This is a genomic window from Ancylobacter gelatini (genome assembly GCF_022601675.1).
In the GTDB taxonomy this organism is placed as follows: domain Bacteria; phylum Pseudomonadota; class Alphaproteobacteria; order Rhizobiales; family Xanthobacteraceae; genus Ancylobacter; species Ancylobacter gelatini.
This window is the reverse complement of the sequence record NZ_JAKVIL010000013.1, coordinates 56,844-112,233: the sequence shown is the minus strand read 5'-3', so window position 1 is coordinate 112,233 and position 55,390 is coordinate 56,844. Positions and strand designations below refer to the sequence as shown.

The 55,390-nt window shown below is 66.4% G+C and carries 55 protein-coding genes (2 of these 55 only partly in view); 29 read left to right on the top strand and 26 right to left on the bottom strand.

The window, feature by feature from the left end:
- A protein-coding gene (locus MKI84_RS19270; RefSeq protein ID WP_241621887.1) for a NosD domain-containing protein crosses the window boundary here: on the top strand, positions 1-1,686 show its 3' portion. 426 nt of this gene lie to the left of the window's left edge; the window shows 1,686 of its 2,112 coding nt (coding positions 427-2,112); the start codon falls outside the window, past its left edge; the stop codon is at positions 1,684-1,686.
- A 38-nt stretch (positions 1,687-1,724) separates the two neighbouring features.
- Here the strand turns inward: MKI84_RS19270 and MKI84_RS19265 are convergent, their stop codons facing one another.
- Together MKI84_RS19265 and MKI84_RS19260 are read right to left on the bottom strand one after the other, a co-directional pair.
- On the bottom strand, positions 1,725-2,972 hold the full coding sequence (locus MKI84_RS19265) for a lipopolysaccharide biosynthesis protein (RefSeq protein ID WP_342593653.1): 1,248 nt from the start codon (positions 2,970-2,972) through the stop codon (positions 1,725-1,727).
- Positions 2,973-3,052: 80 nt separating this feature from the next.
- Positions 3,053-4,231, bottom strand: coding sequence for a glycosyltransferase family protein (locus tag MKI84_RS19260; protein WP_241621885.1), 1,179 nt, complete (start codon positions 4,229-4,231; stop codon positions 3,053-3,055).
- Between the two features lie 424 nt (positions 4,232-4,655).
- Here MKI84_RS19260 and MKI84_RS19255 point away from each other — a divergent pair, with 424 nt between their 5' ends.
- Positions 4,656-5,546: a glycosyltransferase family protein gene (locus MKI84_RS19255; RefSeq protein ID WP_241621884.1), complete on the top strand. Its 891-nt coding sequence runs from the start codon at positions 4,656-4,658 to the stop codon at positions 5,544-5,546.
- A 58-nt stretch (positions 5,547-5,604) separates the two neighbouring features.
- On the opposite strand, the gene MKI84_RS19250 is transcribed toward MKI84_RS19255, so the two are convergent.
- The 8 genes from MKI84_RS19250 to MKI84_RS19215 all read right to left on the bottom strand — a co-directional run bounded on the left by MKI84_RS19250 (position 5,605) and on the right by MKI84_RS19215 (position 12,047).
- Positions 5,605-6,381 carry an SDR family oxidoreductase gene (locus MKI84_RS19250; protein WP_241621883.1) on the bottom strand — a complete coding sequence of 259 codons (777 nt, stop codon included), beginning with the start codon at positions 6,379-6,381 and terminating at the stop codon, positions 5,605-5,607.
- A 3-nt stretch (positions 6,382-6,384) separates the two neighbouring features.
- Complete coding sequence (locus tag MKI84_RS19245) at positions 6,385-7,317, bottom strand: dihydrodipicolinate synthase family protein (protein ID WP_241621882.1); 933 nt, start codon at positions 7,315-7,317, stop codon at positions 6,385-6,387.
- 8 nt (positions 7,318-7,325) lie between these two features.
- Positions 7,326-8,006: a GntR family transcriptional regulator gene (locus tag MKI84_RS19240; protein WP_241621881.1), complete on the bottom strand. Its 681-nt coding sequence runs from the start codon at positions 8,004-8,006 to the stop codon at positions 7,326-7,328.
- A gap of 105 nt (positions 8,007-8,111) precedes the next feature.
- Complete coding sequence (locus MKI84_RS19235; RefSeq protein ID WP_241621880.1) at positions 8,112-8,900, bottom strand: transporter substrate-binding domain-containing protein; 789 nt, start codon at positions 8,898-8,900, stop codon at positions 8,112-8,114.
- A 65-nt stretch (positions 8,901-8,965) separates the two neighbouring features.
- On the bottom strand, positions 8,966-9,925 hold the full coding sequence (locus tag MKI84_RS19230) for an agmatinase (protein WP_241621879.1): 960 nt from the start codon (positions 9,923-9,925) through the stop codon (positions 8,966-8,968).
- 27 nt (positions 9,926-9,952) lie between these two features.
- The gene (locus tag MKI84_RS19225) at positions 9,953-10,615 is read right to left on the bottom strand and encodes an amino acid ABC transporter permease (RefSeq protein ID WP_241621878.1); all 663 of its coding nucleotides are present in this window, start codon (positions 10,613-10,615) and stop codon (positions 9,953-9,955) included.
- On the bottom strand, positions 10,612-11,421 hold the full coding sequence (locus MKI84_RS19220; protein WP_281063261.1) for an amino acid ABC transporter ATP-binding protein: 810 nt from the start codon (positions 11,419-11,421) through the stop codon (positions 10,612-10,614). The genes MKI84_RS19225 and MKI84_RS19220 overlap by 4 nt, the downstream gene beginning before the upstream one ends.
- Positions 11,421-12,047, bottom strand: coding sequence for a DUF1989 domain-containing protein (locus tag MKI84_RS19215; protein ID WP_241621877.1), 627 nt, complete (start codon positions 12,045-12,047; stop codon positions 11,421-11,423). Before MKI84_RS19215 ends, MKI84_RS19220 begins: the two co-directional genes overlap by 1 nt.
- 299 nt (positions 12,048-12,346) lie before the next feature.
- Here MKI84_RS19215 and pxpB point away from each other — a divergent pair, with 299 nt between their 5' ends.
- The 3 genes from pxpB to MKI84_RS19200 are packed head-to-tail and all read left to right on the top strand — an operon-like array spanning position 12,347 to position 14,933.
- On the top strand, positions 12,347-13,099 hold the full coding sequence (pxpB, locus tag MKI84_RS19210; protein WP_241621876.1) for a 5-oxoprolinase subunit PxpB: 753 nt from the start codon (positions 12,347-12,349) through the stop codon (positions 13,097-13,099).
- A complete protein-coding gene (locus MKI84_RS19205; RefSeq protein ID WP_241621875.1) occupies positions 13,096-14,163 on the top strand; it encodes a 5-oxoprolinase subunit C family protein in 1,068 nt (355 codons plus the stop codon). The genes pxpB and MKI84_RS19205 overlap by 4 nt, the downstream gene beginning before the upstream one ends.
- On the top strand, positions 14,160-14,933 hold the full coding sequence (locus MKI84_RS19200) for a LamB/YcsF family protein (protein WP_241621874.1): 774 nt from the start codon (positions 14,160-14,162) through the stop codon (positions 14,931-14,933). Before MKI84_RS19205 ends, MKI84_RS19200 begins: the two co-directional genes overlap by 4 nt.
- 3 nt (positions 14,934-14,936) lie before the next feature.
- Here MKI84_RS19200 and MKI84_RS19195 read toward each other — a convergent pair whose 3' ends face one another.
- From MKI84_RS19195 to MKI84_RS19185, 3 genes are read right to left on the bottom strand one after another with little or no spacing between them, the layout of a single operon-like run.
- Positions 14,937-16,205 carry a Zn-dependent hydrolase gene (locus tag MKI84_RS19195; RefSeq protein ID WP_241621873.1) on the bottom strand — a complete coding sequence of 423 codons (1,269 nt, stop codon included), beginning with the start codon at positions 16,203-16,205 and terminating at the stop codon, positions 14,937-14,939.
- Positions 16,202-17,182 (bottom strand): hydroxyacid dehydrogenase, encoded by a 981-nt coding sequence (locus MKI84_RS19190; RefSeq protein ID WP_241621872.1) that lies wholly within the window; start codon positions 17,180-17,182, stop codon positions 16,202-16,204. The genes MKI84_RS19195 and MKI84_RS19190 overlap by 4 nt, the downstream gene beginning before the upstream one ends.
- Before the next feature lie 38 nt (positions 17,183-17,220).
- Entirely contained in the window at positions 17,221-18,435 is a 1,215-nt protein-coding gene (locus tag MKI84_RS19185) for a glutamine amidotransferase-related protein (protein WP_241621871.1), read from the bottom strand.
- Between MKI84_RS19185 and MKI84_RS19180 the strand changes: the two genes are divergently transcribed.
- The 7 genes from MKI84_RS19180 (at position 18,428) to MKI84_RS19150 (ending at position 24,241) form a co-directional block, all read left to right on the top strand.
- Complete coding sequence (locus tag MKI84_RS19180) at positions 18,428-18,709, top strand: hypothetical protein (RefSeq protein ID WP_241621870.1); 282 nt, start codon at positions 18,428-18,430, stop codon at positions 18,707-18,709. The two genes, MKI84_RS19185 and MKI84_RS19180, sit on opposite strands and share 8 nt — an antisense overlap.
- 66 nt (positions 18,710-18,775) lie before the next feature.
- A complete protein-coding gene (gene ehuB / locus MKI84_RS19175; protein ID WP_241621869.1) occupies positions 18,776-19,645 on the top strand; it encodes an ectoine/hydroxyectoine ABC transporter substrate-binding protein EhuB in 870 nt (289 codons plus the stop codon).
- 111 nt (positions 19,646-19,756) lie between these two features.
- Entirely contained in the window at positions 19,757-20,416 is a 660-nt protein-coding gene (gene ehuC, locus MKI84_RS19170) for an ectoine/hydroxyectoine ABC transporter permease subunit EhuC (RefSeq protein ID WP_241621868.1), read from the top strand.
- A 3-nt stretch (positions 20,417-20,419) separates the two neighbouring features.
- Entirely contained in the window at positions 20,420-21,085 is a 666-nt protein-coding gene (gene ehuD / locus MKI84_RS19165) for an ectoine/hydroxyectoine ABC transporter permease subunit EhuD (protein WP_241621867.1), read from the top strand.
- The gene (gene ehuA, locus MKI84_RS19160; protein WP_281063259.1) at positions 21,082-21,852 is read left to right on the top strand and encodes an ectoine/hydroxyectoine ABC transporter ATP-binding protein EhuA; all 771 of its coding nucleotides are present in this window, start codon (positions 21,082-21,084) and stop codon (positions 21,850-21,852) included. Before ehuD ends, ehuA begins: the two co-directional genes overlap by 4 nt.
- Positions 21,853-21,896: 44 nt before the next feature.
- A complete protein-coding gene (locus tag MKI84_RS19155; protein ID WP_241621866.1) occupies positions 21,897-23,072 on the top strand; it encodes a M24 family metallopeptidase in 1,176 nt (391 codons plus the stop codon).
- Between the two features lie 11 nt (positions 23,073-23,083).
- Positions 23,084-24,241 (top strand): M24 family metallopeptidase, encoded by a 1,158-nt coding sequence (locus MKI84_RS19150; RefSeq protein WP_241621865.1) that lies wholly within the window; start codon positions 23,084-23,086, stop codon positions 24,239-24,241.
- A gap of 37 nt (positions 24,242-24,278) precedes the next feature.
- Here the strand turns inward: MKI84_RS19150 and MKI84_RS19145 are convergent, their stop codons facing one another.
- Complete coding sequence (locus tag MKI84_RS19145; protein ID WP_241621864.1) at positions 24,279-25,184, bottom strand: GntR family transcriptional regulator; 906 nt, start codon at positions 25,182-25,184, stop codon at positions 24,279-24,281.
- Between the two features lie 307 nt (positions 25,185-25,491).
- Between MKI84_RS19145 and MKI84_RS19140 the strand changes: the two genes are divergently transcribed.
- The 7 genes from MKI84_RS19140 to MKI84_RS19110 are packed head-to-tail and all read left to right on the top strand — an operon-like array spanning position 25,492 to position 32,246.
- Positions 25,492-26,301, top strand: a complete 810-nt coding sequence (locus MKI84_RS19140) for an ABC transporter substrate-binding protein (protein WP_241621863.1) — start codon at positions 25,492-25,494, stop codon at positions 26,299-26,301.
- Positions 26,302-26,341: 40 nt separating this feature from the next.
- Complete coding sequence (locus tag MKI84_RS19135; protein ID WP_241621862.1) at positions 26,342-27,073, top strand: amino acid ABC transporter permease; 732 nt, start codon at positions 26,342-26,344, stop codon at positions 27,071-27,073.
- The gene (locus MKI84_RS19130) at positions 27,063-27,836 is read left to right on the top strand and encodes an amino acid ABC transporter ATP-binding protein (RefSeq protein ID WP_241621861.1); all 774 of its coding nucleotides are present in this window, start codon (positions 27,063-27,065) and stop codon (positions 27,834-27,836) included. The genes MKI84_RS19135 and MKI84_RS19130 overlap by 11 nt, the downstream gene beginning before the upstream one ends.
- 30 nt (positions 27,837-27,866) lie before the next feature.
- Positions 27,867-29,036: a M20 family metallopeptidase gene (locus MKI84_RS19125; protein ID WP_241621860.1), complete on the top strand. Its 1,170-nt coding sequence runs from the start codon at positions 27,867-27,869 to the stop codon at positions 29,034-29,036.
- A gap of 3 nt (positions 29,037-29,039) precedes the next feature.
- The gene (locus tag MKI84_RS19120; RefSeq protein WP_241621859.1) at positions 29,040-30,137 is read left to right on the top strand and encodes a mandelate racemase/muconate lactonizing enzyme family protein; all 1,098 of its coding nucleotides are present in this window, start codon (positions 29,040-29,042) and stop codon (positions 30,135-30,137) included.
- Position 30,138: 1 nt separating this feature from the next.
- The gene (locus MKI84_RS19115) at positions 30,139-31,314 is read left to right on the top strand and encodes a M24 family metallopeptidase (protein WP_241621858.1); all 1,176 of its coding nucleotides are present in this window, start codon (positions 30,139-30,141) and stop codon (positions 31,312-31,314) included.
- An 11-nt stretch (positions 31,315-31,325) separates the two neighbouring features.
- Positions 31,326-32,246: a dihydrodipicolinate synthase family protein gene (locus MKI84_RS19110; protein WP_241621857.1), complete on the top strand. Its 921-nt coding sequence runs from the start codon at positions 31,326-31,328 to the stop codon at positions 32,244-32,246.
- Positions 32,247-32,321: 75 nt separating this feature from the next.
- Here the strand turns inward: MKI84_RS19110 and MKI84_RS19105 are convergent, their stop codons facing one another.
- Positions 32,322-33,542, bottom strand: coding sequence for a pyridoxal phosphate-dependent aminotransferase (locus MKI84_RS19105; RefSeq protein ID WP_241621856.1), 1,221 nt, complete (start codon positions 33,540-33,542; stop codon positions 32,322-32,324).
- Between the two features lie 264 nt (positions 33,543-33,806).
- Between MKI84_RS19105 and MKI84_RS19100 the strand changes: the two genes are divergently transcribed.
- The 6 genes from MKI84_RS19100 to MKI84_RS19075 all read left to right on the top strand — a co-directional run bounded on the left by MKI84_RS19100 (position 33,807) and on the right by MKI84_RS19075 (position 39,568).
- Positions 33,807-34,493 carry a FadR/GntR family transcriptional regulator gene (locus MKI84_RS19100; RefSeq protein ID WP_241621855.1) on the top strand — a complete coding sequence of 229 codons (687 nt, stop codon included), beginning with the start codon at positions 33,807-33,809 and terminating at the stop codon, positions 34,491-34,493.
- A gap of 345 nt (positions 34,494-34,838) precedes the next feature.
- Positions 34,839-35,849, top strand: coding sequence for a Bug family tripartite tricarboxylate transporter substrate binding protein (locus MKI84_RS19095; RefSeq protein ID WP_241621854.1), 1,011 nt, complete (start codon positions 34,839-34,841; stop codon positions 35,847-35,849).
- A gap of 115 nt (positions 35,850-35,964) precedes the next feature.
- On the top strand, positions 35,965-36,468 hold the full coding sequence (locus MKI84_RS19090) for a hypothetical protein (RefSeq protein WP_241621853.1): 504 nt from the start codon (positions 35,965-35,967) through the stop codon (positions 36,466-36,468).
- A gap of 35 nt (positions 36,469-36,503) precedes the next feature.
- Complete coding sequence (locus tag MKI84_RS19085) at positions 36,504-38,024, top strand: tripartite tricarboxylate transporter permease (protein ID WP_241621852.1); 1,521 nt, start codon at positions 36,504-36,506, stop codon at positions 38,022-38,024.
- Complete coding sequence (locus tag MKI84_RS19080; RefSeq protein WP_241621851.1) at positions 38,021-39,307, top strand: LVIVD repeat-containing protein; 1,287 nt, start codon at positions 38,021-38,023, stop codon at positions 39,305-39,307. Before MKI84_RS19085 ends, MKI84_RS19080 begins: the two co-directional genes overlap by 4 nt.
- A gap of 12 nt (positions 39,308-39,319) precedes the next feature.
- Complete coding sequence (locus MKI84_RS19075; protein WP_241621850.1) at positions 39,320-39,568, top strand: hypothetical protein; 249 nt, start codon at positions 39,320-39,322, stop codon at positions 39,566-39,568.
- A 54-nt stretch (positions 39,569-39,622) separates the two neighbouring features.
- On the opposite strand, the gene MKI84_RS19070 is transcribed toward MKI84_RS19075, so the two are convergent.
- The 7 genes from MKI84_RS19070 to MKI84_RS19040 form a co-directional block, all read right to left on the bottom strand.
- Positions 39,623-40,834 (bottom strand): NADP-dependent isocitrate dehydrogenase, encoded by a 1,212-nt coding sequence (locus tag MKI84_RS19070; protein WP_241621849.1) that lies wholly within the window; start codon positions 40,832-40,834, stop codon positions 39,623-39,625.
- Positions 40,835-40,923: 89 nt separating this feature from the next.
- The gene (locus tag MKI84_RS19065; RefSeq protein WP_241621848.1) at positions 40,924-41,628 is read right to left on the bottom strand and encodes a fumarylacetoacetate hydrolase family protein; all 705 of its coding nucleotides are present in this window, start codon (positions 41,626-41,628) and stop codon (positions 40,924-40,926) included.
- Between the two features lie 143 nt (positions 41,629-41,771).
- On the bottom strand, positions 41,772-42,872 hold the full coding sequence (locus tag MKI84_RS19060; protein WP_241621847.1) for an Ldh family oxidoreductase: 1,101 nt from the start codon (positions 42,870-42,872) through the stop codon (positions 41,772-41,774).
- A complete protein-coding gene (locus tag MKI84_RS19055) occupies positions 42,869-43,744 on the bottom strand; it encodes a fumarylacetoacetate hydrolase family protein (RefSeq protein WP_241621846.1) in 876 nt (291 codons plus the stop codon). The genes MKI84_RS19060 and MKI84_RS19055 overlap by 4 nt, the downstream gene beginning before the upstream one ends.
- A 35-nt stretch (positions 43,745-43,779) precedes the next feature.
- On the bottom strand, positions 43,780-44,649 hold the full coding sequence (locus MKI84_RS19050; protein ID WP_241621845.1) for an ABC transporter permease: 870 nt from the start codon (positions 44,647-44,649) through the stop codon (positions 43,780-43,782).
- The gene (locus tag MKI84_RS19045) at positions 44,646-45,452 is read right to left on the bottom strand and encodes an ABC transporter ATP-binding protein (protein WP_241621844.1); all 807 of its coding nucleotides are present in this window, start codon (positions 45,450-45,452) and stop codon (positions 44,646-44,648) included. Before MKI84_RS19045 ends, MKI84_RS19050 begins: the two co-directional genes overlap by 4 nt.
- Positions 45,449-46,468, bottom strand: a complete 1,020-nt coding sequence (locus tag MKI84_RS19040; RefSeq protein ID WP_241621843.1) for an ABC transporter substrate-binding protein — start codon at positions 46,466-46,468, stop codon at positions 45,449-45,451. Before MKI84_RS19040 ends, MKI84_RS19045 begins: the two co-directional genes overlap by 4 nt.
- A 282-nt stretch (positions 46,469-46,750) precedes the next feature.
- On the opposite strand from MKI84_RS19040, the gene MKI84_RS19035 reads away from it, so the two are divergent.
- Positions 46,751-47,464 (top strand): FadR/GntR family transcriptional regulator, encoded by a 714-nt coding sequence (locus MKI84_RS19035; RefSeq protein WP_241621842.1) that lies wholly within the window; start codon positions 46,751-46,753, stop codon positions 47,462-47,464.
- Here MKI84_RS19035 and MKI84_RS19030 read toward each other — a convergent pair.
- The 3 genes from MKI84_RS19030 to dapB form a co-directional block, all read right to left on the bottom strand.
- Entirely contained in the window at positions 47,406-49,097 is a 1,692-nt protein-coding gene (locus MKI84_RS19030) for an ABC transporter ATP-binding protein (protein ID WP_241621841.1), read from the bottom strand. The genes MKI84_RS19035 and MKI84_RS19030 overlap by 59 nt on opposite strands.
- 193 nt (positions 49,098-49,290) lie before the next feature.
- Positions 49,291-49,914, bottom strand: a complete 624-nt coding sequence (locus MKI84_RS19025) for a 2,3-bisphosphoglycerate-dependent phosphoglycerate mutase (protein ID WP_241621840.1) — start codon at positions 49,912-49,914, stop codon at positions 49,291-49,293.
- Positions 49,915-49,973: 59 nt separating this feature from the next.
- Positions 49,974-50,789: a 4-hydroxy-tetrahydrodipicolinate reductase gene (gene dapB / locus MKI84_RS19020; protein WP_241621839.1), complete on the bottom strand. Its 816-nt coding sequence runs from the start codon at positions 50,787-50,789 to the stop codon at positions 49,974-49,976.
- Between the two features lie 318 nt (positions 50,790-51,107).
- On the opposite strand from dapB, the gene MKI84_RS19015 reads away from it, so the two are divergent.
- A complete protein-coding gene (locus MKI84_RS19015; protein ID WP_241621838.1) occupies positions 51,108-52,868 on the top strand; it encodes an acetolactate synthase 3 large subunit in 1,761 nt (586 codons plus the stop codon).
- A gap of 145 nt (positions 52,869-53,013) precedes the next feature.
- Complete coding sequence (gene ilvN, locus MKI84_RS19010) at positions 53,014-53,529, top strand: acetolactate synthase small subunit (protein WP_241621837.1); 516 nt, start codon at positions 53,014-53,016, stop codon at positions 53,527-53,529.
- A gap of 57 nt (positions 53,530-53,586) precedes the next feature.
- Here ilvN and MKI84_RS19005 read toward each other — a convergent pair whose 3' ends face one another.
- Entirely contained in the window at positions 53,587-54,783 is a 1,197-nt protein-coding gene (locus MKI84_RS19005) for an MFS transporter (RefSeq protein ID WP_241621836.1), read from the bottom strand.
- A 200-nt stretch (positions 54,784-54,983) separates the two neighbouring features.
- On the opposite strand from MKI84_RS19005, the gene MKI84_RS19000 reads away from it, so the two are divergent.
- Positions 54,984-55,390 carry the 5' portion of a TetR/AcrR family transcriptional regulator C-terminal domain-containing protein gene (locus tag MKI84_RS19000; protein ID WP_241621835.1) on the top strand. Its footprint extends 256 nt past the window's final position, so the window shows 407 of its 663 coding nt (coding positions 1-407); the start codon lies at positions 54,984-54,986; its stop codon lies beyond the right edge, outside the window.

The following is a 55,390-nucleotide window of genomic DNA, read 5'->3' as shown; positions in this document are numbered from 1 at the left end:
TATGTGCTGCCCTCCGGTGGAAAGCACGATCCACGCGCGTGGAACGTCACCGACGCCACCTCCTATCAGGCCATGCTCGACAAGGTTCCTGCCGGCAGCTGCATCCACAATCCCGCGGAATGGACCATCGACCTGACCGATGGTCTCGTGATCGGCAAGCGCCTGCAACTGGAAGGCTCCGGCCTGCTGCGCTTCGTCGCCGGCATCGAGAGGAAGGCCGCCATCCGCATCACCGCCGACGGCACCGAAATTCGCGGCCTTCGGATGACCAACCCCGACAAGCTCCAGAGCGCCACCGGCGGCCGCAGCTACGGCATCGAAATCCAGGCGAACGAGGTGCTGATCGAAGGCAACTTCATCGAGTATTTCCAGAACGCCATCGCCGTGCGCTCCAATGGCGAGTTCTACAGCACGCGCATCATCGGCAACCGCTGCAAGGACTGCCTCGGGGCCGGCAAGGAGGATCGCGGCGACGGCATCGTGACCTGGGGCGCGCAGGCCACCATCGTCGGCAACATCGTCAATCTGGCGGAAGGCCATGACGGCCGCGTCGGCATCCACGCCGAATCGCTGAGAAAATATGAGAAGACTTCAGCTCCGCACAATGATGCCATGATCACGGTCACGGGAAACGTGATCTGGGGGCAGTTCCGGCGCGGGATCGTCAATGAGGGCTGCACCGGCTTCGTCGCTTCCGGCAATGTGGTCGCCGACGCCACATGGTGGGCCTTCGCGATCATCCTCTCGCGCGCCTCCCAGGTCTCCAACAACACGGTGATCTGGTCGCGGACCGAGGCGGACACCCAGGGCGGCTCGTGGCGGCCGCAGCGCGGCCCGTTCATGCTGTATGGCAGCCAGGTCGGCACCACGATCTCCGACAACAGCGTCTATCTGCTCGCCGGCTCGACCGCCCGCGCCGGCATCTGCGTTCAAGGCGCGCGGCACTGGCGCAGCCTGATCGCCAAGGCGACCAATAACAGCTTCGTCGCCGCCGACACCACCGCCACGATGCAGAGCGGCGTCCTGCTGATCGGCGGCGGGGAGCGTGTCATCCTGAGTGGCAACATCTTCCGCGCCCCGCTCAGGACCGGCATCCACGTCGCGTCGCCGTGCCGGGTGACAGCCACCGACAATCACCTTGTGAACATGGACAAGATTCCCGGCTCGATCGGCATATTGTGCAATCGCGGAGAGCCGGGCGACTATCAGGGCAACACGGTCGACGGCTTCTCCAAGGGCATCGAATATTCCGAGATGCCCGGCGGAAGCATCGAGGGCAACCGCATCCTCAATTGCGACATCGGCATCGATCTCGACGGCAGCACCGACACCACCGTCACCGGCAACCGGTTTCGACAGACCGACGCTAGGATCGTCAAGGCCGAGCGGAGCGAGCCCCTGGTGTCCGGCAATGAAGGCCAGCTCTCGGTCTGGTCCGGCTCGATCCCGGAATTCTCGCTCGCCGACGCGCAATGCCACACCTTCACCACGGAGCTGGCCGGCGCCGCCTTCGGCGATGAGGTCACCGTTCGCTACCGGGCCGGGCTCAATGGCCTGCAGATGACGGCCGAGGTCAGCGCGCCGGGCACGGTTACCGTGACATGGTGCAACCGGACCGGAGTGGCCGCGTCACAGCCGGAGGCGGTCGCGACGATCGAGCTGCGAAAGGTCGGGTCCTATATGTGACGGCGCGATTCCGAGGCCGCCTTTCACGGGCGACGGGCTCACCGCGCTGACGATATCGCGCGGCTGTTCTTGAGCTGGTAGGCCACATAAATAATATAAATGCTCGATCCAGCGTAGAACAGCACCATCTGAAGGCTGTAAATCCTTACATAATTTTCGGCAGACAGATCGAAGTAGGTAACGGCAACGCACATCGCAATGAATGCGACGGCCCTGACGACATTCATGACAAGAAACGCCCGCTGCCTGTTGTAAACATTCAACAGCTGCATCAGAGGCGACGATGTAAACTGGAGAAATATGTAGATCGACAGCAAGGACGCATAATGTCCAGCGGTCTCCCATTGGGAGCCGAACGCGATACGAAAGATCGTCGGCCCGAAAAACATCAGTCCGAGCGTGGGAACGATGCTCGCCGCGAGAAGAAGCAGCTGAATCTTGACGGTCACCGAAAAGATCTGGTCAGGCCGATTGCGCCCCAGCTGCGCGACCTCGGCATAGTAGGCCCGGCCGATGGATTGGCCGATAATGCTGATGGGCAGCGCCAGCATGGTCAGAGCGAGGCCGAGCTGCCCGGACACGGCGATGCCATAGAACTTGGCGGTGTACAGCAGCGGCGCCTGCATCGTGAAGACCAGGATGATCTGCAACGGCAGCCGGTATATCGGATAGTCTTTGTAGAACGAGGCGATGAAGAGCAGCCGGCTCCTCGTCACGACCTGGGGAATCCGGCGGAAATTCTTGAAGAAAACCTGGGTAAAGCGCAGAATACCTCCGCTCTGGTTTGCCATCTGCCCGAACAGCAGCCCCAATGGCCGAATGCCCAGGAAGCCCAGAACAAGCTTCAGTCCATCGCCAACGAGAACGGCGACGATCGAATTCATGGCCATCAACTGGTAGGCCCGCCGGCGTGTCGCCCAGGCGTTCAGGATTTCGGAAAAGCCCGCCATCAGCAAGCCGATGGGCAGCAGGAACCACCATGGCGCCAGCGCCTGCGCGGAGAACAGGTCGAGCAACCATGGCCCGACGAAGATCAGCGCGACGCAGACGAGGCCGCCGACACCCAGCGTGAGCAGGCCCGACAGGGCGAACAGGTTGAGCGCCATTTCGTCGCGGCGCGGCAGCGGGATCGCCATCGGGTAGCGCAGCGACACCAGCGGCAGCAGCATCTGCACCAGTGCGGCATAGACCGCGACAAGCCCGTAATCGGCAGGCGTATAGAGACGCGCCAGGATCGGCACCGTGCACAGGCTGACCACGCGGGCCGCAACGCCCCCGAGCGCCAGCCGCGCCGTTCAAGGCGATTCGCTCGCGCACACCAGCCGATTTTGTCGCGAAAGTTCATCTATTTTCGCAAGAAAATGCTCTAGCGAACAGCTTGGCCGATGGTTCTATAGAGCTCGAAGTACATCATGAATTTATCGGAGAATGATATAGAGGAGCATTTAGTCGAAAAATCGTATATTTCTCTATACTTTGGTATCACCTTCACGACATCGAAGAATTCATCGGCCATTTTCTTGGAAAATGCGCCGAGTTCTGCGACGTGGGCCGGCTCTGCCAGCTTCGAGTATTCTTCTCGGCATTGGACAATCATGTCGTCGGGCGCGACCGATCGACCCGAAAAATTCCTATCGAACAACAATTTGAAAGTATCGGCCCGCATAGGCAACGGCATATCATCATTGGAGATTGGGCAGAAAATCGGTTTCCCCAGCATGGCCGCTTCCATAACGCCACGCCCCGTGGCCACAACGACATCGGCTGCCGGCAGGAAGTCCGACGCATTCTTAGTGTATTTCAGGTCGACGAAAACGAAGTCGCTCTTGTCCGCCGCAGCGACCACCTGATCATAAGCCTCCTTATCTTGTATGTAGCCAATGATAACGGCGCTGGCATCGACGCCGCGAGCGCGAGATTCGGCCGCGAGCTTCAAGGTGCCGAGAATTGACTTCAGGTAAACGTGAGAGATACGGGCGATGCGGAAAATCTTCAGCCGACCCACTCCGACCTCCCGCGCCAGATCCATCGCACCGGCCCCTTTCAAAGAGGGGGCAAGAACGCGCTGTGGGAGATAATGAATATTGGAATTCTTGAATTTTGCACGATTATAAAAATAATCGACATCTTCCTGAGAGAAAACAAAAATATTGTCGGCAGCAGGATAATACATTCGCGGCCTCGGACCACCCGGCTTTGTAATGTAGACTCGACACCCCGATCTTTCTGCAACTTCATTTGCCAATAAGAATGCAATTTTATCGAAAACATGTATATGTGTAGCGTTTTCTTTTAATAATTCATCCACAATATTTTTTATTGAAATATAATTCCAATTCTCAAAAACCACATGCCTGTAATCTATATCGCTACCCCTCAACGCAATAGGATCAATACTGCCGACATTGATCATCTTCACAGCGTCTTCGGAATTCTCGGCACTATACGCAGTAGCTATGGTCTTCATCGAGCGATAATGACCACCTATCCCGGTGGATCGACCCGCAAACGACGTAACGAGATAGATTATTTTTTTACTTTTCATCAAAAATTCCATCATATTAGATTAATATTGGCATATATAATTTATGAATTGCATTATATAATAAATTATTCAGTATGCATTTAAGGAAGCTGATCGCTTATCAGAAGGCACCTACTGAGACCGCAAGGTGAACATACGCGACTCTACCAAATTGCTCATATCCGCTCATTACGCGCAACAGCCTAGAACGACCGACGTTAACGCGACACCCTCCGTTCGCGGCTCGGATCAATTTCTTTGCCGTCGGCAGGCCAATCGTCATACTGTCGCTACCTATTTTCTCCGTGCGGATAGCGCCGTCTGCGATTTTTACGGCCTTTGCTTCGCACCGAGATGACGGCAGGCGCACTGATTATATTTGAGTATTTTTAAATTGGATTGACGGCGAATGCAAAAAATATACTTTGTTCATGATAGCAAAGCTATGTATCCTCTCGTCAAAGCGATGAAGGAATGCTATTCAGACACTTATGAAATGGAAGAAGCTTCCTTCGAAACGGCATCTCAGAAGCCGGATTTGGGGCGTTCCATCTGCTGGCATATGATGGGTTATTACCCCAAGAAGCTGGCCGCCGCCTGCACCATTCATGATTACCGCTCGCTGTCGCTGGGCCGTGGCGCGTGGTTCAAGGACCGGATCAAGGAGCGGCTGAACGCCCGCCCGGATATCCGGATCATCCAGCCCTCGATAGCCGACCGCCTCCATTTCTTCGATCGGGTCGATACCTATCTGCTCGATGTCGCCATTTCCACAGCCGTTCTCGAGTATCACAAGACCGACCCGGACGTGTTCAGCTACGATTTCTGCTACGTCGGCGCGATGAAAGCCGAACGCAAGATCGAGGTCATGGTGGACAGCTTCCTGCGGCATGTGCCCCAGGACAAAACGCTGCTCATGGTCGGCCAGCCCGAACCCTATCTGGTCGAGCGCTATCGCGACCAACCAAATGTACGCTTCACCGGCCCTGTGCCCCAGCGGCAGGTGTTCGACTATGTTCTGGACTCGAATGTAACGGTCTCCTACTTCCCCAACCACGCGCCCCACATCTTCCAGACACCGACCAAGATGCTGGAATATGCGGCTATCGGCGGGCGCATACTCGCCAATGAGCAGGCGATGAATCGGTTTACGGCGGAGAAATACGGCATCAAGGCCGCGTGGGGCAGCTCGGACGACCTGTTCCGCAGTCTGCCCGCGACGACCGATTGGCCCACCAACATGGACACCGATCCGCTTCCGATGACGTTCGAGCGCCACCTCAAGGAATCGGGACTGGTCGAGCGGCTGCAGGCGATCGTCTCGCAGATCGGGTAACGCCGGCCACACCAAAGGACACCCGGCGGGATAGCGCCCGCCGGGGCCGTGGGGCCTGTCACAGGCCCCGGATCATCCCGCCATCGACGCGGATCTGCGAGCCGGTGACGTAGCTCGCCCGCGCGCTGGCGAGGAAGGTCACCACGTCGGCGAATTCCTGCGGGTCGCCGTAGCGTCCCATCGGGATCGACGCGCGCGAGGCCTTCGACACGTCCTCGACACTGGCGCCCGTGCGTTTGGCGGCGGCGGCGTCCAGTTCGTCGGTGCGCGAGGTGTGGATGCGGCCGGGCAGCACGCAGTTCACCGTCACGCCCTCCGCCGCGACTTCCGCCGCCAGCGTCTTGGCCCAGCCGACGATCGAGGCGCGCAGCGCGTTCGACAGGCCCAGATTAGGGATCGGCTGCGCCACGCCCGAGGAGACGAGGTTGATCACCCGCCCGAAGCCGCGCGCGCGCATGCCCGGCAACAGCCGCGTCGTGATCTCGAACAGCGAGCCGACCATGGCCTCGAAGGATTTGCTCCACTGCTCGGCGGTGGCCTGCGCCACCGGGCCGGGCGGAGGTCCGCCGCCATTGTTGATCAGGATGTCGACCGGCTCGGAAAAGCCCTCCAGCGCCGCCAGCAGGCCGGCGCGGTTGGCGAGGTCGACCACCATTTCGCCGGCATCGCCGCCGCTCGCGCGGATCTCGCCCGCCACCTCCGCGACCCGCCCGGCGTTACGCCCGCAGATGATGACCCGCGCGCCCTCGCCCGCCAGCGTGCGCGCGATCGCCTCGCCCAGCCCGCGGCTGGAGCCGAGCACCAGCGCGGTGCGGCCTTTCAATCCAAGATCCATAAGTCACTTCCCCAACTTGATCGCGAGACGTGCCATCAGCTCGTCGAGTTCCTGATGGTCCCGCGCGGTCATCTTAGGGCCGGGATGGCGGGTGGCGGAACAGGCGATCGCACCGCGACGGCGCAGGATTTCCTTGCGCACCGCGAGACCGAAGCCGAGCTGCTGCTCATGGCGCAGGATCGGCAGGTAGATGTCGAACAGGTCTTCGGCCGCCTCGACCTCGCCGGCGTGGAACCGGTTGACCACCTCGACCAGCATTTCGGGATAGGCGAAGCCGGTCATGGCGCCGTCGACCCCGCGGCGCAGCTCCTGCGGCAGATAGAGCCCGCCATTGCCCACGAGGATCGACACGCGCCGGCCCTTGCCGGCGTCCGAGCGCTCGCGCAGCTTGGTGATCTTGGAGAGGCCCGAGCCCTCCTCATGCTTGAGCATGACGAAATTCGGGAAGTCGTCGATCAGCCGGTTCAGCACCGGGACCGAGGTGACGACCTGCGTGGTCTGCGGGTAGTCCTGATAGCAGACCGGGATGTCCGGCCCGAGGCGCGTGAGCACCGCCTCCCAATAGGCGTAGACCTGATCGTCGGTCTTCAGCCCCGGCAGCGGCGCGATCATCAGGCCGGCGGCGCCCTTCTCCATGGCGCTGTTGGCGAAGCGCACGAGATTGTCGGTGCCGGGATTGGTGGCGCCGACCACGATCGGCTTGGTGCCATCCACCCGCTTCATCACATGGTCGAGGAACAGGGCGGATTCCTCTGGCGTCAGCTTGCCGGCCTCGCCGAGCACGCCGAGGATGGTGATGCCGGTCACGCCCTTCTCGTCATAGAAGTCCAGCAGCGTGTCGGTGCTGGCGAGGTCGACCCGTCCATCCTCCGTGAACGGGGTCGGGGAGATGATGTACACGCCGCGCGTGGTTTCATCTATTTTCTTCTGAGACATTTGCGTCCTCAAATACTGCTGAGTTTCAGGATGATGCTGTGTTTGACGTTCTCGATGTGCTGCTGGATCGCGGCACGGGCGGCGTCGCGATTGCGACGGCGCAGGGCGTCGATCATCACGAGATGCTCGCGATGGCCGATCTCGAAGCGTTCGGGAACGCGGTCGAGATTGAAGGTGTAGGTCTTCACCCGCAGCCCCTCGATCATGCCGGCCAGCACGGCATTGCCGCTATGGGTGGCGATCATGCGGTGCAGAAGGCTGTCGACCTGCCAGTCGTCCTCGGCGCTCGGGGCCGGGGCGGCGAGCAGTTGGTTGATCTGCGCCTCCACCGCATCCAGCTCGTCCAGGGGCACGCGGGGCGTGGCCAGCGAGATCGCCTCGCTCTCCATGATCTGGCGCACATGCAGCGTCTCGATCAGCTCGCGGGTGGAGAACTCCTTGACCACGAGGACACGGCCGGGCTTGCGGGTGACGAAGCCTTCGCTCTCCAGCCGGTTCAGCGCCTCGCGCACCGGGGTGCGCGAAATATCCAGCTGTTCCGCCAGACGCCGCTCCTGCAGCACCGAGCCGACGGGGATCTCGCGCTTGATGAGCTGGTCGAGCAGGCGGTCATAGGCCATCTGGCTCAGCGCTTTCGGGGCGGGGTCGAGGAAGTCCTCCCCGTCCGCGTCCTCGTGCCTGTCCTTCATCTCAACTCTCGCCGCGCCGGGTGGGCGCCGTTCGGGAAGCCGGAAACATGAAAGGCACGCCGGATGCTGGATCCGGCGTGCCGGCGGGCTTGAAGCCCGCACCGATCAGTACTGCGTGCGGATCGGGTCCTTGGGCGCGGGCGAATAGCCCACGATCGGGGTGGTGAGCTTGGCATAGGTGCCGTCGGCGATCATGTCGGCCAGCGCCTTGTTCACCGCCTTGACGAGGTTCGGCTTGCCCTTCTTGAAGGGGAAGCCCTTCTGGACATGGCTCACATAGTCATCCGTCATGGTCAGCGGCAGCTTGGATTCCTGGATGGCGTAGGCGGCAGCGATCGAATCGGTGATCACCGCGTCGATATTGCCGTTCACCAGATCCTGCAGCGCGTCGGATTCGGCCTTGTAGGACTTCACCGTGGCGCCGCGCTCCTCGGCGAGCTTCTGCCAGGTCGAGGCGACCAGCACGCCGACGGTGCGGCCCTTGATGTCGGCGGACTTCTTGATGTCCGAGCCCTTCTTGGTCACGACGCGGCCGCCCGATTCCAGCCAGCCATCGGCGAAGGTCACCTGCTTCTGGCGGGCTTCGGTGATGTCCATGGCGTCGGAGGCGAAATCGTACTGGCCGGCCTCAAGCCCGACGAGCAGCGATTCCCACTTGATGATGACCGGGGTGTATTCGAGGTTCAGCCGCTTGGCGATCTCCTTGCCGACGCGGATTTCCAGCCCGTCCAGCGTGCCGTCCGGGGCGCGCATGGAGAAGGGCGGGTAGGTGCCTTCGGTGGCGATGAGGATCTTGCCGGGCTGGATCAGTTCCAGCTCCTGAGCGGCGGCGGGCTGGGCGACCAGCGCGCCGAGCGCGGCCGCGGCGATGACGGGCAAAAACGGAAAGCGCATGATAGTCCCCTGAGAAAGCTGGTTGACGGGAAGGCGGCGACTTTTCTTCTTAAGGCTGGCGTCTTTCACGGATGGAAGGCAGGCCGGCTCTCGGCATGGAGCGCGAGCAGTTCGGCCATGACGGTGGCGGCGAGCAGGGCGCTGATCTGTCCCGGCCCATCATAGGGCGGTGCCAGCTCCACCACGTCGGCGCCCACCAGATTGATGCCCTTGAGGCGGCGCAGCAGGTCGAGCGTTTCGCGCGCATTCGGCCCGCCCGCCTCCGGCGTCTCCACCGCCGGCGCGGCGGCGGGGTCGACGAAATCGAGATCGAAGGTGAGGAAGGCCGGCCGGCCGGCGGTCCGCGCGGCGATGCGCTCGGCAAGCGCTTCCATGCCCATCGCGAACATCTCGTCGGTGGTCACCACGTCGTAGCCGAGATCGAGCGACTGGCTGACATCGGTGGGCGAGAACAGCGAACCGCGCAGCCCGACCTGGATCGAATGCGACGGGTCGATGATGTTCTCCTCGACGCCGCGGCGGAACGGCGTGCCGGCGCTGTATTTTTTGCCGGCAAAATACTTGTCCCAGGTGTCGGAATGCGAGTCGAACTGGATCAGCGCCACCGGGCCGTGGGTCGCGGCCACCGCGCGGATCTCGGCCAGCGTCACCGAATGGTCGCCGCCAATGCCGAACGGCGTGACGCCGGCCTCGACCAGCGTGCGCACCGAGGCCTCGATCCGCGTATAGGTCTCCTCCAGATAGCCCGGCACCACCGAGCAGTCCCCGGCATCGGCGACGCGCAGCGCCTCGAACACGTTGATGCCGCCGCGATAGGGATTGATCGGGCGCAGCATGATCGACATGGCGCGCACCGCGTTCGGCGCGAAGCGGGCGCCGGTGCGGAACGGGGCGCCGGAATCGGAGGGGATGCCGAGGATGGCGGCATCCAGCCCGTCGAGCATGGTCGCCTGCGGCAGGCGCATGAAGGTGGGCACGCCGCAGAAGCGCGGGGTTTCCAGTGAATCGACGGGCAGCACACTCATGAGAGGCGCGCTCCCCTCGCGCAAGGATCAGACATAGCGGGCATTGTGGCGCTCCAGCACGGCCGCGACCTGCGACAGCATCGTGGTCATGATCAGGTAGATCACCGCCGTGGCGGCATAGAACTCGAAGGGCCGGAAGGTGGTGGCGATGATGGTCTGGGCGTAGAGCGTCAGTTCCACCACGGTGATGGTGGAGAGCAGCGAGGTGTTCTTCAGCGTCGAGATCGCCTCATTGGTCACCGAGGGCAGGATGATGCGCACCACCTGCGGCAGCACGATGCGGCGCAGCGTCTCGACGCGGCTCATGCCGAGCGCGAGCGAGGATTCCACCTGCCCCTTGGGAATTGCGGAAAGCCCCGAGCGGATGATTTCCGCGACATAGGCCCCGCTATTGATGCCGAGCGCCAGCACGCCGGCCACGAAGGGCGACAGGCCGAGCCCGAGCTGCGGCAGGCCGAAATAGACGATGAAGATCTGGATCAGCGCCGGCGTGCCGCGAATGAACCAGATGTAGAAATTGCTGGCCTGCCGGATCACCCCGATCTGCGAGGCCTTGCCGAGCGCCACCAGCAGCCCGCACACCCAGCTCACCAGGATCACCAGCACGGTGATCACCAGCACCAGCCAGGAAGCGTGCAGGAAGCCCGGCACATAGGGCAGGAAGAAATCGAGCCATTCGGAAAAGGTCATGGCTGCGCTCCTCCCGCCACTTCATCCGCGACATGCTCGTGCAGCACGCGCTTGAGGAACTGTTGAAGCCGCTCGCTCTTGGGCCGGCGCAGCACCTCGCGCGGCGGCCCGTCCTCGGCGATCAGCCCCTGGTCGAAGAACACGGTGCGGGTCGAGACCTCGCGGGCAAAGCCGATCTCATGGGTGACGAGCAGCATGGTCATGCCCTCCTGCGCCAGCGAGGCCATCAGCGCCAGCACCTCGCCGACCAGTTCGGGGTCGAGCGCGCTGGTCACCTCGTCGAACAGCATGAGGCGCGGCTTCATGGCGAGCGCGCGGGCAATGGCCACGCGCTGCTGCTGGCCGCCGGAGAGCCGGCTCGGATAGGCGCCGCGCTTGTCGGCGAGGCCGATGCGCTCCAGCAGCGATTCCGCGGTCGCCACCGCCTCGGCACGGGGGCGGCCGAGCACGCGCATCGGCGCCTCGATCACATTCTCCAGCACCGTCATGTGCGGCCACAGATTGTAGCTCTGGAACACCATGCCGATGCGGGCGCGGAGCGCGCGAAGCTGCGCCTCGCTCGGCCGGCTGCGCGAGCCCTCGGCGAAATCGAAATGGGCATCCTCGAAGTCGAGGAAGCCCGCATTGGGCATTTCCATCACGTTGATGCAGCGCAGGAAGGTGCTCTTGCCCGAACCAGAGGCGCCGATCACCGACACCACCTCGCCGGCATGGACATCGAGCGAGATGCCCTTGAGCACCTCGTGCGCGCCAAAATTCTTGCGCAGCTCGCGGATGCGCAGCAGCGGCTCGGGCGCGGCCGCCATCACGCCGCCCCCACGGGGGGAAGAATGTCGAGGATGCAGTCGCGCGGCGTGCGGTCCGGGCCGTTGATGGTGGTGATGTCCTGCGGGCAGTTGGAGAACACCAGTACCGCGTCGAACTCGGCCTTCATCTCGATATAGGAGCCGGGTTTGGAGCGCGGCAGGATACGGTCGAGCGTGCCGTCGGGGCGCACCTCCACGCTCATGAACAGGTTCAGCGGCGCGGGGGTGAAGGGATAGGTGATGCCGATCTCGCCGAGCGCCTCATGCATGTTGGTGGCGCAGGAGCGGTGAAAGCCGGTCACGCCGAGCTGGCGATAGATCGCCGGGTTGCAGGCGCACAGCAGCGTGTCGTGATTGCCGGCCGAGGTGTCCTCGGCGATGCAGACGATCGGGCGTCGCTCGGTCGTTACCAGCGCGGTGCCCTTGTTGACATAGGCGACCGAGTTGAACGAGCGCAGATTGTCCATGGACAGGAATTCGGACAGGTCTTCGGCGTTGAACGCCCAGAAGTCGAGCGCCTGCGTGCCGTAAGGGTTGGTCAGCCGCACGCTCCAGCCGGCCTTCAGGCGCAGCGCCTTGCCGTGGCCGGCGGGAAGAACGATCTGGGCGGCCTCGTCGAATGTCATCTGCACACGCCTCTGCCAGTGAAACGCGACCCGCCGCCAGCGCCGGCCGAATTGGCCGATGCGCGCCGGATCGATTGCTGGAATTTTTATGGTATACCGAGGGAATGCAAGTGGAATTTTTATGCATGCCTGCCTGTGATTTGGCCTTTGCGGATCGGCGCTCCTGACCGATCATGGCCGGAGCGATGCGAGTGATTTTCAAATAACATATTGAATTATATCGATAAAAATCACACCATCGCCAAAACCGCCCCCTCCTCCCGCCGTGCCTTCGGCACCGAACATCCGCCAAGACGCCCATGAATCAGTCCCCCACCTCCCCCCCTCGCCTGCTGGATGCCGGAGATGGCGGGCTGGTCGTCGAGTTCGGCAGCGATGTCGACGAAGCGGTGAACCGGCGCGTGGTCGCGCTGGATCGGGCGCTTACCGAGCACCCGGTCCAAGGCGTGCGCGAGACCGTCCCGACCTACCGCTCGCTGCTGGTGCTGTTCGATCCGCTGGCGATCGGGCGCGACGCGCTGGCCCGCCACATCCTCGCGCTCGATCATGGCGAAGACGATGCGGCCGGCGGCGCGCATTGGCGCGTGCCGGTGCGCTATGGCGGCGAGCATGGCGTCGATCTGGAAGCGGTGGCCAAGCTCCACGGCCTGTCCACCGAGGAGCTGATCGCGATCCATAGCGGCGCGCTGTACCGGGTCTACATGATCGGTTTCGCCCCCGGCTTCGCCTATCTCGGCGGCCTGCCGGAAGCGATCCACACCAGCCGGCGCACCGATCCCCGCCCGAAGACGCCGCCGCGCAGCGTGTCTATCGGCGGGCGGCAGGCGGCGGTCTCCCCGCCGCTGGAAGTGCCGAGCGGCTGGCATCTTCTCGGCCAGACCCCGGTGCGCTCCTATGATCCGGCTCGCGCGGAGCCGTTCCTGTTCGCGCCGGGCGACACGCTGGGCTTCTATCCCGTCGGCGCGGACGAGTATGACGACATGCTCGCCGCCGCGCAGCGCGGGGAAGTCGTGGCGGAACGGCTGGCCTCGAATGCGGAGCCCCGGCCATGAGCGATGATCCGAAAAGCGATGATCATCTGGCGCTGAGCGATGGCGGGCTGTTCTCCACGCTTCAGGACGCCGGCCGCTTCGGCTATCAGCGCTTCGGCATCTCCAATTCCGGCGCGATGGACAGCTTCAGCATGCGCCTTGCCAACGCGCTGGTCGGCAATCCCGGCGACGCCGCGGTGGTGGAGATGACGCTGTCCGGCATCGCCTTCACCGTCGCCGCCCCCAATTGCCGCATCGCGCTGGCCGGCGCGACGATGCCGCTCGCGATCAACGGCCGGCCGGCGCAGCCCCATCAGGCGCATGACCTCGTGCGCGGCGACACGCTGACGGTCGGTCGCGCGGCGAGCGGTATGCGCGGCTATCTCGCGGTCGCGGGCGGCTTCGATGTCGCCCCGGTGCTGGGCAGCGTCTCGACCCATACCCGCTCGCGCATCGGCGGGCTCGATGGCGGCCCGCTCGGTGCCGGGGCCATCCTGCTGCTGAAGGGCGCGCCCTCCGGCCCGCCGCTGCGGCTCGATGCCGGCCAGCTCCCGGCCGCGGAAACCCGGCTGCGCGTGGTGCTCGGCCCGCAGGCGGACGCGTTTACGGCGAAGGGCATCGAGACCTTCCTGACCTCGACCTATCGCCTCTCCAACCGCACCGATCGCATGGGCTGCCAGCTTGAAGGCCCCGAGGTCGAGCATGCTGCCGGCTTCAACATCGTCTCCGACGGCATCGCCAACGGCTCGATCCAGATACCCGGTCATGGAAGGCCGATCATCCTGCTCGCCGACCGTCAGACCACGGGCGGCTACCCGAAGATCGCGACCGTGATCGGCCCGGACCTGCGGCTCCTCGCCCAGGCGCGGCCCGGCGACGAGATCCGCTTCGAGGCGGTGGACCTCGCGGAGGCCGTCCGCATCGCGCAGGCGGCAGCGGCGAGCCTCAAAGAGATCATCGCCGGCATGGAGCCGGTGGTGTTCGGCGCGGCCGCGCTCACCAGCGACCGGCTGCTTGGCCTCAACCTCATCAGCGGCGTCACCTGCGCCGCGCAGGATCCCTTCAGCGAGACGGGGCGGACATGACCAGCATCGACATCAATTGCGACATGGGCGAGGGCTTCGGCGTCTACACGCTCGGCGACGATCCGGCGATGCTGGAGATCGTCACCTCCGCCAACATCGCCTGCGGCTTTCATGCCGGCGATCCGCTGGTGATGGCCGCGACACTGGCAGCCGCGAAGAGGAACGGGGTGGGCGTCGGTGCCCATCCCAGCTTTCTCGACCTGTGGGGCTTCGGCCGCCGCCCGATCATGGGCGAACGCCCGGCCGATATGGAGAAGCACATCATCTACCAGATCGGCGCGCTGCAGGCCCTCGCCCATGCCGACGGGCAGAAGCTCCAGCATGTGAAGACCCACGGTTCGCTCGGCAACATCGCCAATGAGGATGCGGAACTGGCCGATGCGGTGGCCCGCGCCATCCGCGCGGTCGATCGCGACCTGATCTTCATCGCCATGCCGGGGCTGGAGATGGAGCGCGCCGGCCTCGCCGCCGGCCTGCGCGTGGTGAGCGAGGTTTATGCCGACCGCGCCTATGCCGACAACGGCAATCTGGTCTCGCGCAAGCTTCCCGGCGCGGTGATCCATGACGCGGAAGCCGCCGCGACGCGGGTGCTGCGCATGGTGGAGGATGGCGAGATCATCACCGCCAGCGGCGGCCGCCTCAAGGTGCGGCCGGAAACGGTGTGCGTCCATGGCGACACCCATGGCGCGGTGGAGATGGCCCGCACCATCCGCGACCGGCTTTCCGGCGCCGGCCTCAAGCTGCTGCCCTTCGGCGAAACGCTGGACTGACGCTCAGCGATTGTCGTCGCGCGCCAGAAGATGCGCGATGACGTCGGCGGCGACCACGAAATCCTCGATGCGCATCGCCTCGTCGGGATTATGGCTGCCGTTCTGGTTGCGCAGGAACACCAGCGCCGAAGGCACGCCGGCATTGGCGAAGGTCGCGGTGTCGTGGCCGGCCCCGCTCGCCATCTCGACGAAGCCGACGCCTTGCGCCTGCGCCACCGCCGCGAACTGCGCGCGCAGGCTCTCGTCCAGCCGCGCCGGCATCGAGCCGGAACGCTCGCCGAGATCGAAGGTGACGCCGCGTGCCGTCTCGATCCGCGCCACGAGTTCCATCAGCCGGGCGTGGATGCGCTCCAGGCAGCCCGGCGACAGGCTGCGCACGTCGAGGCAGAAGCCGACCTCGCCCGGCACCTTGCTGAAACCATGCAGATCGGGCGGCGTCGCCACCTCGCCGAAGGTGATGGTCGCGGTCTCGCCATCGGCCAGCACTTCGGCCCACAGGCCATCCAGCGCGGTGATGAGATCGGCGAGCGCGAACACCGCGTCGTGGCGGTGGCTGCGCGGCACGGCGCCGGAATGGCCCCATTCGCCCAGAATCCGTGCCTTGCGGTAGCGGAAACTGCCGGAAATGCCGGTAACGAGGCCGATCGGCACATCTTCGGCGCCGAGCACCGGCCCCTGTTCGATATGCAGCTCGACGAAGCCGTGCAGGCCCTTCGGGTCGAGATGCACCTTGCCGGTGCCGACCTGCGCGGGATCGAGCCCGAGCCGCGCCATGTGCTCGCGCAGGGCGATCCCGGTGTCGGCGCGCGGCGTGTCGAGGCTTGCGTCCGGCAGCAGGCCGAGCGCGGCGCGGCTGCCGAGATAGGACAGCGGGAACCAGTTGCTCTCCTCGGCCCGGATCGCCATCACCGTGACCGAGCGGCGCGGCCGGACCCCGGCCTCGACCAGTGCCCGCACCGCCGACAGGCCGGCGATCACCCCGGCGGCACCGTCGAAATTGCCGCCATGGGGCACCGAATCGAGATGGGAGCCCACCACCCAGCCCGGCAAAGTGGGATCGCGCCCCTCATAGGTCAGATAGAGATTGCCGGCCGGGTCGATGCGCTGCGACAGGCCGAGCGCCGCCGCCTCGCGCTTCATCACCTCATGGGCGAACTGCTCGCCCTCCCCATAGGCGGCGCGGGTGATGCCCGGCGCATCCGTGGTGTGTTCCGCCAGTTCGTCGAACAGGCGTTCGGCAAAGGCGCGATCAATGGCGATGTCGGATGTCACGAGCGGTCCCCCTGGCCCGGCGGCCATATTTCAGGATTGACGAGATGGCGCGGGCGGCGGCCGGCGAACACCTCCGCCACCTGCTGCGCCACGAGAAGGGCGGTGCGCTCCAGCGCCTCGACCGCAGAACCGGCGACGTGAGGGCTGAGCACCACATTGTCGAGGCCGGCGAGCGGCGAGGCGGGATCGAGCGGCTCGCGCACGAACACGTCGAGGCCGGCGCCGCCGATGCGGTGCGCGCCCAGCGCCTGCGCCAGAGCCGTCTCGTCGATCAGGGCGCCGCGCGAGGTGTTGACCACAAACGCGCCCGGCTTCATCAGCCCCAGCTCGCGCGCGCCGATCACACCGCGCGTTTCCGGCGTATTCGGCAGGTGCAGCGAAACGACGTCGGCGATGGCGAGCAGCGCGTCGAGGCTGTCCATCCGCTCGACGCCGGATTCGAGAAACGCCGAATCCGGCTGGCTGCGCGAGAAGCCGACCACGCGCATGCCGAAGGCGCGCGCCAGCTCCGCCGTGGCGCGGCCGATATTGCCGAAGCCGACCACGCCGAAGATCGCCCCGTGCAGTTCGCGCAGCGGCGCGCGGTACTTGAAGCCGAAATCGCCACGCCGGACCGCCGCGTCCGCTCCCGGCACCGACTTGGCGAGCGCCAGCGTCAGGGCCAGCGTCTGCTCCGCGACCGCGCGCACATTGGTGCCCGGCGTGTTGACCACGCAGACGCCGCGCCGGCTCGCCTCTCCGATATCGACCGGATCGGTGCCCACGCCGTGCACGCCGATGACGCGCAAGCCGGGCGCGGCGGCCATGGCCGGGGCGCGCAGGCCAGCATCGCGGGTGATGACCGCCTCCATGCCGGCCATGGCGCGGATGATGGTGTCGGCATCATAGGCCGGGGCATTCACCGGCTCGATGCCGGCCTGCGCCAGCAGGTCGAGCCCGGCGGGGTGGATAGGTTGCACGATGAGGCAACGGGGCATGAGGGTCAGCTTTCGATGCAGGACCGTGGAACGTGTGCTCAGGCGCCGGACGCCGCCTTGAGGAAACCGGCGATCAGCGGATGGGGCCGGCCGCGCCGGCTGGCAAGCTCGGGATGCCCCTGCATGCCGATGAAGAAGCGCAGCCCCGGCACCTCGATGGCGTCGGCTAGATTGCGTTCGGCCTGCCAGCCCGACACGCTGAGCCCGGAATCGGAGAGCCGCTTCTGCAGCTCCGGCTCCAGCACGAAGCGATGATTGTAATGGATGTCGAGCGTCGCCGCCCCGTCGACCAGCGCGGCGAGGCGCGTGCCGGGCTCGATGCGGCAGGGCTGGATGCCGAGACGGTGCATGGGCCGGCCCTGCATATCGTGCAGGCGCACGAAGGTCTTGGTCTGGGCGGAGGGGTCGGCCTCCGCGAGGTTGGCGTCGTTGAAGCCGCAGATTTCCTGCGCCACCGCGGTCGTCATGGTCTGCATGCCCAGGCACAGGCCGACGGTCGGCAGGTCGCGACGGATCGCGAATCGCGCCGCCTCGGTCTGGCCGCGCACCTGCTCCATGTCCGAGCCGCCGGGCAGCAGCAGGCCATCGGCTTCGGCGAGCGCGTGCTCCCATACCGGGGCGGGCTCGTCGCGCGGATCAACGAAGCGCAGCGACAGGTTGAGGCCGAGCGCCTCGGCGGCATCGCCCAGCGCGGCGATGTTGGCGGGATACACCTCACGCATCAGCGCCTCGTCGCCGACCACCACGATGGTCAGCGCCGGCGAGGTCACCGGCGCGGGTTCCATGTCGAGCCGGAACGGGCGGCCGAATTCGTCCAGCCGCCAGGCGCCGAGCACGGTGTCGCCCCCCTCGTCCCGCAGCTCAAAGACACCGTCCCGTTCGGTGACGACCAGCGTCTCGACCGCGCGGCCGGCAGCGGCGGCGGTGGCGGCGATACGCCGGGCCGCTTCGGCCTGGATGGGAAGATGCGGGTTGATGGGCACCACCACGCACGCATCGTCGAGCCGCACCACCGCGCCACGGTCCACCGGCGCGGCAACCGGCCCATCAATGGCACGCTCCGCCCAGAACACCCCGTTGGGCGCCATCTCGCCATGCGCCAGCACATGGATATGGCAGTCGAACCGCCCATGCCCGCCGCCGCCGGTCACCAGCGTGGTGAAGCGGGCGCCGCGCTCGGCGGCGATCTCGCCGGCGATCATCCCGTCGAGCGCGGGCAGGGGCGTGTCATGGACGACAAGGACGATGGTCATCTTCTTCTCCGGCATTCTGGCGGCGGCTGCGCAGTTGTTCGGCACTGTGCCCGCGACGCAGGCACTCCCTCCTGAAATCACCGGCGCCGACGCCAGGGAAGGCGTTAGGCCGGGATGCCCGGTCGGGCAAGGCTTTTGGCATGCATTTCGCGTGCCGCTGGTTTTTAATTGGTATACCGTTTGTATTGGTCTGGCATTTGCATCTGCTGAAACGACCTGCTCCTCGCTGCTCCCTCGTCATGCGGTGGTTCCGCACGGGACTGGGTCGACCTGATTTGCACTTTTTCGATCAAAGTAAACCAAGCCACCCTCGGGCGGCCAGAGTCGAACCGGAGATGACATGACCACGTTCAGAAGCCTCTTCGGCAAGGCGGCGATCGCCGGCCTCGCCCTCAGCCTGATGTCCGGCATGGCCGCGGCACAGTCCCTCATGGAGAAGATCAAGTCCGGCGAGATCATTCGCGTCGGCTTCGCCAATGAGGCGCCCTTCAGCTCCGCCAATGCCAATGGCGAACTGGTCGGCTCCGATATCGTGCTGCTGCGCGCCACGCTGGAAAAGATGGGCGTGAAGGAATTCGACGGCGTGCTGACCCCGTTCGGCTCGCTGATTCCCGGCCTCAAGGCCAAGCGCTTCGACATCATCGCGGCCGGCCTCTACATCCGCCCGGACCGCTGCAAGCAGGTCGCGTTCGCCGAGCCGATCTTCGCGGTCGGCGACGCCATCGTGGTGCCCGCCGGCAACCCGAAGAAGCTGTCCGCCCTCACCGATTTCGCCAAGGATTCCAAGCTCAAGCTCGGCTACACCACCGGCGCCGGCGCCATGATCGAACACGCCTACGCCTCCGGCATGCCCAAGGAGCAGGCGGTCGCCCTGCCCGACGGCCCGGCGCTGATCGCCGCGCTGAAGGCCGGCCGCATCGATGCCTTCATCTATCCCTCGCTCTCCGCGCAGGAACTGCTGAAGGCGGCGAACGATCCGGCGATCGAGCGCGCCGATCCGTTCACCCAGCCTGTGGTCAACGGCAAGCCCGTGCTCGGCGTCGGCAGCTTCGCGGTGCGCACCGACGATGCCGAGTTCCTCAAGGCGTTCAACGAGACGATGCTCTCCATCCTCAACTCGCCGGAATACCTCAAGATGATCGAGCCCTTCGGTTTCTCCAAGGCTGACATCCCGGTCGGGCTGACCACCGCCGAGCTCTGCAAGGGCTGACCTTCCGCCACCCGCTCCGGCACCCTGCCCGCCGCGCTTCCGAGGCGGACAGGGTGAAGGGCCGCGGGCGCCCGGCCCGGCGCCCGCGGCGTCCCTGCCGTTGGAGACCCCATGCATATCGTCTGGGAATACCGTCAATTGCTGGTCGAGGGCGTGCGCATCACGCTCCTTATCACCGCGCTCTCGGCGGTGCTGGCGATTTTCATGGCCTTCGCCTCGGGGCTCGCGCGCGATGCCCGCTCCCCGCTGCTGCGGGTGCCCGCCATCATCTATATCGAGCTGTTTCGCGGCACATCGCTGCTGGCACAGATGTTCTGGCTGTTCTTCGTGCTGCCCTCCTTCGGCGTCAACATGCCGGCGCTCGCCTGCGGCGTGCTCGCCATCGGCCTGTGCAATGGCGCCTATGGTTCGGAGATCGTGCGCGGGGCGCTGCGCGCCGTGCCGCGCGGCCAGCGCGAGGCCGCCATCGCGCTCAACTACTCCCGGGCACAGACCTTCCGCATCATCCTGCTGCCGCAGGCCGCCCGCATCATGGCCCCGCTGTTCGGCAGCCTCGTCATCGAAATACTGAAAGGCTCGTCGCTGGTCTCGCTGATCACGCTGGCGGACCTCACCTTCCAGGCCAAGAACATCATCCTCGTGCACCTCAACACCACCACGGTGCTCAGCGTGGTTCTGGTGATCTATTTCCTCATCGCCCTGTTCATCAGCGGCGGCGCGCGGCGCATCGAGCGGGCGCTGTCGCGCGGTGTCGATGGCGCGGGGAGGTAGGCCATGGAATTCTCGTTCGAACTGCTGTGGGAAATCCTGCCGCAATTGCTGCGCGCCACCGTGGTCACCCTTGAGGCGACGTTCTGCGGCTTCTTCATCGCGCTCGTCGTCGGGCTGGTCATGGTCACCTTCATGCGCGCCCGGGCGCGCGGCGTGCGTATCGCCGCGCGGCTGGTGATGGAGTTCCTGCGGGCGACGCCGCTGCTGGTGCAGGTCTATTTCCTGTTCTTCGTGCTGCCGGAGTTCGGCATCAGCCTCTCGCCCTTCCTCACCGGGGTGATCGCGCTCGGCTGCCATTACGGGGCCTATGCGGCGGAGGCCTATCGCGCCGGACTGGAGGCGGTGCCCAAGGGCCAGTGGGAGGCCGCGGTGAGCCTGAATTACGGGCGCCTCGCCACCTATCGCCACATCGTGCTGCCGCAGGCGCTGCCGCCGATCGTGCCCTCGCTCGGCAATATCGCGATCGCCATGCTGAAGGACACGCCGATCCTCGCGGCTGTGACCGTGACCGAACTCATGTTCGTCGCCAACGAGATCGGCTCGGAGCGCTTCCAGTACACCGAGCCGGTCACGGCGGCGGCCTTGATCTATCTCGTGCTGAGTCTGGCCGCCGCGCCGCTCATCAATCTCATCGACCGGCGCCTGAGGCCGCAGGAGACCCGCGCATGATGCCCATGGTCAAGTTCGAGAACGTCACCAAGCGCTTCGGCGCGACCGTGGTGCTCGACCGTTTCGACTTCGAGGCCGCGCGCGGCGAGAAGGTGGTGCTGATCGGCCCCTCCGGCTCCGGCAAGTCCACGCTGCTGCGCGTGCTGATGACGCTGGAGCGCGTCGAGGACGGCATGGTGATGATCGACGGCGAAGCGCTGTGGTATGTGCGCGACGGCCAGGACGTGGAGCCGGTGACGCAGGCTCATCTCCATCACATGCGGGCCAAGGTCGGCATGGTGTTCCAGCACTTCAACCTGTTCCCGCACATGACGGCGCTGGAGAACGTCGCGAGCGCCCCGCGCCATGTGCTCGGCAAGTCGAAGGCCGAGGCCGAGGCACTGGCGGAGGTGCTGCTGCGCAAGGTCGGGCTCGGCGACAAGCTGTCGAGCTACCCCGCCCGGCTCTCCGGCGGCCAGCAGCAGCGCGTCGCCATCGCCCGCGCCATGGCGATGGAGCCCAAGGTCATGCTGTTCGACGAGGTGACGAGCGCCCTCGATCCCGAGCTGGTCGGCGAGGTGCTGGAGGTGATGCGCGCGCTCTCGGTGGAGCGCGACCTCACCATGCTGATCGTCACCCACCAGATGGGCGTCGCCCGCGCGCTGGCCGATCGCGTCTGCTTCTTCGAGAAGGGCGTGATCGTCGAGCAGGGCCCGCCCGAACAGGTGATCGACGATCCCATCCACCCCCGCACGCAGGGCTTCCTGCGCGCCGTGCGCCTCACCTGAGCGCTCCCGGCCTTCCGCCTCCCGTCCCTCATCGGTGCCTTGCCATGTCCTCTCGCCCCACCCCGCCGCTCGCCACCTTCCCGCTCGCTGAATATGATGCGCGCCTCGCCCGCACCCGCGAGCGCATGGCCGCGCGCGGCCTCGCCGGCCTGCTGCTTTTCGCGCAGGAGAGCCTGTATTATCTCACCGGCTACGACACGTCGGGCTATGTGTTCTTCCAGTGCGCGGTGCTGCCGCTGGACGGGCCGATCACCCTGCTGACCCGCCGCCCCGACGTCGCTCAGGCGCGCGACACCTCGACCATTGACGACGTGCGGGTCTGGTACAATGCCGAGGACGCCGATCCTGCCGGCGACCTCGCCGCCATCGTGGCGGAGAAAGGGCTCGCGGGGCACCGGCTCGGCGTGGAATTCGCCACTTACGGCCTCACCGCCGCCAATTGGCGGGCGGTGGAGCATGCCCTCGACGGGCGGGCCACGCTGGTCGATGCCTCCGACCTCGTGCGTGACCAGCGTCTCATCAAGTCGCCTTTGGAACTGGCGCATGTCCGCGAGGCCGGGCGCCTCGCCGATCTCGCCATGGAAGCGGCGCGGCAGGCAGCGCAGCCCGGCCGGCTCTCCGGCGAGATGGCGGGCGCGATCCTGTCCACCACGCTCAAACATGGCGGCGATCTGCCGAGCGAGCAGCCGATCGTCAATAGCGGCCCGCGCGCGGTCTATGGCCGCGGCGTGCTCGGCGCGCACCGCCTTGAGAGCGACGATCAGGTGCTGGTGGAGTTCGGCGCCAGCCATCGCCGCTACATGGTGTGCATCGAGCGGACCGTCATCCTAGGCCGGCTCACCGACGAGCACGCCACCATGTTCCGCGTGGTGCGCGAAACCATGGAGGCGATGATCGGCGCCATCCGGCCCGGCGCGCCGCTGGGTGACATCGATGCCGAGCACCGCCGCGTGCTCGATGCCTCCGGCTTCGGTGCCGACCGCTACGGCGCGTGCGGCTATTCGCTGGGCGCCACCTTCGCCCCGACCTGGATGGACGTGCCGCCGATGATCTATTCCGGCAACCCGCTGATCATGCAGCCCGGCATGGTGCTGTTCCCCCACGCCATGCTCGGCGCCGTCGGCTCCCGCCGCGCGGTCGGCATGGGCCACACCGTGATCGTCACGGAAGACGGCTGCGAGCAACTCAGCCGCCTGCCGCTCGAACCGCTGATCGCCTGAGGAGACCCGCCATGCCGCTGCATTTCACGCTTGAGGAACTGGCCGAGCGCCGGGCCATCACCTGCGCCGGGCTTAAGCAGCGGGGCCTCGCCGGGCTGCTGATGTTCCGGCAGGAGAGCATGTACTACCTCACCGGCTACGACACCTTCGGCTACGTGTTCTTCCAGTGCCTCTATCTGAGCGCCGACGGGCGGATGACGCTGCTCACCCGCTCGCCCGATCTCCGGGCCGCCGCCTACACCTCGATGCTGGAGGATGTGCGGGTCTGGGTCGACGGGCCAAACGCCCAGCCGGCGGTCGAGCTGCGCGACATCCTCGCCGAATACGGCGCCAAGGGCGAGCGGCTCGGCGTGGAATGGGACGCCTACGGCCTCACCGCCGCCAATGGCCACCGGCTGAGCGCGGCGATGGACGGGTTCTGCGAACTCGTCGACGCCTCCGACCTGGTGACGCGGCAGCGCGCGGTGAAGCGGCCGGCGGAAATTCCCTATGTGCGCAAGGCGGCCGAGCTCGCCGACGCCGCGCTGGAAGCAGCGCTGCCGCTGATCAAGCCGAATGCGTGGGAAGGCGACATCCTCGCCGCGCTGCAGGCCACGGTGCTGGCGGGCGATGGCGATTATTCCGGCAACGAGTTCATCATCGGCTCCGGGCCCGGGCAGAATCTCGGCCGCTATGTCTCCGGCCGACGGCGGCTGGAGGCCGACGACACCCTCGCCATCGAGTTCGCCGGCGTGTTCCGGCACTATCACTCCGCGCTGATGCGCACCTATCGGGTCGGGGCGTGGGATGCGCGCCTCGCCCATCTCCACGATGTCGGCCTCCTCGCGCTGGACGCGTGCCGCGCCGCGATCCGCCCCGGCGCGACCTATGGCGACATCTTCAAGGCCTATACCGGCGCGCTGGAAGGCGCCGGCTTCGGCGGCGCGACGAACCGGCTGAACGCCTGCGGCTACAGCCTCGGCACCACCTTCTCGCCGAACTGGATGGACTGGCCGATGGTCTATCGCGACAACCCGGCGCTGGTGGAGGAAGGCATGGTGATCTTCCTGCACATGGTCGTCACCGAGGGCGAGCGCAACGTCGCGCCGGGCGAGACCTTCCTCGTCACCGGCGAGGGCTGCGAGCGGCTCGGCCGCCTGCCGGTCTCGCTCGACCCGTCCGCGCGCTGAGCTGCGAGGGCGGATGCGACGTCGAACGCGAAGGCAGCTAGCCGCGTCCCGTCTCGGCCGTGAAGCTCGGCGCGGCGGAGAAGGCGTTGCGCAGATGCATGCCCATCACCTCGGCCGCGCGGGCATTGTCGCCCGCCGCCACCGCGTCGATGATCGCCAGATGCTCGCGGCACCAGTCGCGCACGCGGCGCCGGTTCACATAGCCGCCGAACTCCAGAAGCCGCCGCAGCCGGTTCTGCTGCTGGATCGCCTGCAGCAGGAACACATTGCCGCTGAAGCTGGCAATGGTCTCGTGGAAATGGGCGTCGGTGTCGAAGATCTGGCGCGCATCGACGGTGGCGATGCGCGGATGGGTCTCAAGGAACAGGTGCTGGATCCGCAGGCGCTCCAGCAGCGCCGGATCGGCCTTGAAGGTCGCCAGCATCAGGCCCTGCGGCTCGATGATGCGGCGGAAATCATAGCTGCCCTGCAACGCCTGCCCGGTGTCGAGCGTGGGCAGGAAGGTCCAGCCGCGCCCGGCATTGCGCTCCAGCAGCCCGTCATCGACCAGCCGCGACAGGGTACGCTGGAGCAAGGCGCGGTCGACATCGTAGCGCCGGGCAATCTCGGCCTGGGTGAACGACACCGGCAGCAGGCCGGCGAGGCGGTCGCGCACGATGTCGGTGTAAAGGTCCTGATCGGCGGTGGCCGGCACCTCGATGGTCAGCCGGTGCAGTTCCTCCGGCGTCGCCTTGAGGAAGAAGCCCTGGTTGCGCCGCGCCTCCACGACACCATGCTCGGCCAGCAGCGCCAGCGCGGCGCGCACCGGGGTGCGCGAGACCTGAAGCAGGTCGCCGAACTGCTGCTCGCGCAAATGGTGACCGACCTCGAAACGGCCCTCCCGCACGACTTCGAGAATCTGGTTCGCCAGACGATACCGGTTCTGGCTGGACGCCCGCGCCATCGCACACCATGTTTGTATGAAATACACCTTATCATACAATACACGGGCGTCGCGCGGCAAGCCCCGGCGCCAGCGCCGACCCCGCATCGCGTGAAGAAAAACCAGCCGTTTCACCAGGCGGCAGCTCCGCCGGCCTTACCTAAGTCTGATTTTTCACCATCATACGTCCAAAATTTGTGCGCAGCCAGACCTCCGACGTGCTTGACAGTCACGGCCTGTCGATTTGTATAATTAGCGTCATAAAGTGCAATTTACCCCATAAGACGGCTGAATGGCCGGACCCTTCCAGATCACACAGGGGACCAACATGTTTCGCACCTTCATCGCCGCCCTCGTCCTTCCGCTCGGCCTGATGCACGGCGCCAGCGCCGCCGAGATGCCCAAGACCGGCCTGGTCGAGGCAGGCGCGCTGACCTATGGCGTCGCCGCCACCTTCTCGCCCTTCGAATTCCAGAAGGACGGCAAGCTCACCGGCTTCGACATCGACCTGATCGACGCGCTCGCCAAGAAGCTGAACACCACACCCAAGGCCATGAACATGGAGTTCAAGGGCCTGATCCCGGCGCTCCAGGGCGGGCGGATCGATATCATCAACTCCGCCATGTACATGAATCCGGCCCGCGCCGAGCAGGTCGACTTCGTGCCCTACCTGAAGATCGGCAACATGGTGATCGTGCAGGCCGGCAACCCGGCCAAGATCACCGGCCGCGACGACAGCCTGTGCGGCAAGACCGTCGCCGTCACGCTGGGCGGCATCCAGGAGAGCCAGGCCCGCGCCGACGACAAGCGCTGCACCGACAAGGGGCTGGCGGGCGTGAAGGTGCTCACCCTGCCGACCGCGCAGGATTCCGCCCTCACCCTGCGCCAGGGCCGCGCCGACGCCTATTACGATTCGACCCCCGGCGCGGTGAAGCTCCGGCAGGAACTGCCGGGTGTGTTCGAGCCGGTCGGCGAGGAGTTCGAGGCCAACACGTCGATCGGCATGGCCACCCGCAAGGGAGACACCGCGATGCAGGACGCGCTCAAGGCCGCGCTGGCCGAGATCGTCGCGGACGGCACCTACACCGCGCTGATCAAGAAGTGGGACCTGCCCGCCTCGGTCGCCATCTTCAAGTGACCGCCCGCCCGGACGCCGAAATGCGAGGAGACACAGGCGCATGATGTCATTCGATATGGTGGTCGAGTACATCGTCTCGCCCGCCTTCTTCCACGGCGCGCTGCTGACGCTGCTCATCACCGTCACCGCGCTCCTGTTCGGCGTCCTGGCCGGCCTCGTCATCGCGCTGATGCAGGAGACGCGGTGGCGCCCCCTGCAACTGTTCACCCTGTTCTATGTCTGGATGTTCCGCGGCACCCCGGTGCTGTTCCAGATCATCTTCATCTACAACGTGCTGCCGACCTTCGGCATCAGGCTGTCCGCCTTCGTCTCCGCCGTGATCGCCCTCGCGCTGAACGAGGGGGCCTACATGGCGGAGATCCTGCGCTCCGGCCTCGACGCGGTGAAGAAGGGCCAGCGCACCGCCGGCCTCGCGCTCGGCCTCACCCGGTCGCAGGTGATGCGCTGGATCGTGCTGCCGCAGGCCGCGCGTATCGTGCTGCCGCCCATGGGCAACCAGATGATCGGCATGCTCAAGACCTCCGCGCTGGTCTCGGTCATCGCGGTGGAGGAACTGCTGCTGGTCGCCAACCAGGCCGCCAGCGCCTCGTTCCGCTACCTGGAGGCGCTCACCGCCGCCGGCGTCTATTATCTGGCGCTCACCACCATCTTCATGATCCTGCAGGCGCTCATGGAGCGCAATCTCGACCCCAAGAAGCGCCGCCGCGCCGGCGAGAAGCGCCCGCTGCTCGACCGCCTGCTCACCGCCACGGAGAGCGCCGATGTCCGCTGACCCGATCGCCCGCCCGACCCCCGCCACGGAGGCCCGGCTTCTGGAAATCATCGGCGTCGAGAAGCGCTTCGGCCATTTCCATGCGCTCAAGGGCTGCTCGCTCGACGTGGCGCGCGGCGAGACCGTCGTGCTGATCGGCCCCTCCGGTTCGGGCAAGTCCACGCTGCTGCGCTGCGTGAACCTGCTGGAGCCGGCCGACAGCGGCGACGTCTTCTTCGAGGGCGCCAACATCACCCGCGACCTCGGCAATGCCCCGCGCATCCGCCGCGACATCGGCATGGTGTTTCAGAATTTCGAGCTGTTCCAGCACCTCTCGGCCGCCGAGAACATCATGCTGGCGCCGATGAAGGTGCTCGGCCTGTCGCGGGCGGACGCCCATGACCTGGCGGTGGAACTGCTCGGCAAGGTGCGGATCCCGGAAAAGGCCGAGGCCTTCCCGGACGAGCTTTCCGGCGGCCAGCAGCAGCGCGTCGCCATCGCCCGCGCGCTCGCGATGAAGCCGAAGCTGATGCTCTATGACGAGCCGACCTCCGCGCTCGATCCCGAAATGATCCGCGAGGTGCTGGACGTGATGGCCGACCTCTCGGCTGAGGGCATGACCAGCCTCGTCGTCACCCATGAGATGGGCTTCGCGCGCCGGGCCGCCGACAAGATCGTGTTCATGGAAGACGGCCGCATCGTCGAGACCGCGCCGAGCGACGCCTTCTTCGGCGGCGAGGTCAATGAGCGCGCCCGCCGCTTCCTCGACCAGATCCTGCACTGAGACCCGCATTACCTGAAGAAGAGTGCCGCCATGCTGAACCCCGTCTCCGCCGCCCCGGACATCGCCCGCATGAAGCGCGAGCTCGCCGAGCTGGTCGCGCTGCGCACCGAGAATCCGCCGGGCCGGGAGATCGACGCCGCGCTCTATATCCGCGACGCGCTCGCCCCTCTAGGCTTCGAGATCGCGCTCGACGAGTACAAGCCCGGCCGGGTGAACATCGAGGCGAAGCTGGTCAACGGGCCCGGCCCGGTCTTCGCCTTCAACACCCATATGGACGTGGTGCCGGCCGGGGACGGCTGGAGCTCCGATCCCTTCGTGCTGCGCGAGGCCGGCGGCAACCTCTATGGCCGCGGCGCCTGTGATTGCAAGGGCCCGCTTGCCGCGATGCTGGAGGCGGTGCGCATGCTCGCCGCCGACCGCGCGAACTGGTCCGGCACGCTGCTCGCCGTGTTCGTGGGCGACGAGGAGATCGCCAGCGAGGGCGCCAAGCTCTATGCCTCGCGCAAGCCCAGCATCGACTATGCCGTGGTCGGCGAGCCGACCTCGAACACGGTCTACTCGGCCCATAAGGGCAGCCTTCGCCCGCTGGTGCGCGTGCTCGGCGTGCCCGCTCATTCCGGCTCGCCGCATCTGGGCGAGAACGCGATCTATCGGGCCGGCGAATTGCTGGCGCTGGTCGCGCAGGCCCATGAAACCGACATCCGCCACCGCAGCCATCCGCTGGTGGGCGGGGCGAGCCTCACCGTCACGCGCATTCATGGCGGCCATGCCGACAATGTGCTGCCCGGCGCCTGCGAATTGCTGCTGGACCGCCGGCTGGTGCCCGGCGAGGACGAGGAGCAGGTGAAGGCCGACATCGCCGCGCTGCTGGTGCGCGCCCATGAGATGACCGGCCTGCGCGCCGAGATCGTGGAATGGAAGCCGACCACCGGCGGGGCGACCGAGACCGCGGCTGATCGCCCGGTGGTGCAGGCGAGCCTTGCCGCGTGCCGCGCCCACGGCATAGCGGACCCCGGCCCGTTCGGCTTCCAGGGCGCCTGCGACCTCGTGCATTTCCGCTCCACCGGCGCGGAGGGCGTGGTGATCGGCCCCGGCTCGCTCTCCGTGGCCCACAAGGCCGACGAGTTCGTGCCGTTGGACGAGTTCGTGACGTCGAGCCTGATCTACCGCGACATCGCCCGCAATCTGCTGACGGCCTGAGCCATGCGCGTTTCCCTTCATCGCGCTTTGCTCACCTATGGCGGCGGGCTGGTGCTCCACACCGCCTCGTCCGGCCGCATTGCCGGCCTCGACACGCTGTATCTGCGGCTTGAGACCGGAACCGTGGTCGCGGTCGGCGAGGTGCGGCTCAACATCGCCTATCTCAACGGCCTGGAGGCCGAGGCGGTGCTGGCCGAGGCGGTCGATGTCGTCGGCCGGATCGATTTCGCCATAGGCGCCGCCTCGCTGCTCACCCTGCCGCCCGCCGCCTTCAGCGAGGCCAGCGCGCCGGTGCGCACCCTGATCGATGGCGCGCTGCACGATCTGGCGGCGCGGCAGGCCGGCATCCCGCTCGCAACCCTGCTCGGCGCGCCGGAGGGCGAACCGATCGCCCGCGCCACCAACCAGACGCTGTTCATCTCCAGCGACGAGACCTTCCTCGAACGGGCGTCGGCCTATGTCGCGCGCGGCTTCCGTGACCTGAAGGTACGGATCGGCGCCGGCGATATCGAGGATGACCTGCGCCGGATTGCGCTGCTGCGCGCGCGCTTCGGCGATCGCCTCAAGCTCGCCGCCGACGCCAATGGCGCGTGGACGCTGGAGGCCGCGCTGGAGCATCTGGGCGCGCTGGCGCGCTATGGCCTCGCCTATGTCGAACAGCCGATCGCCCCCGGCGACTGGGACGCGCTCGACCGGCTCGCGCGCGCGACGCCGATTCCCGTCATGCTCGACGAGAGCGTGAAGGGCCTGGATGACGTGCGCCGCATCGTGAGGGCCGATAACGGGCTGATGGCCCATCTCAAGCTGGTCAAGCTCGGTGGCCTCGCGCCGACGCTTCAGGCGGCGCGCCTGCTGGGCGAGGCCCATGTGCCGTTCATGATCGGGCAGATGAACGAGGGTGGGCTCGCCACCAGCGCGGCCCTGCATCTGTCGGTGGCGACGCGCCCGCGTTTCGCCGAGCTCTACGGCGCCGACGGGCTGGTCGACGATCCCGCCTCCGGCCTCGTCTATGGCGAGGGCACGGTGCGCGCGCCGCAGGCCCCCGGCTCCGGTCTTCGCTTCGATGCGTCACGCACGCATCTCATCAGGGAGTTCTCGTGACATGACCGCCATTCAGGGCGTGACCCAGGGCCAGGAATCGGCCTTCCCCAAGGCCGAGTACGATGCGCGCGTCGCCAAGGCGCGCGCGGGCCTCGCCGAGGCCGGCATCGACGTGATGATCGTCACCGGCCCCGAGAACATCTTCTATCTCACCGGCCAGCAGACGCCCGGCTACTACACCTTTCAGGCGCTGGTGCTGCCGGTCGAGGGCGACCCGGTATTCGTGGTGCGCCAGCTCGAATATTTCAACTTCGTCGCCAACACCTACATCACCGACGCCGCGATCTATCAGGACACCGACGATCCGGTGCGCTTCCTGGTCTCGCTGATCGAGGCCAGGGGCCTGAAGGGCAAGCGCGTCGCCATCGACAAGCGCGGCTGGTTCCTGCCGATCGCCACCTATGAGGCGCTGCTCGCCGCGCTCGGCTCCGTGCACGACGCCGCCGGCGTGGTGGAGAAGCTGCGCATGGTGAAATCGCCGCTGGAGGTGGAGAAGCTCGCCATCGCCGCCACCTATGTCGATGCCGGCCTGCGCGCCGGCCTTGCCGCGGTGCGCGCCGGCAATACCGAGAACGACATCGTGGCCGCCATGATGGGTGCGGCGATCGAGGCCGGCTCGGAATATATGGGCATGGAACCGCTGGTCTCGTCGGGCCCGCGCTCGGGCGTGCCGCACGGCACCTGGAAGCGGCGCGAGATGAAGGCCGGCGATCCCGCCTTCCTGGAAATGGCGGCGGTGCATGACCGCTACCACGCCGCGCTGATGCGCTCGGCCTGGATCGGAACGCCGCCCGCCGAGGCGCTGGACATGATGAAGGTCTGCCAGGAGGCGCTGGCGGTCTCCCTGGAGGCGATCAAGCCGGGCGTGCCGTGCGAGGTCCCGCACATCGCCTGCCAGAAGGTGATCGACGCCGCCGGCTACACCGACAATTTCCGCAAGCGCCTCGGCTACAGCGTCGGCATTTCCTTCGCGCCCGACTGGGGCGAAGGCGGCATCCTCAGCCTCAATGCCGGCGTGAAGACCGAGCTTCAGCCCGGCATGGCGTTCCACCTGCCCCCCGCCTTGCGCATCTATGGCCGCTTCACCGTCGGGGTGAGCGAGACCATCGTCGTGACCGACAGCGGCTGCCGCGTGCTCGGCAGCGTCGACCGCGCCCTCGTCCAGACTCCTGCCTGAAAGCAAGCATCATGAAAGACATGACGGAGAGCCGCGAACGGCTCCACGGAATCTTCAACATCACCGTCACCCCGTTCACCGCGGACGGCGCCCTCGACAAGGCCGGCCTCGCCCGGTCCATCGAGCGTGTCATCGGGCTGGGCTTCGACGGCATCCTGATCGGCGGCACCTATGGCGAGTTTCCCGCCATGTCGACCGACGAGCGCGCGGAACTGTTCCGCGTCTCGATGGACGTGGTGGGCGACCGGGTGCCGGTGATGCTGTGCTCGGCCGGCTCGGACGCGCGCACGGTGCGCGACCTCACAGCGCTCGCCGGTGATCTCGGCGGCCTGCCCATGGTGACGCCGCCCTTCGTCTCGGAAGTCACCGACGGCCAGATCATCGCCTTCTTCAAGGACATGGCCCCGGTCTCGAAGACCGGCATCCTGATCTACAACGCGCCCGGCATCGGCATCACGCTGCAGCCCGACGTCATCGAGCAGCTCGCGACCATCGAGGGCGCGGTCGGCATCAAGCAGGGCGACCTGTCGGTGACGCCGATCGACCGCATCGCCAACCGCCTCGGTGGCAAGCTCAAGCTGTTCTGCGCCTCGGACCTCGCCTTCCTCGGCCCGATGATGGCCGGCTTCGACGGGATTTCCTCGACCAATTCCTGCGCGCTGCCGGAACTGATCCTCGCGACCTATCGCGCGCTTGAGGCGGGCGATGCGAAGACCGCCCGCGAGCTGCATCAGGTCTGGTATCCGTTCCGCGCGCTCGCCCGCAAGCACGGCCAGCCGCAGATGGTGAAGCTCGCCATGAATCTGCGCGGCTTCGACGGCGGCCACGTCCGCTCGCCCCTGCGCGACCTCGAAGGCGCGGCGGTGGAGGAAGTGACGGCGATGATGCAGGCCCTCGCCGCCGACCCGCGCGCGATGGTGACGCTGGCCTGAGCGGCCGCTCGGCCGAAAAATGAAAAGCCCGGCGGATCGCTCCGCCGGGCTTTTTGTTTGCCAGCTCCGCCCCGGTCAGGCAGCGGCCTTGCGCATCAGCGCGTGGCAGGCCGCCTCGATGCGGGCGCACGCGGCGCGCAGCACGTCGGTGTCGACCGCATAGGCGATGCGGATATGGCCCGGCGTGCCGAAGGCCGAGCCGTGCACCACGCCGACATGGGCGGCGTCCAGCAGATAGGTCGCGACATCCAGATCGCCGGCGATCGCCCGCCCGTCCGGCGTGCGCGCCCCGATCAGCCCCCGGCAGTCGGCGAACACATAGAACGCCCCGTCCGGCACATCGGCGGAAAGGCCCGGCGTGCGCGCCACCATGTCCAGCACGACGCCGCGCCGCTCGCGCAGCACGTCGAGCCAGCCGGTCATGAAATCCAGCCCGCCATCCAGCGCCGCGATCGCCGCGCGCTGGCTGATGGTCGAGGGATTGGACGTGCTCTGCGACTGCAGCACCTGCATCGCGCCGACCAGCCACGCCGGGCCGCCGGCGTAGCCGATGCGCCAGCCGGTCATGGAATACCCCTTGGACAGGCCGTTGACGGTCAGCGTGCGCCCGAACAGGTGCGGCTCCACCTGCGCCGGGGTGGCGAAGTCGCAGTCGAAGCGGACATGCTCATAGATGTCGTCCGCCATCACCAGCACGTCCGGATGGGCGAGCAGCACGTCGGTGAGTGCCTCCATCTCGGCGGGGCTGTAGACCGCGCCGGAGGGATTGTTCGGCGAGTTGAGCACCACCCAGCGGGTGCGCGGGGTCAGCGCCGCGGCGAGCTTCTGCGGCGTGAGCTTCCAGCCCTCCTGCGCCGTCGCGGCGACGATCACCGGCGTCCCTTCGGCGAGGCGCACCATGTCGGGATAGGACACCCAATAGGGCGCGGGCACGATCACTTCGTCGCCCGGCGCCAGCGTGGCGAGGAAGGCATTGAAGATGAGCTGCTTGGCGCCGGCTCCGGCGATCACCTCGTCAGCCGCATAGGCCAGCCCGTTCTCGCGCGCGAATTTCGCGCGGATGGCGCGCTTGAGTTCCGCCGTGCCGGGCACCGCGGTGTATTTGGTGTCGCCTTCGCGGATCGCGGCGATGCCGGCCTCGCAGATCGCCGGCGGGGTGGGAAAGTCCAGCTCGCCCTCGCCGAGATTGACGACCTTGTGGCCCTGCGCGACAAGGGCGCGGACCTTGTTCGAGATTTCGGCGGTCGGCGACGAGCCGGCACCGCTCATTCGCGGCGCGAGGCGGGCATGGGACATGGACACGGCTCCTGGTAGAGGGGAGCCGGCATTGTACTTATTGTATTAAATAGTGCAATTCTTTCCTGAAAGAACCCGGCGCAAAAAGTCGGCGGACTCTCACAGTAACGCGCGACCAGCGGCCGTAAATATGACCACCAATGATGTTTTGGTTTGCATTGGGTGATTTTTTGGGCATTGCCGCTCGCGCGGAATGAAATGACTTGACGTCTGGGCCGGCGCTCAGCATATCCTGAACCAATCTTGTTTTGGTTGGACTTTTGCATGCTAGGCTCCAGCGACCTCCATCCTGAGAAGAGCATTCTCACCCAGCTCCGGGGCTTTCTCGCTCAGGCGCATCTTCCGGAAGACGGAAGACTGCCGCCGGAGCGGGAATTGTCCGCCGCGCTCGGCGTGTCGCGGGCCGAACTGCGCAAGGCGCTCGATGTGCTGGAATCGGAAGGCCAGCTCTGGCGCCATGTCGGCAAGGGCACCTTCATGGGCAGCCGGCCGCTCGACACCTTCGCCGACATCGAGGCGCTGGCCCGGCGCTCCAACCCCGCCGAAGTGATGCGCACCCGCATCGCCATCGAGCCGGAGATCGCCCGCGCCGCCGCCTTCAGCGCCACCCCCTCGGCGATCTCGGAGATGCGGCTGTGCCTGACGCGCTCGCGGCAGGCGGAAAACTGGCGGCAATATGAAGGCTGGGACACCCGCCTTCACCGCACCATCGCCGAGGCGACGCAGAACAGCCTGCTGCTGGGGCTGTTCGACACGCTGAACGCCGTGCGGCGCGCGGTGACCTGGGGGCGGCTGCGCTCGGCGCCACTGAAGCCGCTCACCGATCATCACAGCTTCGCCGAGCACGACGCCATCGTCGACGCCATCGAGCACCGCGACATGGCCGGCGCGGCCGCGGCGATGCGCACGCATCTGCAAACCGTCGAGCGCAAGCTGCTCGACCGGCAATAGCCGAGCCCCGCCGCCCACCCGGACACAAGGGCGCGACGTCCCGCCATTAACGCGGGCACGGCGCGGTCGTGCCGGCAGCGGCACCGCGTGCCGGGGTGGCGTTCGATTTTACCAATCATCCAATGGTTGTGGCGCCTTGAGCCGGCTCTGCCGGGGATCGCCCGACGCTTTCGTACATCGACGCCATAAGGGCGCAGAGCGCGCGCGGAAATGCCCGGGAACGGCACCCGCGGGGCCGCCAACTATTGACCCCACCACTAAACCAATATAAACCAAACACCGATCGGTATAAAAGTTGTCACGACGCCCGCGAAGACGGGTGCGCGAGCTTGGAGGAATGCCACGATGACTCTTTCGCTGAATCGACGTCACCTTCTGCTGGCGGGGGCGGGTGCCTTCGCGGGGTCGCTGGCCGGCCCGTTCTCGACCGGCGCCCGCGCCGCCGGCTATCCCGACCGGCCGATCCAGGTGCTGATCCCCACCGGCGAAGGCGGCGGCGTCGATCAGGCCTCGCGCGCCTTCAACCGCGTGTGGAGCAAGTATATCGGCCAGAACTTCGAATATTCCTATTTCCCCGGCGCATCGGGGCAGGTCGGCTACGAGGTGTTCGTCTCCAAGCGCGAGCCCAACGCCTACAACATTCTCGTCGGCAATATCGGCCCCGAGATGATCATGTACGCCACCCAGAAGGTGAACTACAAATACCCGGAGGACTTCACCTATCTCGGCAGCATGGATGTCGACGATTCCGTGATCTGGGTCGGCGCCAACAGCCGGTTCAAGACCATTCAGGACATGGTCGAAGAGGGCAAGAAGCGCGAGATCACGCTCTCCACCAGCCGCCTGCCCCATCCGTCCACCATCGGCGCGCTGGCGCTGGCGGAGGCCACCGGAATGAAGGTGCGGATGATCCCCTATGGCGGCGGCGGCCATGCCCGCTCGGCGGCCATCACCGGCGAGGTCGATGGCTGCGCGACCTTCCTGTCCTCCTCGCTCGGCCTCGACGGCCAGGCCCGCTTCCTCACCGTGTTCAACTCCACCAATGAGGCGCCGGAGCTGACCAATGACGCGCCGCCGGTGAACAAGGTGTTCGGCACCAGCATCCCGCCCATGTCCGGCCAGCGCGCCATCGTGATCCACACCAAGGCGGCGCAGGAGCATCCCGACCGGGTGAAGAAGCTCGGCGAGAGCATGCGGCAGGTGTTCAACGACCCGGAATACAAGGAACTGGCCGAGAAGGCCGGCACCCCGTGGGAGTTCATCCGCTATGGCGACGCCGCCGCCTGCGACAAGTCTGCCCGCGAATATCTGGCGCTGGCCGAGCGCTATCGCCCGCTGCTGACCGCCTCGAAGTAAGCCCCGGCCGAAGGCGCATGCGCGGCCCTGTCGCCGGCTCCCCGGGGTCGGCGGCCGGGGCGCGCCACGTCGCCTCCGTTTCGTCCGATCCCCGCCCACCGAGCAGGAACGCGCCATGAAAGACCAACGCGACGCCAGGGTCGCGACCGGCGCCGACTGGATCATCCCGATCCTCGGCGCCGTCTTCGCAACCTATTACCTGATCTCCATCAAGGATCTCGACTGGGAGGCCAAGGTCAGCGGCGTGTTCTGCGCCGTCGTGCTGTTCCTTCTCATCGGCATCTTCGCCCTGCGCACCGTGATCGGGCTGGCGCGCGGCACCCATTACGTCGAGTGGCGCAGCCTCTATGAGAGCCGCAAGCTGGGCTCCGTGCGCGCGACCCTGTTCCTGCTGACGGTCGCCTCGGTGGCGGCGATCCCCTATGCCGGGTTCACGCTCTCCACCTTCGGCTATCTCTTCCTGTGCTTCCTCGTGCTGCAGAAGATGCCGGCGCGCCGCGCCGCGCTGATCGCCGGCAGCCTCGCGCTCTTCGGCTTCGTGCTGTTCATCCTCATCCTGCGGACCGCCTTCCCTCAAGGTCCGTTCGAGCGCCTGTTCTTCGCGCTGACAGGTCTGTAAGCCGGCTAAAAACCGCTGCAGACGGGAGCCTCGCCATGAATCTCAGCTTCGCCGTCCTCGCCGATCAGTTCCTGCTGAATTTCAGCTATCTCTGGCTGATCGTCCTCGCCACCACCATCGGCATCATCATCGGCGCCATGCCGGGCTTCGGCTCGGCCAACACCATCATCATGCTGCTGCCCTTCACCCTGGCGGTGGACATCGAGGTGGCGATGATCTTCATGGTCTCGCTGTTCGTCGCCTCGCATATGGGCGGCGGCATCACCTCGATCCTGCTCAACATTCCCGGCAATGGCGGCGCGGCGGCCACCTGTCTCGACGGCTACCCGATGGCCCGGAAAGGGCTGGGGCAGCAGGCGCTGGTGCTGTCCTTCGTCGCCTCCACCGTGGGCGGCGTGGTGACGGCGGGACTGTCGATCTTCCTGCTGCCCTATATCGCGCGCCTCGCCTTCTACATGCACAGCGTCGAGATGGTGGTGATCCTGCTGTTCGGCATCACGCTGATCGCCTCCGTCGCCTCCGACAACATGCTCAAGGGGTTGATCGCCGGATTCCTCGGCCTGCTGATCGGCGCGATCGGCGCCGACCACATCTACTCCACGCCGCGCGGCACCTTCGGCATGATCGAACTCTATGACGGCGTGCCGCTGATCGCGGTGCTGATCGGCGTCTTCGCCATCTCCGAGGCGCTGAAGATGATGGAGAACGATTCCGTGCTCGACGAGAGCGGGCTGGAAATGATGAGGAAGGCCAGCTGGAAGCAGACCTGGGAAGGCGTGACCATGGCCTTCGCCCGCACCTGGCACATGGTGTGGACCAGCCTTGTCGGCCTCGTCATCGGCATCGTGCCCGGCGCCGGCGCCTCCATCGCCGCCTTCGTCGCCTACCAGCAGTCGCGCCTGTTCTCCAAGACGCCGGAGAAATACGGCACCGGCATCCCGGAAGGGGTGATCGCGCCGGAATCCGCCAATAATGGCGTGACCTCGGGCGACCTCATTCCCATGCTGGTCATCGGCGTGCCCGGCGGCACGACGGCGGCGGTGATGATGATCGTGATGACCTATCACGGCGTCCAGCTCGGCCCGCGCCTGTTCATCCAGAACCCCGGCATCGGCTATGGCGTGTTCATCACCATGCTGGTCGCCTATGCGGTGATGCTGTTCACCACGCTGCCGCTCACCAAATATGTCTCGAAGCTGGTGCTGATCCCGACCCCGGTGCTGGCGCCTATCATCATCGCCTTCACCCTGGTGGGTGCCTTCGCGCCGCGCGGCTACATGTTCGACCTGTGGCTGACGCTGCTGTTCGGCGCGATCGGTTATCTATGCCGGCAGACGCACTTCAACGTGGTGGCCCTGCTGATCGGCGTCATTCTCGGCCCGCTGCTGGAAGCCAATGTGATGCGCGCGCTGCGGATCAGCGGCAATGACCCCTGGGTGTTCTTCTCCTCCACGGTCGGCAATGTGCTGTGGGTGGCGCTGGTGCTCTCGCTGCTGCTGCCCTCCGTGGTCCAGTGGCGCCGCAACCGCGCCGCCGCGCGGATGGCCGCGGCATGAACGCCCCGCCCCGGCCCGAGGTGCTGCACAGCGCCAATGTCACCCCTCTCGCCCGGCTGGATATTCCGGGCGGGGGCGAGGTGGTGGTCCACCGCAACCATGCCTTCATCGGCCATATGTCGCCGCCGGACGGCACGGCGATCTATGATGTGAGCGACCCGCGCCGCCCGCGTCAGGTCGCGCGGATCGCTCCGCCCGATGGCTTTTCCCACACCCACAAGGTGAAGGTCGCCGGTGACCTGATGATCACCAATGTCGAGCGGCACAAGCGGCATTTCTTCCGCAAGGGCGAGCGCATCGCCGCCGTCACCGCCGACCTCGCCGCGACGCTGGGACGCCCGCCGCAGGAGGCGGAAATCGCCGCCGAGATCGGCGTCGCGCCGGGCGACCTCGACACGCTGCGCGCCGGGCTGGCGCGCGGCTATCAGGATGGCGGGTTCCGGGTCTGGGACATCGCCGATCCCGCCAATCCCCGCCACCTCGCCACGGTGCACACCGGCGGCATCGGCGTGCACCGCTTCGACATGGACGAGCGCTACGCCTACATCTCGACCGAGATGGAGGGCTATGTCGGCAACATACTGGTGATCTACGACCTCGCCGACCCGACCCGCCCGCGCGAGGTCGCGCGCTGGCACATGCCGGGCCAGCATGTCGCGGGCGGCGAGACGCCGTCCTGGCCGGGACAGCGCTGCCGGCTGCACCATGCGCTGCGCGTGGGCGACACACTGTGGGCGGCCTGCTGGTATGCCGGCGCCCATGTCATCGACATTTCCGACATCACCGCGCCGCGCACCATCGGGCGGTTCAACTACCATCCGCCCTTCCCCGAGCCGACCCACACCTTCTTCCGCCTCGCCGAGCCCATCGCCGGACGCGATCTGGCGCTGATGATCGACGAGGAGCACGACCATGTGCCCGGCCAGCCGCACGGCTTCCTCTGGGTGATGGACGTGTCCGACCCGACCCGGCCGGTCCCGGTCTCGACCTTCCATGTCAGCGAGCGGGAATCGCCCTATGCGCGCGCCGGCGGACGGTTCGGCGGCCATCAGTTCCAGGAACGCCAGATCGGCTCGCTGGTGTTCGCCACCTGGTTCGCCGGCGGGGTGCGCATCATCGACATCGCGACGCCGGAAACCCCGCGCGAGATCGGGCACTACCTCCCCTCGCCGGCCCCCGGCCATGCCAGCCCGCAGAGCAACGATGTCGACGTCGATGAACGCGGCGTGGTCTATGTGATCGATCGCGACCGCGGCTTCGACGTTTTCAGCTTTGCGCGGTGACGGGCGGCGGCGATGTGCGAGGACTGCTTCGACGAGAGCGAGGTGCCCGGCGAGCGGCCGAGCCTGCCGCGCCTGATGCAGGCGGCGCGACATATCGAGCGCGATTTTCCGGGCGAGGCGGTGCCGAGCGAGGCGTGGGTGATCTATCTCGGGCGCCGCAGCGGCACCATCGACTGGCCGGCCATGCAGCGCATCGCGCGCGCCATGGAGGCGGCCGGGCTGCTCCTGTCGCTCACACCCGGCGGCGATCTTCGCAACTGATCCGATCCATCGGATGGTCCGGTCCGGCGCGCGGCCGGACCGGGAAGCGTAATGCTATGCCATCGCCTTGCGGAGATTGGCGTCCACCTTGTCGAGGAAGCCGGTGGTCGACAGCCAGGGCTGGTCCGGTCCCACCAGCAGCGCCAGATCCTTGGTCATGTCGCCCGCTTCCACCGTGTCGATGCACACCTTCTCCAGCGTGCTCGCGAAATGGGCGAGGTCGTCATTGCCATCGAGCTTGGCGCGATGGGCGAGGCCGCGAGTCCAGGCGAAGATCGAGGCGATGGAGTTGGTCGAGGTCTCCTTGCCCTTCTGGTGCTCGCGATAGTGGCGGGTGACGGTGCCGTGGGCGGCTTCCGATTCCATGGTCTGGCCGTCCGGGGTCATCAGCACGGAGGTCATCAGCCCGAGCGAACCGAAGCCCTGCGCCACGATGTCGGACTGCACGTCGCCGTCATAGTTCTTGCAGGCCCAGACATAGCCGCCGGACCATTTCAGCGTGGAAGCCACCATGTCGTCGATCAGGCGGTGCTCGTACCAGATCTTGTGCTTCTCGAACTCGGCCTTGAACTCGGCCTCGTAGATCTCCTGGAACAGCTTGCGGAACCGCCCGTCATACTGCTTGAGGATGGTGTCCTTGGTCGAGAGATAGACCGGGTAACGCCGGGCCAGACCGTAATTGAGCGAGGCCCGCGCGAACTCGACGATCGCCTCGTCGAGATTGTACATGGCGAGCGCGACGCCGGCGCCGGGCGACTGATAAACCTCCTGCTCGATCACCGTTCCGTCCTCGCCGACGAACTTCACCGTCAGCGTGCCCTTGCCGGGGAATTTGAAGTCGGTGGCGCGGTACTGGTCGCCGAAGGCGTGGCGGCCGACGATGATCGGCTGGGTCCAGCCCGGCACCAGGCGCGGCACGTTCTTGGCGATGATCGGTTCACGGAAGATGACGCCGCCGAGGATGTTGCGGATCGTGCCGTTGGGCGAACGCCACATCTTCTTGAGGCCGAACTCGGTGACGCGGCCCTCATCCGGGGTGATGGTGGCGCATTTCACGCCCACACCGGCGCGCTTGATGGCGTGCGCCGCGTCGACGGTCACCTGATCGTCGGTGGCGTCGCGGTTCTCGACGCTCAGGTCGTAATAATCGAGGTCGATGTCGAGATAGGGGTGGATCAGCTTGTCCTTGATGAGCGCCCAGATGATGCGCGTCATCTCGTCCCCGTCGAGTTCGACCACGGGGTTGGCCACCTTTATCTTCGCCACCGCAAGCTCCTGTCGGAAGTCTGTTCGTCACGAACCCGGCGCAGGCCGCGCCGGGTGCCTTTTCACGCGGGAAGGGTCTGGCGCGGGCGTCAGACCACCTTGGCGGTCAGCGTGCCGACGCCATCGACGCCGCCTTCCATCAGGTCGCCGCGCACGATGGCGCCGACGCCCGCCGGCGTGCCGGACATGATGATGTCGCCGGCCTTGAGTTCGAACAGGCTGGACAGGTACGAGATCATCTCCGGCACCTTCCAGATCATCTGGTTGAGGTCGCCGATCTGGCGTTGCTTGCCGTTCACGTTGAGCCACACCTTGCCGTCGGTCGGGTGGCCGATACGGCTCGCCGGCACCAGCGCCGTGCACGGGGCGGACGCCTCGAAGGCCTTGCCGACTTCCCACGGCCGGCCGAGCTTCTTGGCCTCGCCCTGCAGGTCGCGCCGGGTCATGTCGAGGCCCACGCCATAGCCCCAGACATGGTCGAGCGCGCTCTCGATCGGGATGTTGATCCCGCCCTTGCCGATCGCGACCAGCATCTCGATCTCGAAATGCACGTCGCTGGATTTGTCGGGATAGGGAAAGGTGCCGTTGGCGATGACATTGTCCGGGTTCTTCTGGAAGAAGAACGGCGGCTCCTTGTCCGGATCATGCCCCATCTCGATGGCGTGATCGGCATAGTTGCGACCGACGCAATAGATGCGGTGGATCGGGAAAAGCTGGGTGGACCCTTCGACGCCAAGCGTCGGGATACCCACGGGCGGGATCACATAGGCGGCGTTCTCAATTGGCGCGTTCATCAATCACTCCCGTGACATTTAATACCAATCATGATTTGGTCGTACATTGGGTTAAGCGAAACGTCAAGGCTCCAACGGGTGATATCGCAGCGTCCTGTGCGGCATCCACCCATCCAATGACCAATTGGTTTCGCCACTTCCGCTCAGAGGCCGACGATGCCCAGCTCTCCGGCGATGGCGTCGAGTTCCTTCACCAGATTGGGGTGCAGGGCGAGGCCCTCGGCATCGCCCTTGGCGGCCCGCTCCTCGCGCCCCTCGCCGGGAATCCGGACCGGGGCATGACCGGGCAGCGGCGCGCAGGCGCGCATCTCGTCGAACACCGTATCCACCGCCGCGCCGAAGGCCGTGGGCTCGCGGAAGGCCGCGACGGAAAGCGCGGCGACAAACTGGCCGGTATTGGTCGGGCTCGTCCGGTCGGTGGTGAAATCCACCACGTTCGAACCGAAGGCGGCCCCGTTCATCACGCCGGCCAGCAGGCCGATCGCCATGGCCAGCCCATAGCCCTTGGCACCGCCGATCGGCAGGAGGAACCCCTCGTCGCGCCGGTTGGGATCGGTGAGGGGGCGGCCATCGCGCCCCACCATCCAGCCTTCCGGCATCGGCTCGCCGCGCTGGGCAAGGGACTTGATCTTGCCCATGGCGACATTGGTGGTCGCCATGTCGAGCAGGAACGGCGCCTGCCGGCCGGCGGGAACGGCGATGGCGAGCGGGTTGGTGCCGAGCAGCATTTCGCTGCCCCCGAACGGCGCGACATGGTTGGCGCTGCCCACCGCCGCGCAGATGCCGGCCATGCCCTGGCGGGTCTGCGGCAGCACATAGAGCGCCGCCGGGCCGGCATGGTTGGAATTGCGCACGCCGACCCAGCCGATGCCGGCGGCGCCGGCCTTGGCGATGGCCAGCTCCGTCGCCGCCTGCATGGCGAGATGGCCGAGCCCGTTGCCGCCGTCGATCAAGGCGGTGGCGGCGGTCTCGCGCACGGTGGTCACGGTGGCGGCCGGCGTGATGCCCCCGTCGCGCAGCCGGTCCACATATTGCCGCAGCCGGAACACGCCATGGGTGTCGTAGCCGCGCAGATCGGCCTCGACCATCAACCCGGCCACGCGGCGGGCATCGTCCTCCGGCACGCCGAGGGCGAGGAAGGCGCGCGCCGTGAAGTCGCGCAGTGCCGGCGCGGGCACCCGGCCGGCGGCGGGACGCGCGGCGACGACGCCGCCGGAAGCAGCGATGCCGGCCTCGCTTGTCATGCCGATGCGCCCGCGTCGATCACCGGGTTGCGCAATATGCCGATGCCGTCGACCTCGACCTCGACCACATCGCCCTGCTTCATGAACACCGGCGGCTTGCGGGCATAGCCGACGCCCGAGGGCGTGCCCGTCGCGATGATGTCGCCGGGGTTGAGCGTCATGATCTCCGACATCAGCGCCACGGTGCGCGCGACCTTGAACACCATGTCCGAGGTGTCGCTGTCCTGCATCACCTGCCCGTTGAGCCGGGTACGGATGCCGAGGCCGTCGGCGCCCGGCGGCAGATCGTCGGCGGTGGCGATGACCGGCCCGACCGGGGCGGTGCCGTCGAAGTTCTTGCCGGCCGACCATTGCGTGGTCTTGCGCTGATAGTCGCGCACCGAGACGTCGTTGAGCAGCGTGTAGCCATAGACATGGGTGAGCGCCTGGTCTTCCGGGATATCGCGGCCGCGCTTGCCGATGACGATGGTCAGCTCGCACTCATAGTCCAGCTTGTCGGAGACCCGCGGACGCACCACCGGCGCGCCCGGCGCCACCAGCGAGGAATTGGCGCGGATGAAGAAGGCCGGATAATCCGGCACCGCATTGCCGCCTTCCTTGGCGTGCAGCGCGTAGTTGAGCCCGAGGCAGATGATCTTGCCCGGCTGCGGGATCGGGCACAGCAGCTCGGTCGAGGCCAGCGGCTGCCGGGCGCCCGCCGGTGCCGAGGCCAGCGCCGCGCGCAGTGTCGCCAGAAGCGGTTCGCCCGCCTCGATCACGCCAATCATGTCGTCGGGCGCGCCGGGGACGAGATCGGCGACGCGCAGCACGCTGGCGCCCTCGACGACACCGACGGAAGAGCCTCCCGGCGTGCGGTAGGTTACGAGATGCATGGTCTTTTTCCTGATTGTACGGGAGCGGGGGAGGGTTACTCCGCCGTCGTCACCCGGGCCTTGTGCCAGAACACGAAATGCTGCTGGACCCAGTTCACGAAGGCGAACAGCCCGAGGCCCAGAAGGCTGAGATAGAGGATGAGCGAGAACACGCGCGGAGTGTCGAGCATGCTGGCCGCGACGCGGATCAATTCGCCGAAGCCCTTGCCGCCGCCGAGAAACTCGCCGGTGATCGCGCCCGCCATCACGCCGACCGAACCGATCTTCAGGCCGGTGAAGAAATGCGGCAGGCCGGTGGGCAGCTTGAGCTTGATCAGCATCTGCCAGCGCGAGGCGCCCATGGTCTTGAACAGCATGCGCGCATTGCTATCGGCCGCATGCAGCCCCGCCGCCGTGCCGACGATGATCGGGAAGGTGGCGATAAAGGCCGCGAGCGCCACCTTCGAAGCGATGTCGAAGCCGAGCCACGCCACGAAGAGCGGGGCGAAGGCGATTTTCGGCATGGTGTCGATGGCGACCAGATAGGGCATCACCGCCCGCTCGCCGAACGTCGTCTCGCCCACCAGCACGCCGAGCGAGAAGCCGACCACCGTGGCGATGATGAAGCCGAAGAACACCTCCTTGGCGGTGATCCACAGCGCGGCGAGCATGTAGTCGCCGGAGAGCAGATTGATCGCCACGGTCACGATGTCGCGCCCGACCTCGGCCGGGGTCGGCATGATGATCGGCGAGACCACGCCCAGCAGGGTGACGCCCTGCCAGATGGCGAGGAACGCCGCGAACAGGACGATCATGGACACCGCGCGCGGCACCCGGTCGAGCCAGGAGCCCTTCTCGGTCCAGACGGTATCGGTAATGCCGGCGCCGGTTTCGCCGACCTCGATGGAACTGTCGATCGTGCTCATGCGGCCTCCTTGTCGAGACGGCTGCGGATATGGGCGACGAGCGCGCCGAAATAGGGCGTGGTGATCATCTCCAGCGTGCGCGGGCGCGGCAGGTCGATCGCCACCGTCTCCACCACCCGGCCGGGACGCGGGCGCATGACGTGGACGACATCCGACAGGATCACCGCTTCCGGGATGGAGTGGGTGACCAGGAAGGCGGTCGCGTTGCGCGCCATGCAGATGCGCTGCAGCTCCATGTTCATGAAATCGCGCGACAATTCGTCGAGCGCCGAAAACGGCTCGTCGAGCAGCAGCACCTCGGGTTCGGTGATGAGCATCCGGCAGATGGCGGCGCGCTGCGCCATGCCGCCGGACAGCTCGCCCGGATAGACGTTCTCGAAGCCCTTGAGGCCGACCAGATCGAGCAGGCGGCGCCCGGCCTCGTGCTTGGCCGCGGCGGCCTGCTTGCCGTCGCGGATCTCGATCGGCAGCACGATGTTCTCCAGCGTGGTGCGCCAGGGGAACAGGGTGGCGTGCTGGAACATCATGCCGATGTCGCGGCGTGGTCCCAGCACGGGCTTGCCCGCCAGGACCACGCTGCCCGCGGACGGGGACTGGAGCCCCGCCATGATCTTCAGAAGGGTGGACTTGCCGCAGCCGCTCGATCCGATGACCGAAGAGAAGCTGCCGCGTTCCAGCCGGAGGTTCACATTGTCCAGGGCATGGATCTGCCGCATGGCATAGGTCTTCGAGACCGACTTCAGCTCGTAGACCACCTCGCGGGGCTTCGATTCCGCGGGAAGGAAGGCTGCGGCGGCGTTCATTTGTTCCACACCTCCACAAAGGCATTGGTGTAGGCCTTTTCGAGGTCCGGCATCGGCTGCTTCAGGCTGCCGGTCTCGACGAGGCTGACATGCCAGGCTTCCCAGTCCTTGGGGTTCTGGTAGCCCCAGCCCTTGCTCTGGTCGACGCGCATGGTCTTGGCCAGCACCTGCTCGAACAGGGCGTTGGCGAAGGCCTTGTCCTCGCTTTCCTGCGGCATGCCGGCCTTGAGATGCGCCAGCACCTTCTCGCGGTTCGCCGGATCGACGGCGAATTCCTGCGCCCGCACCACCGCGCGGCCGAAGCCCTCGACCAGCTTGGGATCCTTGTCGATCGTCTCCTGCATCACGGCGAAGCCGTTGCCGAAGAAGGTGACGAATTCGACGGGGGTGATGTCGCGCAGCTTGATGCCGCGATGGGAGAGGATCGCCGCATCCGCCGTCGAGGCGGCATAGGCGGAGATGTCGTCGCGGGTGAAGGCCGCGGTGGCCATGCCGCCATCGCCGACGGTCAGGAAGGTGTAGTCGCGCTTTTCCTCCATGCCGAGGGAGGAGAGCACGCCGCGCGCAAAGGAGACCTCGGCGCCGTCGGCGGTGCCGACCCCGATCACCTTGCCCTTGAGGTCGGTGGGCGACTTGAAGCTGTCGCCGTCCTTCACCACGATGCCGAAGGAGCTCTTCACCATCATGTTGTAGAGGAAGACGACATCGACGCCGCGGGCGCGGGCGCTCAGCACCGGGCCGGGGCCGGGCCGGCCGAACTGGGCCTGGCCGGATGCCATCGCCTGGATCACGGCGCCGGAGCCGTTGACCGACTCGACACGCATGTTGATGCCCTCGTCCTTGAAATACCCCTCGCCCATCGCGACGTAGACCGGGAACGAGTTGATCGCGGACGGGCTGGGCTGGACGAAGGTGACGTTACGCAGCGTCTGCGCGGGCGCGGATGCGCTGCCGGCGGCAAGCAGGAACGCGCCCGCGGCCGCTGAAAGGCAGAAAGACCTCTTGGAGATCATCATGGTTTCCTCCGGTGTGTTTTTTTGATCGTTCGGTCGAGAAAGCCGGTCAGGCTTTCCTGCACTCCTCCGGCATGAGGCCAACGGCGGGCGCGGGGATCGTTTGGCGTCGACGATCCACACCGGCCGGCTGAACCAATTTTTTCATTGGTCCAATTCGGTGTCGCAATACTTTCGGTTCCGAGCGTATTTTCTCGTGAAACGACCCTGCGGCAGATTGAAGTTGAACGCGTTTTGACTACGGTGAAAAGACCCTAAGTGAACCCATTTTCGTGATTGGTTGACATGCTCGGCCACGGAACTGCGGATGACGTGTTGTTGCGGCTGAGGAATTTCCTCACCGAACAGACCCTCCCGCTCAACGGACGCCTGCCTTCGGAGCGCGCGCTGGCGGAGCAATTGGGCGCGACGCGGGCTGAAATCCGCAAGGCGATGGCGGTGCTGGAATCCGAGGGCCAGGTCTGGCGGCATATCGGCCGCGGCACCTTCATCGGCGCGCGTCCGGTGATCAACCTGCACGATGTCGAGTATCTCGGCACGATCACCAGCCCCGCGCAGATCATCGATGCGCGCCTCGCCATGGAGCCGCAGCTGGCGCGGCTCGCCGCGCTTTATGGCACGCAGGCCGATTTCGACGAGATGCGCGCCTGCAACCGGCGGGCGCGCGGGGCAAAAAGCTGGAGCATCTATGAGGCCTGGGACAACCGGCTGCACGTTGCCATCGCGCAGGCCAGCAAGAACAAGCTGCTGGTCATGCTGTTCGAGACGCTGAACGCCGTGCGGCGGTCTCCGGGCTGGGCCTATGCCCGCACCGCGCCCGAGCCCCCGCCGGCCCATTCCAGCTTCGCCGAGCACGAGGCCATCACCGCGGCGATCGAGGGGCGCAATCCCGACCTCGCCGAGCAGTGCATGCGCAAGCATCTAGGCTCGGTGAGGGGGCTCATGTTCGGGACGCGGAAGCTTCCCACGCCTCCGGCGGCGGAGCCTCCCGCTCGGTGATGCCGCCGCCCGAGACCAGTATGGTGCGGTCGGCGTTGCGGATGGTGGCGAGGCGGTGGGCGATGACCAGCGTGGTACGCCCGCGCGCCAGCTCGTCGAGCGAGCGCTGGATCTCGCGCTCGGTCTCGGTGTCGAGCGCCGAGGTCGCCTCGTCGAGAATCAGGATCGGCGGATTCTTGAGGAAGATGCGGGCGATGGCGAGGCGCTGCTTCTGCCCGCCGGAGAGCTTCACGCCGCGCTCGCCGATCAGCGTGTCGAGCCCTTCCGGCAGATCGGCCAGCATGCCGCCGAGCCGGGCGCGGTGCGCGGCCTCGCGGATCTCCTCATCGCTGGCGTCGAGCCGGCCATAGGCGATGTTCTCGCGGATGGTGCCGCCGAACAGGAACACGTCCTGCTGCACGATCCCGATCTGCTGGCGCAGCGACTCCAGCGTCATGTCGCGCAGGTCGATGCCGTCAATGGTGATCCGGCCCTCGCTGGCCTCATAGAAGCGCGGCAGCAGCGAGAGCAGCGTGGTCTTGCCCGCGCCCGAGGGGCCGATGAAGGCCACGGTCTGCCCGGCATGGATGTCGAGATTGACGCCGGCCAGCACGGCGCGACCCGGCACATAGCCGAAGCCGATGCCCTCGAAGCGGATATCGCCCTTGAGATGGGCCACCTCGCGGGCGCCCGGCCGGTCGGCGATGTCGGGTTCGGTCGCCAGCAGTTCCTGGTAGCGGCGGAAGCCGGCAATGCCCTTGGGGTAGGTCTCCATCACCGCCGCGATCTTGTCGAGCGGGCGGTAGAACACCCCGACCAGCAGCAGGAAGCCGACAAAGCCGCCGATCGTCAGCCCGCCCTCGACCACATACCACGCGCCCGCCAGCATCACGGTGAGCTGCACCAGCCGCATCGCCAGGTAGTTCAGCGCCTGGCTCGCCGCCATCAGGCGGTAGGCGTCGAGCTTGGCGGCGCGGTAGCCGGCATTGTCGACGGCGAACAGCCGGGTCTCGTGCGCCTCGTTGGCGAAGGCCTGCACCACGCGGATGCCGCCGATATTCTCCTCCAGCCGGACATTGAAGGCACCGATGCGGCCGAACTGCTCCTGCCAGTTCCGCGTCATCCGCCCGCCATAGCGCGCCACCACGAAGGCGGTGAGCGGCACGATCAGCGCCGTGAGATAGGCCAGCGGCGGGTGCACCCAGAGCATCAGCACGAAGGCCCCGACGAAGGTCATCACCGCGATGAACAGGTCCTCCGGCCCGTGATGGGCAACCTCGCCGATCTCCTCGAGGTCCTTGGTGACGCGCGCCACCAGATGCCCGGTCTTGTAATTGTCGAAGAAGCGGAAGGAGAGCTTCTGGAGATGGGCGAAGGCCTTCGCCCGCATCGCGGTCTCGATGTTGATGCCGAGCACATGGCCCCAATAGGTCACGATCCCCATCAAGGCGCTGTTGAGCGCGTAGATCGCCAGCAGGCCGAGGGCGGCCAGCAGGATGAGCTGAAGGTCGCCGCGCGGCAGCAGCAGGTCGACAAAGGCCTTCATCGCCATGGGGAAGCCGAGTTCGAGCACGCCGGACAGCACGGCGCAGCCGAAGTCGACCAGGAACAGGGTCCGATAGGGGCGATAGTAGGAGAAGAAGGACTTCAGCATGGAACGTGCGGCCTGCGGAGTTGCCCGCGGGCGGCGGGGACGACAATCCCCGCGCGCCGTCCGGTTCGGGGCGAGCGCCTTGTTAGCCCCTTCGTGCTCCCGAGAGAAGAGGCGGGCGGGCGCAGGAGCCGCGCGCCGCCATCATGCCGGCCGGCCGCCGACGCGCCGCCATCGGCGCGCCGAAAGCGCCGGTTCAGCGGGCGAGATCGACGACGCTGGCGACGGTGGAATCCGCGTTCAGCCGGTAGATCACCGGCACGCCGGTCGCCAGCTCGCGCTTGAGGATGCCTTCGGGCGACAGCTTCTCCAGCACCATGATCAGCGCGCGCAGCGAATTGCCATGCGCGGTCACCAGCACGCGATTGCCGCGCAGCACCTGCGGCAGGATTTCCTGCACATAATAGGGCAGCGTGCGCGCTACCGTGTCCTTCAGGCTCTCGCCGCCGGGCGGGGGCACGTCATAGGAGCGGCGCCAGATCAGCACCTGCTCCTCGCCCCATTTCTGGCGCGCGTCATCCTTGTTCAAACCCGACAAGTCGCCATAGTCGCGCTCGTTCAGGGCGATGTCGCGGGTGATCGGAATGCCGGTCTGGCCGAGTTCGGCAAGCGCGAGATCAAGCGTCTTCTGCGCGCGCGACAGCTCCGACGTGTAGGCAACGTCGAACTGAAAACCCTCCGCCTTCAGCCGCTTGCCGGCGGCCTTCGCCTCTTCAACACCAAGCTCGGTGAGGTCCGGGTCGCGCCAGCCGGTGAACAGGTTCTTGAGGTTCCATTCGCTCTGGCCATGGCGGACGAGCACGAGAAGGCGGTCGGACATCGGGCAGTCTCCGGTCGGATCGGGACGGGGCGGGACGGGACGGTAGGCGTCGTTCGGGTTCAGGACTCGGTGAGGCCGAGCACATCGGACATGGAATAGAGGCCCGGCTTGCGGCCTCGGCCCCAGCGGGCGGCAGCCAGCGCGCCGCGGGCGAAGATCATGCGATCCTCGGCCTTGTGCGCCAACTCGATGCGTTCGCCCGGACCGGCGAAGATCACCGAATGCTCGCCCACCACCGTACCGCCGCGCAGCGTGGCGAAGCCGATATCGCCGGCGTTGCGCGCACCGGTATGGCCGTGGCGGGTGAATACACCATGCTCAGTCAGCGCGATGTCGCGCCCTTCGGCGGCGGCCTCGCCCAGCAGCAGCGCGGTACCGGACGGCGCGTCCACCTTGGCGCGATGATGCATCTCGACGATTTCGATGTCGAAATCCTCGTTCAGCGCGCGGGCGGCCCGCTTGACCAGCGCGGCCAGAAGATTGACGCCGAGGCTCATATTGCCGGACTTGATCACCGTGGCATGGCGCGAGGCCGCGGCTATGCGCGCATCGTCCTCCGGCGTGCAGCCCGTGGTGCCGACGACATGCACGATGCGGGCCTGCGCGGCCAGAGCCGCGAAGATCACGCTGGCCTGCGGCGTGGTGAAGTCGATCACGCCTTCCGCGCGCGAGAACAGCTCCAGCGCGTCGTCGCTGACCGTCATGCCGGTTGGGCCCGTGCCTGTCAGCTCGCCGACATCGCGGCCGATATTCTCCGAGCCGGCATGCTCGACAGCGCCGGCAAGAGCGAGGTCGGGAGCTTCCATCACCGCACGCATCAGCGCCCGGCCCATGCGCCCACCGGCGCCGACGATGACCAGCCGCATCTGCGTCATGAAGGGGGAAACTCCTGTTGGCAAAGGCCGGTATAGCGGCAGGACGCCGCCACGAAAAGTGCTTGATCGTTCGACATTATGCCGATGAAATCATCTGCGGCTTGACGCGCCCGGCGACGGGCTGTACAGGTCGCGCAACTTTACGAAGACGGAGCGCTCCAATGCGCAACATTATTATCCTTATCGTAGGACGGCGCGTCGCCGCGGAGACTGCCTGACGGCATCTCCGCCCAACGGTGACGCGCGACATGGCCCCTGACGGGGCCTTTTGATTTTCTGGACCCTGCCACAGACCGACGAGTGCAAAGGAAACGGACCATGATGCGCGAGATGACCGGCGCCGAAATGGTGATGCAGGCCCTGATCGATCAGGGCGTCGAACACATGTTCGGCTATCCCGGCGGCGCGGTGCTGCCGATCTACGACGCCATGTTCCACCAGAACCAGGTGCGCCACGTCCTGGTGCGTCACGAACAGGGCGCGGTGCACATGGCGGAAGGCTATGCGCGCTCATCGGGCAAGGTCGGCGTCGTGCTCGTCACCTCCGGCCCCGGCGCCACCAATGCGGTGACCGGCCTGACCGACGCGCTGCTGGATTCGATTCCCGTGGTGTGCATCACCGGGCAGGTTCCGACCCATCTCATCGGCTCGGACGCGTTCCAGGAGTGCGATACGGTCGGCATCACCCGCCCGTGCACCAAGCACAATTATCTGGTCCGCGACATCAACGATCTCGCCCGTGTCCTGCACGAGGCGTTCTATGTCGCGCAGAACGGGCGTCCTGGCCCGGTCGTGGTCGATATCCCGAAGGACGTGCAGTTCGCACGCGGCATCTATGTCGGCCCCGAGAACATCCAGCACAAGACCTACCAGCCGCGCCTCAAGGGCGACCCGGAGAAGGTCAAGGCGGCCGTCGAGCTGCTGGCCAAGGCCAAGCGCCCGGTGTTCTACACCGGCGGCGGCGTCATCAATTCCGGGCCGGAGGCCTCGCGCCTGCTGCGTGAGTTCGCGCGCCTGTCCGGCTATCCGGTGACCTCGACCCTGATGGGGCTCGGCGCGTATCCGGCCTCGGACCGGCAGTGGCTCGGCATGCTCGGCATGCACGGCACCTATGAAGCCAACATGGCGATGCATGATTGCGACGTCATGGTGTGCGTGGGTGCGCGCTTCGACGACCGCATCACCGGCCGCGTCGATGCCTTCTCGCCGAACTCGAAGAAGATCCACATCGACATCGACCCGTCCTCGATCAACAAGAACATCAAGATCGACATCCCGATCATCGGCGACGTGAAGCATGTTCTCGAAGACATGCTCACCATGTGGCGCGCCATGAAGGCCGAGCCGGACCGCCGCGCCATCGCCTCCTGGTGGGGCGAGATCGACCGCTGGCGCGCCCGCAAGTCGCTCTCCTATGTGAAGTCCCCCGACCTCATCAAGCCGCAATACGCCATCGAGCGGCTGTATGAGGCGGTGAAGGAAAAGGACGTCTACATCACTACCGAAGTCGGCCAGCACCAGATGTGGGCGGCCCAGCACTTCCACTTCGAGGAGCCGAACCGCTGGATGACCTCCGGCGGCCTCGGCACCATGGGCTACGGCCTGCCCGCCGCCATCGGCGCGCAGGTGGCCCACCCGGACAGCCTCGTCATCGACATTGCCGGCGAGGCCTCGATCCAGATGTGCCTGCAGGAACTCTCCACCGCGCTGCAGTTCAATCTGCCCGTGAAGATCTTCGTGCTGAACAACGAATATATGGGCATGGTGCGCCAGTGGCAGGACCTGCTGCATGGCGGGCGCTACTCGCATTCCTATTCGGAATCGCTGCCCGATTTCGTGAAGCTGGCCGAAGCCTATGGCGGCGTCGGCATACGCTGCCATCGCCCCGGCGACCTCGACGGCGCGATCCAGGAAATGCTGAACGTCGACCGCCCGGTGCTGTTCGACTGCCTGGTCGACAAGATGGAAAACGTGCTGCCCATGATCCCGTCGGGCAAGCCGCACAACGAGATGATCATGCCCGACCATCCCGAGGCGCTGGACGACGCGATCAGCGAGGAAGGCAAGATGCTGGTGTGACAGCGCATTGCGCGTAACGACGTCATGGCTGGCCTCGCCCAGCCGTCCACGCCCGTCCTGACGTGTGGATCCCCGGGTCAAGCCCGGGGATGACGGCCAGACAGCCTGCCAAAAGCCATATCCGCCGACTTTTCAGAGTGCCCCCATGTCCTCCCCCGCCGAACCGATCGAACGCCACACCCTCTCCATGCTGGTCGACAATGAGCCGGGCGTTCTCGCCCGCATCGTCGGCCTGTTTTCCGGGCGCGGCTACAACATCGACAGTCTCACCGTCTCCGAGGTGAGCCACGATTCCAAGCTCTCCCGCATCACCGTCGTGACCACCGGCGCCCCGCCGATCATCGAGCAGATCAAGAGCCAGCTCGACCGGCTGGTGCCGGTGCATCGCGTGGTCGACCTCACCGTGGTCGGCAAGGCGGTGGAGCGCGAGCTCGCCCTGATCAAGGTGCGCGGCAAGGGCGAGATCCGGCAGGAAGCCCTGCTGATCGCCGACAGTTTCCGCGCCCGCACGGTCGACACCACGCTGGAGAGCTTCGTGTTCGAGATCACCGGCAAGCCGGACAAGATCGACCAGTTCGTCTCGCTGCTGGAACCGCTGGGCCTCGTCGAGGTGTCGCGCACCGGCGTCGCCGCCATCGGCCGCGGTCCCGAGGGGATGTGAGGCGCGGGCGGCGCAGCGTGGCTTGTGCGCAGCGCCGCTCCCCGACAAATGCCTGAGCTAGCGCTCGGTGCGCAGGTTCATCAGCAGCGCACACAGCGCCAGCACCGCCATGATGATGGCGAAGGCGACGGTGGAATCCGCCAGCCCCCATTTCAGTGCCGCCGCACCGACACCGACCGCCGGCGCGGTGAGCCCGACATAGAAGCACACGAACAGCGCCGAGGTGACGCCGGCCCTCTGCGTCTCCTCGACCGACTGGCTGACATTGGCGAGGCCCTTGGCAAATGTCGCGCCCCATCCCGCCGCGCTGATCCCACCGCCGACCAGCAGCAACGGCCAGGATTCACGCAGCACCGAGGCGAGGATCACCCCCACGCCCACCGCGAGCAAAGCGCAGCCCACCTGCATGGTCCGCGCCAGCGGCAACGGCTTCACCACCAGTTGTGTCGCACCGGAGACGGCGAACACGGCGAAGATGATCAGCCCCTGATCGATGGCATTGTTCACCCCCATCTTGTGCAGCAGATCCGGCGACACCGCGCCGAACAACCCCAGCACGGCGAAACCCGTGAAGCCGGGCACCGCGGCCTTGAGGAACGGCGCGCGGGCTTCCGGCGGCAGGGAGAGGCGCTGCATGTGCGGCCGCGCGCCGCGCTTGACCGTCACCGTCTCCGGAGCCTGCCAGACGATGACCAGGCCGAGCACGAGCGTGGCGATGAGCACCCAGTACACCGACTGCAGCGGCGGCGGCACCGTCTCGACCATCACGCCGGCGAGCAACGGGCCGAAGCCGAGGCCGAGGGCGTTCACCGCCGTGGAGATGAATGGCGCCTTGGCCTTGAGCCCTTCCGGCGCAAGCTCGATCAACGCCGCCGTACCCGCGCCCACGAACAAGCCCACGGCGAGCCCGGCAAACAAGCGCCCGACCAGCAGGATCGGCAGCGCGTCGCCCATGAACAGGTCACTCAGCAGCATCAATCCGGTGGAGATCAGCGACGAGCCTACCGCCGCTCCCAGCAGGGGCCGCCGGCCCACCGTGTCGGAGGCACGGCCAAAGCAGAGCAACGCGATCAGCACGCCGACCACATAGGTGGCGAAGATCACCGTTCCCATGAACAGGGAGAAATCCATCCGCTGCTGGTAGATGGGATAGAGCGGCGTCGGCACGGTCGTCGCCGCCATGATCATCAGATAGATGAACGCGATACCGATGAATGGCAGGAGGCCTCGTTCCGCCGGCTGCTGTCTGGTCATCGCGCACTCCCCTGAATGTCCGGCCACGTCCGGCCGCGCCTGCCGGATGCCCGATCACGGCGACAGACCAAGGTACCGCCCACTTCACCGGGATAAATATCCCGCTTGGGAGCAATGCGATAGCACACCAGCACCTTGCAGCACGCCGACAACCTGCTATACGACGGAACCGTAACGTACGGTACGGATTTTCGGCGGCGATGGCGGCACCCAATGATCACAGCGGCGAGGAGCTGACGGCACGGCAGCAGGCCGTGCTGGACGCCGTGCTCGCGCTGATGGTCGAGCATGGCGGCGACCTGACCATGACCGCGGTGGCGCGGCGCGCGAGTTGCTCCAAGGAGAGCCTCTACAAGTGGTTTGGCGATCGCGACGGCCTGCTCGCCGCGACGGTGCAGTACCAGGCCTCGCGGGTGCGCGCCGGCAATTACGACCGCACGAAGCTGGACGCCTCGGCGCTGCGCGACAGCCTCGTCCGCTTCGCCGCCAACTGGCTTTCAGTAATTTCCAGCCCGACCTCGATCGCGCTGAACCGGTTCGCCATCGCACAGGCCGGCACGCGCGGCTCCAATCTCGGCGCGATCATGCTGGCGAACGGGCGCTTCGC

Bases quoted from the DNA above. Each gene is read 5' to 3' on its own strand.
- MKI84_RS19260 (WP_241621885.1), bottom strand. From the start codon at position 4,231: ATGAAAAGTAAAAAAATAATCTATCTCGTTACGTCGTTTGCGGGTCGA.
- MKI84_RS19255 (WP_241621884.1), top strand. From the start codon at position 4,656: ATGTATCCTCTCGTCAAAGCGATGAAGGAATGCTATTCAGACACTTAT.
- MKI84_RS19250 (WP_241621883.1), bottom strand. From the start codon at position 6,381: ATGGATCTTGGATTGAAAGGCCGCACCGCGCTGGTGCTCGGCTCCAGC.
- MKI84_RS19245 (WP_241621882.1), bottom strand. From the start codon at position 7,317: ATGTCTCAGAAGAAAATAGATGAAACCACGCGCGGCGTGTACATCATC.
- MKI84_RS19240 (WP_241621881.1), bottom strand. From the start codon at position 8,006: ATGAAGGACAGGCACGAGGACGCGGACGGGGAGGACTTCCTCGACCCC.
- MKI84_RS19235 (WP_241621880.1), bottom strand. From the start codon at position 8,900: ATGCGCTTTCCGTTTTTGCCCGTCATCGCCGCGGCCGCGCTCGGCGCG.
- MKI84_RS19230 (WP_241621879.1), bottom strand. From the start codon at position 9,925: ATGAGTGTGCTGCCCGTCGATTCACTGGAAACCCCGCGCTTCTGCGGC.
- MKI84_RS19225 (WP_241621878.1), bottom strand. From the start codon at position 10,615: ATGACCTTTTCCGAATGGCTCGATTTCTTCCTGCCCTATGTGCCGGGC.
- MKI84_RS19220 (WP_281063261.1), bottom strand. From the start codon at position 11,421: ATGGCGGCCGCGCCCGAGCCGCTGCTGCGCATCCGCGAGCTGCGCAAG.
- MKI84_RS19215 (WP_241621877.1), bottom strand. From the start codon at position 12,047: ATGACATTCGACGAGGCCGCCCAGATCGTTCTTCCCGCCGGCCACGGC.
- pxpB (WP_241621876.1), top strand. From the start codon at position 12,347: ATGAATCAGTCCCCCACCTCCCCCCCTCGCCTGCTGGATGCCGGAGAT.
- MKI84_RS19205 (WP_241621875.1), top strand. From the start codon at position 13,096: ATGAGCGATGATCCGAAAAGCGATGATCATCTGGCGCTGAGCGATGGC.
- MKI84_RS19200 (WP_241621874.1), top strand. From the start codon at position 14,160: ATGACCAGCATCGACATCAATTGCGACATGGGCGAGGGCTTCGGCGTC.
- MKI84_RS19190 (WP_241621872.1), bottom strand. From the start codon at position 17,182: ATGCCCCGTTGCCTCATCGTGCAACCTATCCACCCCGCCGGGCTCGAC.
- MKI84_RS19180 (WP_241621870.1), top strand. From the start codon at position 18,428: ATGGTCATCTTCTTCTCCGGCATTCTGGCGGCGGCTGCGCAGTTGTTC.
- MKI84_RS19185 (WP_241621871.1), bottom strand. From the start codon at position 18,435: ATGACCATCGTCCTTGTCGTCCATGACACGCCCCTGCCCGCGCTCGAC.
- ehuB (WP_241621869.1), top strand. From the start codon at position 18,776: ATGACCACGTTCAGAAGCCTCTTCGGCAAGGCGGCGATCGCCGGCCTC.
- ehuC (WP_241621868.1), top strand. From the start codon at position 19,757: ATGCATATCGTCTGGGAATACCGTCAATTGCTGGTCGAGGGCGTGCGC.
- ehuD (WP_241621867.1), top strand. From the start codon at position 20,420: ATGGAATTCTCGTTCGAACTGCTGTGGGAAATCCTGCCGCAATTGCTG.
- ehuA (WP_281063259.1), top strand. From the start codon at position 21,082: ATGATGCCCATGGTCAAGTTCGAGAACGTCACCAAGCGCTTCGGCGCG.
- MKI84_RS19155 (WP_241621866.1), top strand. From the start codon at position 21,897: ATGTCCTCTCGCCCCACCCCGCCGCTCGCCACCTTCCCGCTCGCTGAA.
- MKI84_RS19150 (WP_241621865.1), top strand. From the start codon at position 23,084: ATGCCGCTGCATTTCACGCTTGAGGAACTGGCCGAGCGCCGGGCCATC.
- MKI84_RS19145 (WP_241621864.1), bottom strand. From the start codon at position 25,184: ATGGCGCGGGCGTCCAGCCAGAACCGGTATCGTCTGGCGAACCAGATT.
- MKI84_RS19140 (WP_241621863.1), top strand. From the start codon at position 25,492: ATGTTTCGCACCTTCATCGCCGCCCTCGTCCTTCCGCTCGGCCTGATG.
- MKI84_RS19135 (WP_241621862.1), top strand. From the start codon at position 26,342: ATGATGTCATTCGATATGGTGGTCGAGTACATCGTCTCGCCCGCCTTC.
- MKI84_RS19130 (WP_241621861.1), top strand. From the start codon at position 27,063: ATGTCCGCTGACCCGATCGCCCGCCCGACCCCCGCCACGGAGGCCCGG.
- MKI84_RS19125 (WP_241621860.1), top strand. From the start codon at position 27,867: ATGCTGAACCCCGTCTCCGCCGCCCCGGACATCGCCCGCATGAAGCGC.
- MKI84_RS19120 (WP_241621859.1), top strand. From the start codon at position 29,040: ATGCGCGTTTCCCTTCATCGCGCTTTGCTCACCTATGGCGGCGGGCTG.
- MKI84_RS19115 (WP_241621858.1), top strand. From the start codon at position 30,139: ATGACCGCCATTCAGGGCGTGACCCAGGGCCAGGAATCGGCCTTCCCC.
- MKI84_RS19110 (WP_241621857.1), top strand. From the start codon at position 31,326: ATGAAAGACATGACGGAGAGCCGCGAACGGCTCCACGGAATCTTCAAC.
- MKI84_RS19105 (WP_241621856.1), bottom strand. From the start codon at position 33,542: ATGTCCCATGCCCGCCTCGCGCCGCGAATGAGCGGTGCCGGCTCGTCG.
- MKI84_RS19100 (WP_241621855.1), top strand. From the start codon at position 33,807: ATGCTAGGCTCCAGCGACCTCCATCCTGAGAAGAGCATTCTCACCCAG.
- MKI84_RS19095 (WP_241621854.1), top strand. From the start codon at position 34,839: ATGACTCTTTCGCTGAATCGACGTCACCTTCTGCTGGCGGGGGCGGGT.
- MKI84_RS19090 (WP_241621853.1), top strand. From the start codon at position 35,965: ATGAAAGACCAACGCGACGCCAGGGTCGCGACCGGCGCCGACTGGATC.
- MKI84_RS19085 (WP_241621852.1), top strand. From the start codon at position 36,504: ATGAATCTCAGCTTCGCCGTCCTCGCCGATCAGTTCCTGCTGAATTTC.
- MKI84_RS19080 (WP_241621851.1), top strand. From the start codon at position 38,021: ATGAACGCCCCGCCCCGGCCCGAGGTGCTGCACAGCGCCAATGTCACC.
- MKI84_RS19075 (WP_241621850.1), top strand. From the start codon at position 39,320: ATGTGCGAGGACTGCTTCGACGAGAGCGAGGTGCCCGGCGAGCGGCCG.
- MKI84_RS19065 (WP_241621848.1), bottom strand. From the start codon at position 41,628: ATGAACGCGCCAATTGAGAACGCCGCCTATGTGATCCCGCCCGTGGGT.
- MKI84_RS19060 (WP_241621847.1), bottom strand. From the start codon at position 42,872: ATGACAAGCGAGGCCGGCATCGCTGCTTCCGGCGGCGTCGTCGCCGCG.
- MKI84_RS19055 (WP_241621846.1), bottom strand. From the start codon at position 43,744: ATGCATCTCGTAACCTACCGCACGCCGGGAGGCTCTTCCGTCGGTGTC.
- MKI84_RS19050 (WP_241621845.1), bottom strand. From the start codon at position 44,649: ATGAGCACGATCGACAGTTCCATCGAGGTCGGCGAAACCGGCGCCGGC.
- MKI84_RS19045 (WP_241621844.1), bottom strand. From the start codon at position 45,452: ATGAACGCCGCCGCAGCCTTCCTTCCCGCGGAATCGAAGCCCCGCGAG.
- MKI84_RS19040 (WP_241621843.1), bottom strand. From the start codon at position 46,468: ATGATGATCTCCAAGAGGTCTTTCTGCCTTTCAGCGGCCGCGGGCGCG.
- MKI84_RS19035 (WP_241621842.1), top strand. From the start codon at position 46,751: ATGCTCGGCCACGGAACTGCGGATGACGTGTTGTTGCGGCTGAGGAAT.
- MKI84_RS19030 (WP_241621841.1), bottom strand. From the start codon at position 49,097: ATGCTGAAGTCCTTCTTCTCCTACTATCGCCCCTATCGGACCCTGTTC.
- MKI84_RS19025 (WP_241621840.1), bottom strand. From the start codon at position 49,914: ATGTCCGACCGCCTTCTCGTGCTCGTCCGCCATGGCCAGAGCGAATGG.
- dapB (WP_241621839.1), bottom strand. From the start codon at position 50,789: ATGACGCAGATGCGGCTGGTCATCGTCGGCGCCGGTGGGCGCATGGGC.
- MKI84_RS19015 (WP_241621838.1), top strand. From the start codon at position 51,108: ATGATGCGCGAGATGACCGGCGCCGAAATGGTGATGCAGGCCCTGATC.
- ilvN (WP_241621837.1), top strand. From the start codon at position 53,014: ATGTCCTCCCCCGCCGAACCGATCGAACGCCACACCCTCTCCATGCTG.
- MKI84_RS19005 (WP_241621836.1), bottom strand. From the start codon at position 54,783: ATGACCAGACAGCAGCCGGCGGAACGAGGCCTCCTGCCATTCATCGGT.